Below are 41,765 nucleotides of genomic sequence, written 5' to 3'. Positions count from 1 at the left end.
CACCTCACGGAACGAACCCGCGTCCAGCAGCAGTTCGATGCGCTCCCGCGCGGTCAGCTTGCCCTTGGCATGCTGCGCCCGGGTCGCCTTCTCGCCCGGGCCGGCCAGTGCCTGGGCACGGATCCCGTGCAGTTCGGCCACGCGTCCGCGCGCGTCGGCCGGCCCCGCCTGGAGCCCGGAGGGTTCCATCACCGTCGCCATGACAGTCCTCTTCCTCTCGGTCGACGCGGACACGGCCCGTGGGGACGGCGCGCACCCGCAACACCAAACCGCTGGCGCGGTTCTCGTCCGGGAAGCAGGCGGCTGGGTCACGGCACCGCCCGGCGGGCACGTCATCTCCAGCTGTGCGGCGCCCGGTAGACCCCGGTCCGCCACGTCCGGTGCCAGTGCGCGACGGACCGGCCCCGATCAGCGCTCCTGGCTCCGTCCCCGCGTCTGGAGACCACCGAGAACAGCGTCACGGCGACCGCGGCGAGCTCTTCCTCGGTGGCCTGCCCGCGCTCGATCCTCAGCAGGGCCACCACCTTGTCCCCGGCACTGTCCACGGCCCCCCCTTCCCTGCGACCCACAGTGCATCGCAGGGCTCAAGACAGCCTCGGCTCTTCCTGGAGGCGACGTGTCAGACCGGCTCGGTCACGGGTGCCGACTCGCCGAGCAGGCGTGCCCCGCGATCCGGGGCCACGTCCAGCCGCATCAGCACTGCGGGGGAGGCGATGGAGGGCAGCAGGTGCTTCATCAGGATCGAGACCCGCTGTTCGACGTCGTTCAGGTCGGTCTCGAGCTGGGCGTAGAGCTGTACGCCGTTGAACGCGCTGACCAGCATCTCCGCGACCTCGCGCGGCACCACGTGGGACAGGGTCTCCCCGCGCCGGCGGGCCTCGGTCAGGATCTCCGTCAGCATGTCGACCCACATCGGCCAAGCGCTGCCGTAGTGCTTGCGGCCGTTGGGATCCGCCGAGAGCCGGGCGCCGGCCCGGAGGATCGAATCGTGCACCAGCCGGTGGGACACCGTCATGGCGAGGTCCACCATCTCCTGGAGCTTGATCCCGTTCTCGGGCAGGGGCTGGTCCGTCTGTATCTCCAGAACACCCTTGGCCAGCGCTTCCTTGGAGTCGAAGTGGAAGTAGAGGGCGCCCTTGGTCACTCCCGCGGTCTTGAGGATGTCCGCGACCGTGGCCGCGGCGTACCCGTGCTCCGCGAAGACAGTGGCGGCTGCCTCCAGCACTGCGCGGCGGGTCCTGACCGCTCGTTCCTGCTGGGCCATGGGACCTCACTTCGCGTTCGTCGCGCTCCGAAGCGGCGATACATTAAAACAAACCGTCCGGATCGTACCTTACCGGGCAGCCAAAGTTGAGCCAATATTTCGGTCACGGACATCCGGCCGCGGCCTCGGCGTCCACCGTGCGCAACAACGACTCGTCTATCGCGTCAAGCGAACCGACCAGGTGACGGACCCCGGCCTCGCGCATCAACCGCCGCTGGAAGCTGTGTTCGTAGGTGGTCGGATGCCCGATGAACGCCGCCCCCAGGGCCCGTGCGGCCTCGGCCACGCGCGCCACGTCGTCGATGAAGAGCGCCTGGTCGCACCGGAGCCCGAAGACGTCCTCGGCGATCTCCCGGACGCCGGGACGGAACCCGTCGGTGCACACGTACCGGGGGCCGTCGAAGTGCTCCGCGTACGAGCCCAGATGACGGTCGAAATGAGGGCGCCCGAGCCCGCCGTAGCACACCAGGGCCGCTCCCGTGGCGCGCAGCCGGCCGAGGAGGGCGCCGGCGCCGTCCAGCACCCGTACGGGGTGTTCGCGGAGGTACTCCTGCCGCCTGCGGAAGTAGGCCTCCACGACCTCCTCGGGCGTGACCCCCGGGATACCGAGAGCCGCGGCGGCCTCGAGTTGCGGCTGCGACAGCAGCGCGCGTTCCACCTCGGCGGTGTAGACACCGCCGAGGTCGGCCACGAACCGGTGGATGACAGGGCTGAACGTGTCGTTCAGCAGTACTCCGTCGATGTTCACCGCGATGAGACGCAAATGCCGCAGAACCATGAGGACCGCCTACGTCGAGCCGTGCGGACCGCCGCACGGCGCCTGTGGGTGCCGATGTCTCTGCCGCGTGTTCCACCGCGCGAGCAGGCGATGGGACACCATTACATCAAACCGGCTGGGCGGTTTGTTGCCATGCGTCACCCCGAGCGCCTACCCGGGGGCGCGGACGGCCGGCCGGTGTGCACAGCGCGTACGGGTCGGCGTCCAGCAGCGCCGCGTTGAGGACCATGCCGGGCGCCGTCCTGGCCTGTGCCGGCATCGCGTTGATGCCGCTGGTGCTCAACGCCCGCCGCCGGTGCTGCTGCAACGCGCTGGTGCTGTGCACACCGCACGGATCGGTGACCGCCAGGGACTGCGCCAGATCTCCGGCGGCCCACAGCACCGTGTCGTCCTCGTCGACCTGCCAGCGGGTGCCGGAAGCAGCCCGGCCGGCGTCACCTCTCCCCCGGCCGCGGCCGCCGCCTCGGCGTTCTTCCTGCGCTCACGGGCTTCCAGCGCGCTCCGGGCGAGGATCTGCCCGGCGACCGCCTGTGCGTCGAAGAGATCGTGCTGACCGCCGACCGTCATGCGGCGCCTCCTGGGAGGGGCAGACACCGCCACGCCCGCCCGCTGCCGGGGACGAAGGGCTGGACCGACCGGGGAGAGGTGGCCTGGCAGATGCCTGAATCTCGTGGGTCGCTGCGCCGAATTCGCAGCTCAGCAGCCATCCGCATCCCCCACAGCGACTCTAGCGACCGAACGATTGAAACAGATTAGCGAAACGAATGTGGCAGAAGGAGTCACGTGCGGTAACCAGAACAGAGCGTCGACACGGCTGTCAGGGGTCGGTTGGGACCGGACCGGCGACCGGAGTTGCCGGATCCGGCGAGGGGGGGGGACCGGCCGGTCGCAGTCGCCGTCCGGCGGCCCGGGCCCACCGCCGCTCGTCCGGCCGCGGGCACGGCTGCGACCTGGAGGCCCGATGGCCGTCGGGGCGGCTTCCGGCGCCTGAGGGACGCGTTCGTGCGGGCCGGCTTTCCGCGCCATGTCACAGACGGCCGGGCTGACTCGTCTCAGGTTCAGGAGACAGACGCCGGTGGCGGGAAGTTGGTGATCATGCGGGTGTTCTTGGCGGGCGGGACCGGCGCCATAGGGATGCGGCTGATACCGCGGCTCGTGGCTCGTGGCCACCAGGTGACGGCGACGACGACGAGTGCGGCCAAGCTGGGCCTGCTGACGCGGCTCGGCGCGGACGGGGTTGTGATGGACGGGCTGGACGCGGCGGCGGTCGGCGAGGCGGTGGCCATGGCCCAGCCGGACGTGATCGTGCACCAGATGGCCGTGGTCAGCGGCAAGAAGGCCGACATCAAGCATCCCGACCGGTGGTTCGACACCACCAACCACCTGCGCTCGGAGGGTACGGACCACCTGCTGGCCGCCGCCGAGGCGACCGGGGTCGCCCACTTCGTCGTACGCAGCACCGGCGTCGCGAACGGCATCCGAGAGGGCGGGTGGGTGAAGACGGAGGAGGACCCGCTCGCCCCGGAGGAGAACACCACGGCGCGCAGGACGGCGGAGGCCGTCCGGCGCCTCGAGGAGGTCATCGTCACGGCGGGCGGCGCGGCCCTGCGGTACGGCGGGCTCTACGGGCCGTGCGTCGTCGACGAGCGGGTCGAGCTGGTGCGCAGACGGCAGTTGCCGCTCGTCGGAGCCGGCACCGGCCACTTCTCCTGGGTGCATCTGGACGACGCGGCGAACGCGACCGTCCTGGCCGTGGAGCAGAAGGCGCACGGCGTGTTCAACATCGTCGACGACGAGCCCGCCCCGGTCAGCGAGTGGCTGCCCCATCTGGCGGAGTGCGCGGGGGCGAAGCGGCCCCTGCGAGTACCCGGGTGGCTGGGCCGGCTGCTGGCCGGGGAAGCCATGGTGACGATGATGACCGAAGGGCGCGGGTTCTCCAACGCCAAAGCCAAGCGGGAACTGGGCTGGGAGCTGCGCTACCCTTCATGGCGCCAAGGCTTCAGGGAAGGGCTGGCATGACGCGGACCGAAGAGTTCGAGGAGCTGCGGCCCCTGTTGTTCTCGATCGCCTACCGGCTGCTGGGCAGCGTGAGTGACGCCGAGGACGCCGTCCAGGAGACCTGGCTGCGTTACGCGACCTCCCCGACGCAGCCGAAGTCGACCAAGGCCTTCCTCTCCGCCACGGTCACCCGGATCTCCATCGACGTGCTGCGCTCGGCCCGCTTCCAGCGGGAGGAGTACGTCGGCCCGTGGTTTCCCGAGCCGCTGCTGACCGACCCCGCCCAGGATCCGGCCCGGTCGGCCGAACTGGCCGAATCGGTGTCGATGGCGGCCCTGCTGCTGCTCGAGCGGCTCAGCCCGCTCGAGCGTGCGGTCTTCGTCCTGCGGGAGGTGTTCGGGTTCGGCTTTCCCGAGGTCGCGACCGCCGTGGGCAGGTCCCAGGCGGCGTGCCGCCAGCTCGCGGTGCGGGCGCGGCGCCACATGGAAGCGGGGCGCCCCCGGTTCGAGGCGGACCGCCAGGAGCGGGACAGGCTGGCGGCGCGGTTCTTCGATGCCCTGCGGGAGGGCGACTTCGACGGGCTGCGGGAGCTGCTCGCCGCCGACGTGTCCCTGGTCGGGGACGGCGGCGGCAAGGCCCCGCAGCTCGCCAGGACCGTGGTCGGCGCCGACAACGTGACCCGGCTGCTCGCCTCGGTCTTCCCCATGCTGGCGCGGGTCGACGTGACGCTGGAGCGGCATGAGGTGAACGGCCAGCCCGGCGCGATCTTCCGCGCCCGGGACGACAAGGTGCTCAACACCTGGACGCTCGACGTGCTCGACGGGCAGATCCAGACGATCCGCGCGGTGATCAACCCCGACAAGCTCGGCCATCTGGGCCCGGTGGCGGACGCCTGGGCGATCAACCGCGCGGTGAGGCAGGCACGCCGGTCCGTGGGCTGACCGCCGGTTCGCCGGCGGGCGGCCCGGGAGAGTGCCCGGGCTCAGTGGGCGCCGACGCTCCCCGAGTGCCGGACGGCGCGGTGGATGTCGAGGGCGGCGGTGGCGCGGTTCAGGGTGATGTAGTGCAGCCCGGGGGCGCCTTCGGCGAGGAGGCGTTCCGCCAGGGCGGTGGCGTGGTCCACACCGATGTGGTGTCCCTCGGCCGGGCTGTCGCGGGCCGTCTCGAGGCGGTGGGCGAGGTCCTCCGGAAAGGTGGCTCCGGACAGCTCGGCGAAGCGGCGGATCTGGCGCACGTCGGTGGCGGGCATGATCTCCGGGATGATCGGGATGTCGCAGCCCGCGGCCACCACCCGGTCGCGCAGCCTCAGGTAGTCCTCGGCCCGGAAGAACATCTGCGTGATGGCGTAGTCGGCACCGGCCCGGCACTTCGCCACGAAGTGCCGGACGTCGCTCTCCCAGTCCGGTGAACGCGGGTGCCTCTCGGGGAAGGCGGCCACCCCGATCACGAAGTCACCCAGGGAACGGACGAGTTCGACGAGTTCGTACGCATACGTGAACCCCTGGGGGTGCGGCGTCCAGCGGCCTTGGGGGTCTCCTGGCGGGTCGCCGCGCAGCACGAGCACGTCCCGGATGCCGGCGTCCGCGTACATGCCGATGATGTGGCGCAGTTCGGCGACCGAGTGGCCGACGGCGGTCAGGTGGGCGACGGGGCGCAGGGTGGTCTCGGCCGCGATGCGCCTGGTGACGTCGATCGTCCGGTCGCGTGAGGAGCCCCCGGCCCCGTAGGTGACCGAGACGAAGTCGGGGCGCAGGGCCTCCACGCGGCGGACGGCGTCCCAGAGGGTGCGCTCGCCGGCCGCGGTACGGGGCGGGAAGAACTCGAAGGAGAAGGTCGTCATGGGAATCCGCCTGCGGTGAGGGCCCGCCGGCTGCGGAAGTCCTCCGGGGAGGCCTCGCACGGGGCGGGGGAACGGTTCTCGGTCGTCACGCGCCCACCGGTCGGGCCGCGGCCCCGACTGCCGCCTTCGGTCCGCCGTCGTCGCCGGCCCGCTTCGCGCAGCGCGGCACCGGCCCCTCGAGGGAACGCGCGGTTCTGCCGTGTGTGCGTGGGGGCGTTCTTTTCCCGGCGTCGCGCATCAGGCGTTGCGGTAGGCGACCCGCACGGCCATGTCCGTCAGTTCGCTGCGCCACACCGGGTCCACGGGCGCGTCGGCGATGGCCTTGCAGCCCCGTTCGACGAGGTCGGTGATGTGCTTCTCGACGTCGGAGGGGACACCGGTGTCCAGAAGGCGGCCGCGCACCTCGGCGGGTGAGTGTCCCGGTTCCGTGATCAGGCTGCGGATGTGCTCGTCCCGCTGCATCGCCCAGCCGAGGAGCAGGGTCATCTTGTGCTGGCTGAAGTCGAGTCCGGCGGGTTTTCCGGTGTCCGCGGAGCTCCCGAACGCGTCCAGCAGGTCGTCGCGGAGCTGGAACGCCTCGCCCACCGCCTCTCCGTACTCCCTGAAGGCGGGGGCGAGGTCGGGGCGTCCCGCCACGCTCGCCCCTACGGCCAGCGGCCGGTGGATGGTGTAATGGCCGGATTTGACCAGGGCGATCAGCCGGGAGAGTCGGGGGTCGACGGAGAACTCCGCGGCCGCGGCGAGATCCAGGTACTGACCGATCATCAGCTCCGAGCGCAGCATGCTCCACACCGGGACCACCGTCGACGGCGCCCGGGACATCAGCTGCTCCGAGTAGACCAGGGCCAGGTCGCCGACGAGTACGGCCACGCTCTCACCGAACCGGCGCGACTCGCCCTGCCACGCATGGCGGGTGTGCAGCGCGGAGTGCTTCGAGTGGACGGTCGGCTCACCGCGCCGCTGGACGGAGGCGTCGAAGATGTCGTCGTGGACGAGGGCGGAGACGTGCAGCATCTCGAGAGCCGCGGCGGCCGCCACGATCCCGGGGGCCTGCGGGTCACCGCCCGCGGCGAGATGACCGGTGACGCAGAAGGCCGGCCGGATACGCTTGCCGCCCGACGCGACCAGGTCGGACAGCGCGTCGATGGCGACGACGGCCCGCTCGTCCACCTCGGCCCAGACGTCGCGTTCGGCCGCGAGGAAGGAACGCAGCTCCCGCTCCACGCGCTGCAGCAGTTCCTCACTGGTGCGGCGCGCGGTGGCGGCCGGCTCCCGGTCCGCACCCGACCGGGGGGGCACTTGTGCAGTCACACGTTTCTCCTTGTGCGCAGGGGTGTGCACGGGGGCACGGAGCCGGGTCGACGGCTTGGCCGGCCTCCGCCGTGCGTGCCGTCCTCGTCGGCTGCGGGCAGGGCGGGCCGGTGTAGTCCCTTCACCACTCGATCAGTGCGAGCCCGGCTGCCATGCCGCCTCCGAAGGCGGCGAGGAGGACGAGGTCGCCGGGGTGGAAGGCGCCCTGACGGGCTGCGGCGTCGAGGGTGATGGGCAGGGAGGCGGCTCCGGTGTTGGCGTAGTGGGTGAGGGTCTGGTGCATGGTGGCGTTGGGCAGGGCCAGGTCGGTGAAGACGGTTTCCAGGAGGCGTCCGTTGGCCTGGTGGGGGACGAAGTGGCGGATGTCGTCGGGGGTGACGCCGGCCTCGTGGAGGAACTGCTTGGTGAGCGGGGGGAGGTGGTCGGTGACGAAGCGGGCGACGTCGCGTCCGGTCATGGCGAAGTACTGCCGGCCGGCGTCGAGTGCGGGGTGGTCCAGGGGGTGGCGGCTGCCGCCGGCGGGGACGTGGATCAGGTGGGAGAGCTCGCCGAAGGTGTGCTGGGTCATGTGGCGGATACGCGGGCCCTGGCCGGTGGCGCCCAGAACGAGTGCGCCGGCGCCGTCGCCGAAGAGGATGACGGTTTTGCGGTCGGTGGGGTTGAGGATGCGCGAGTAGATGTCGGCGCCGATGACGAGGGCGTGGCCGCCTTGGCGGGCGAGGATGCCCTCGGCGGCGGAGAGCGCGAAGACGGTTCCGGAGCAGACGGCGTTGACGTCGAAGGCGGCGGCGTTGGTGGCACCGAGGTGGTGCTGGACGTAGGCGGCGGTGGGGGGCTGGGGCCGGTCGGGTGTGGAGGTGGCGACGACGATGGCGGACAGGTGGTCGGCGGTGATGCCGGCCGAGGTGAGCGCGGCGCGGGCGGCTTCGGTGGCCAGGTCCGAGGTGGCCTGGCCGGGCGCGGCCCAGCGTCGCTGTTTCATCCCGGTTTTACGGGTGATCCAGGCGTCGTCGACGCCGGCTGCCGTGCCGACCTCGTCGTTGGTGACGATCCGTTCGGGCACGTAGGCACCCGTGCCGAGGACTCTGACGTCGCTCATGCGGCTGCCCCCCCTTCAAAAGTGTGGAAATCACTGCGTGCACTGCATGTGCGTGCCGGCGGCCGCGGGGGCCCCGGCCCGCAGGCGGGCGGCCCCGGCGGAACCGCCCGCCTGCCCGCGAGCCCGCGGGTGCCCTAGCGCTTCTCGTAGATGCGCTTGTGACCGCTGAGCCCGGCCAGCCGGAAGGGCCCGGTGGTCTGCGACGGGGTGGGGTGATCGCCTCCGTCGGTCGGGAAGGACCGCTCGTGCAGTTCGCGGTACTCGGCGTAGCCGAGTGGCCTGCGCCGGTCGACCGCCTCGTTGTGCGCCGCGGTCCGCAGGTGCTCCCGGTACCCCGGGACGACGGTGCCGGCGAAGAACTCGGCGACGCTGCCGGATCCGTAGCTGAGGAAGCCGACGGGCCGGCCGGTCAGGTCGTCCGCCTGGTCGAGCACCGAGGCGAGGCCGAGGTACACCGACGCGGTGTAGCTGTTGCCGATGACGGTGTTGTATGACGTGGTCCGTCCGATGGCGCGCTCGACCGCGTCCTTGTCGGGGTCGTACCCGCAGTAGTTCAGCAGGTGGCGGTGGGCCTTGTAGGCCATCTTGGTGAACGGCTGGTGGTAGCAGAGCGCGGCGAACTCCTCCAGCGGGCGGCCGCCCTGCTCACCGTAGTCCTTCCAGCTGCCTTCCACTGCCTGCAGGTATGCGGCGATGGACTCCTGCCCGTCGACCAGTGCGGCCTCACGGTAGTTCGGCCGCCAGAAGTCCATGACGTCGGCGGTGAACAGGCCCGACGGCTCCTCGATGCGCACCAGGGCCGGGTCCGCGCCGACCAGCATGGCCACCGCGGCCGCGCCCTGGGTGGCCTCGCCCGGGCTGTCCAGCTCGTACTTGGACACGTCGCTGGCGATCACGAGGACCCGCTGGGCGGGATCGCGCCGCACCAGGCCGATGGCGAACTGCAGGGCGGCCGTCGCCCCGTAGCAGGCCTGCTTCAGCTCGACGACCCTGGTGGCCGACGGCAGGCCGAGCAGGGAGTGCACGTACACGCCGGCGGCCTTGGCCTGGTCGATCGACGACTCCGTCGCGAGGACGACCGTGCGTATGAGGTCCGCGCCGTGCCGGGCGATGAGGGGGGCTGCTGCGGCGGCGGCCATGGTCACGATGTCCTCGTCGGCGGCGGGCACGCTCATCGACCGCTGGCCGATGCCCACGTGGTACTTGCCGATCTCGGTGCCGTTGTGCTCGGCGAGTTCCGTGTGGGGCAGGACGAACTCGGTAGTAGCGAAGGACAGATCGTGAATTCCGATCGCGGAATCGTTGGACATCTCCTAAACACCGACCTTTGCTGTCTTGTCGTCGCGTTCCAACTGGACGTGCGCGCGCATGAGTTCGCCGGGGTTCGTCTGTGCTGCCAGGAGCGAGAGCTCACCGCACAGCACGGTCGCCGCCCCGATGACGGCGAGCCGGCGCGCGTTCTCCCCGGGCTCGCGGTCGGCCTTGCAGCCGAGCCGGGTCAGGTTCGTCTCCACGAAGCTGAGGCCCTTGCCGTTGCCCACCGTGCCGACGATCAGGTTCGGCAGCGTGCAGGCGAAGTACAGGTCCCCGTCCCGGTCCTCGGCCATGACGACGCCCTGGGAGCCCTCGACGATGTTGGCCGCGTCCTGGCCCGTGGCCAGGTAGAAGCCGAGCAGCATGTTCGCGAAGTGGGCGTTCGCCGAGCGGATGCCGCCGGCGAGCAGGGTGCCGAGCATGTTCTTGCGGATGTTCAGCTCGACTATCTTGGCGGCCGTGGTGTGCAGGACCTTCTCGACCACGTCGCGCGGCACGAGCAGTTCCGTGACCACGTTCTTGCCGCGGCCGAGGATGCCGTTGACCGCGGTGGCCTTCTTGTCCGTGCAGTAGTTCCCGGAGATCGATCCGTAGGAGATGCCCGGGATCGTCTTCAGCAGGTGCTGCAGGAGCACGTCGGAGGCGAGGGTGGCCATGTTGTGGCCGGAGGCGTCCCCGGTGGAGAACTCGAACCGGACGAAGAGCAGGTTGGCGTTGATCTCGTGCCGGATGCCGATCAGCCGGGCGAACCGGCTGCAGCCGCGCACCACCTCGCGCAGCTCGTCGATGCGCGTCTCGATCGCCCGCGCGGCGGCGTACGCGGTCTGCGCGTCCGTCGCCTCGACGAGCACCGAACGTGTCATCCGCTCGTCCACGAGCGTGGCGACGATGCCCTTCTCGGCCAGCATGGAGACCTTCGCTCCCCGGCCCACCGACGGCCACAGCGGCGACTCGTAGGTGGCGAGCGGCACCTGGGTCTCGGTGGTGGTGACGTTCCCCGAGATGCGCACGGGTCCCACCCACCTCATCGGGACTCCGGCGATCGCGTGCGCGTCAGTCATCATGTGCTCCCGTCATTTCGTGGAAGGTGCCGGCGGAGCCGGACCGCTGGGCGAGCAGCCGGGTGTCGACGCCCCGGTCCGTGCAGAAGGATCGAAGGTCGCGGTGGACCAGCAGGTCGCAGCGCGCCAGGTCGGCGGGGGTGCGCGCGCCGAGCATGGTCATCAGCGCCGCGAGCTGGTCGAGCCACGTCGAGATCTGTGACACCAGCGCGGGCACGCCGCCGTCGAGGAGGGTGCGCAGGAAGCCCCCGGACGCGCCGACGCCGGAGGCGCCGAGCGCCAGCGCACGGGCCACGTCGAGGGGATGGCGCACGCCGCCGGAGGCGAGCACCGGAATGCCGACGTCCTGCGCGTCCAGGAGGCAGGCGGCGGTGGACTGTCCCCAGCCGTGCATGAAGGCGTAGTCGGCGGGGTCCCGCCGGCCGTTCTCGATGCGGGCGAAGTCCGTGCCGCCCCGGCCGCCGAGGTCCGCCACCCGCACGCCAAGGTCCCGCAGGAGCAGGACGGTCTGCCGGCTCAGCCCGTTGCCGACCTCCTTGACGATCACGGGAACGTCGACGTTCGCGGCGATCTTCTCGATCTGCGGGACCCAGGAGGAGAACGACCGGTCGCCCTCCGGCATCACCGTCTCCTGCGCCGTGTTGACGTGGATCTGCAGGGCATCGGCCTCCAGCAGGCCGACGGCCCGCCGCGCCTGGTCGACCGATGCCGTCGCGTTCACGTTCGCCATGACGAACCCGTCGGGGTTCTCCGTGCGCAGCACCTGGAACGTGTCGGCGCACGAGGGGTCCTTGAAGTACGCGCTCATGGACCCGGACGCGATGGGCACCCCGGTCTCGCGGGCGGCGATGGCCAGGTCCCGGTTGATGATGCCGGTCTTCACGCTGCCGCCCGTCATCGCGTTGATGTAGAGCGGCACCTGCCAGGAGATGCCGGCAAAGGCCGTGGCCAGGGACACGTCCGACCGGTCGATGCCGGCCAGGGCGTGGTGGACGAACGACACGTCGTCGAACTGGTTGCGTCCGCTGTGGTCCTGCTGCTGCTCGACGGCGAGCCGTACGTGGTCGTCCTTGCGCTGAGCGATCATTTCTCGTTCCCTTCCGGGGCGGGACGGACCGGCAGGGGTAGCACCCCGGCCGTTTCCCACCGCTTCCGTACGTGTGAAATGTCCGATGCCGCTTCGGCGTCCAGCAGGGCGATACCGCAGTCGCCGCCCCCCGCCCCCGAGGGCTTGGCCGCGCCTCCGACGGCTTCGGCGGCGGCGCAGAGCTCCGTCAGCCTGGTCGTGAAGATCCCGAGGCCGACCTCGTCGTCCAGGCGCGCCAGTTCCCGCCGGGCCCGGCGGATCTGCTCGAGCAGTCCCCGGCGGTCCCCGGCCTCGAGCGCGGCGACCGAAGCGTGCACACAGTCGGTGGTGGCCTCCACGAACCGCCGGTGGGAGGCGGTGCCCCGCCAGGTCCGGCGGTGCAGGTCGGACACGAGATCCGCGGTGGAGGCCGGTTCGCCGGTCCAGCCCACCTCCAGCGACAGTCCCCGGGGCGGCGGCAGCCTGCGCACCTCGAAACCCGGCCAGGGCGCGCGCAGTGTCCTGTCGGTCCCCAGGCGCCGCTCCAGGTCGAGTACGGCGGCGCGGTCGGGTGCCCGGTAGGCGATCCAGCCGCCCCAGGTACTGGCGGCGAGGTCACCGCCGGAGCCCTTGGCGTCGATCCGCGCCGTGGCGAGCATGGCCAGGCGGAACCGGTCCTCGAGCGACAGTTCCACGCCGCAGAAGGACGACACGGCCGCAACGGTCGCCACGGTCACCGCGCCGCTCGAACCCAAGCCGTACTTCCTGCCGTTGTCGTGCAGGTGGCTGCTCACCGAGACGTACAGCGCGGGCACCGGCAGGCCCCGTTCGGCCAGCAGCCGGCCCACGACCTCGATCGCCGCGATCACGTGGGCGAGGGCGCGCGCCCGTCGCGCACCGTCCTCGCCGCGCACGACGAGCCCGCCCTCGTGCCATCGTGCCCGCGCCGGCCGCGTACCGAGGTCGGAGGAAAGCACGGTGTCGGCGTCGGGGGAGCCGGACACGGTGACCGCCACGTGCCGGTCGACCGCCACCAGGATCGCCGGGTTCCCGGGATCCACCACCGCGTACTCGCCCGCGACGAACAGCTTGCCCGGCGCGCGCCGGACGACCGCGCCCTGCCGTGTCATCGTCCGGCCTCGTCCAGCAGGCGGGCGCCGGGCCCCGGTCCGGCGACGTACGCCGCGCCGTCCGGGACGGCGTGGCGCACGGCCTCGGCCACCTGGTCCGCGTCCGCGCGGTGGCAGAGCACCTTGACGTTCGGGCCGGCGTCCATGGTGGCGTAGGCCGGCACGCCGTCCCGCCGGAGCCGGAGCACCAGATCGAGCACGGTGAGCGTGGCGGGCGACAGGTAACGCACCGCCGGGCGCGCCGCCAGCATGGTCGCGTGCATGCCGAACGCGTTGCGCTCCGCGATTTCCCCGACCGCTTCGAGGTCACCCAGCCGCAGCGCCGTCCGCATCTCCGCCAGGTCGGCCCGGCTGGAGTCGGCCCACGATCCGTACAGCGGGGACGTGTCGACGGTCCGGCGCATGGCCTCCCGGCTGGAGACGGCCTTGGGTCCCGCGTTGACCACGGCGATGACCAGCGCCGGGTCGATGTCCGCCACGGACACCGGCTCGGCGTAGGAGCCGAGGTCCGCGTCGGTGCCGGTGCCGGCGTGCCAGACTGCGAAACCGCCGAAGACCGACCGCGACGCCGATCCGGAGCCGCGTCGGGCCAGGCGGGACAGTGCCGTGGCGTCGGGGTCGAGCCCGTACGCGCGGGCCGCGGCGACGGCCAGGGCGGCGAACCCGCTGGCGGAGGAGGCCAGGCCCGCTCCGGTGGGGACGGTGTTCTCGGTCTCCACCACCGCCCGGTGCGCGAGCCCGGCCCGCTCCCGCACCAGTTCCAGGAACGCGACGATGCGCCGGTGCGCCTCGCCCGTCGCGGGGACACCGTTGAACGTCACGTCGTCGTTCCCGGCTCCGGGAACGAGCCGGATGCGGGTGGTCGTCGGGAAGATGTCCAACGTCATCGACAGGCTGTCGGTGCGGGGAAGGACCAGTCGCTCGTCGCGCTTGCCCCAATACTTGATCAGGGCGATGTTCGGATGCGCGACGGCGGTGGCGCTTCCCGCGGTGCCCTGCTCCCGCGGCCGGACCGGGGTGGCGTGTTCACTGCGCATGGTTGTCGAGCCCCTTCAGCGGTACGACCCACGTCTGTACGGCGCCGGCCTCGTGCAGCCGCCGGGTGACGTCCCTGGCCTGCTCCGGCCGGGCCAGGGCGATCATGCAGCCGCCCAGACCACCGCCGGTGATCTTGGCTCCGAGGCCGCCCGCCTCGATCGCGGCCTCCACCAGCGCGTCGATCCGGTCGGTGCTGAGGCCTGCCGCGCGGAGCAGCCGGTGGTAGTCGGTGAGTTGCGGGCCGAGGTCCTGCGGTTTGCCCTCGGCGAGGGCCTGCTGGGCCGCGCGGGTCAGGTCCGACGCCCGGTCGACGAACCGCTCCTGTGCGCCGGCACGGTGCTGGAACCCTTCACGCAGCAGCTCGACCGCTTCATTGGTGCTGCCCGCGACGCCGCTGTCCGCGACGATGAACAGGCCGTCCCAGCCGATTTTCAGCTGCTGGACCTCACCCGCCCGGAACAACAACGGGGCCGCCGCGCCGACGGCTCGGGCATCGACTCCGCTGGCCCGGCCGTGGGTCATGTTCTCCGCCGTTTGCACCAGGTCGAACGCCGTGTCCTCGGTGAGCTCGAGGCCGAAGAGGTCGGCGAGGGCGAAAACGATCGCACGTGAGCTGGCCGCACTGGAGCCGAGCCCCCGGCCGAGCGGGATCGCACTGTCGAGGAGCACGTCGAGGTGCGGCCTGCCCGCCACGCCCATCCTGGCCTTGAACTCGGTGAACAGTCGGCGCAGGCCGTCGGAGCTCTGCGTCACCATCGCCCGCGACGGGGAACCGGTCATCGTGTAGGACAAGTCGCCCTGGCCCTCGAAGAGGTGGGAGGACCATCCGGCGTTGGCCGTGACCGTCAGCTGCGGAACCGGAAGGGCGAGCGCCGGAGCGCCGTAGACGACCGCGTGCTCTCCCAGCAGGATGACCTTGGCGTGAGCGCGGCCAACGCCCACCGAGCGGGCCCGGTGGCCTTCTGACACCTCCTCCACTGAGCTCGGTAGGGTCAACGCACTCAGCTCCCTCTGTCTTTTCTGCATGGAGACCGCATCGTCTGAGATGGGATGAAGCAGGACGTCGGACGGGGCCGTGTCCGCACAAGCACGCAGCTTTCACGGAACGGCTGCTCAGGGGTGGAGCAGCGAGCCGCCGGACGGCGCCGCTCCCCGGGGATGCCACGGCCGCCGGACCACCGCACGCGACGGGGAACTTCGTCCGCCGGCCGTCGACACCGTGTGACGCCGTCCCGGCGGAGGTGTTCACGCGTCCCGTCCCGCGTGCGACGGCGTGCACCGACCGGACGGGGTTGCGCGGACGTGGGGGGGAAAGGCCCGGCCCGTCCGCGCGTGGCGCGAGACCGTCGCGCGCCGCGGCAGCCGGCGCCGCACGCCCGGGCGGGCTTTTCATCGGGTACGGAAGAGGCCGGCGTCGTGCGGGCGGCGACCCGGTTCGGCGTGCGCGGACCGGCGGCCACGGCACGCGCCCCCTGCTTCACAACAGCTTTCGGGCAGGGGAGACGTGGGTGAATAGTGACACGGTGGTGCCGTGACGCCAACACCGGGCAGAAGTGACCTGGGTCACTTCGAACGAGATCCCGCCGAGCCTCATGCCGGAACGGCACGCCGGACGGACGCCGCAGCCGACGCAGGCGAACGCGCCCGTCCCGCCGGGGATTTCGGCGGTCTGCCGGCGCCGGCCGCCGCCCCCTCCGCCCGGCCGGGCGGAGGCCGTCTGCGGGCCGCCGGGGCCGCCGTCGCGACCGGCCGGACACGTCCGCGGTGCGACGACGGCCTTCGACGGGTCCGACGGCGGTGCCGGTGCCGGCGACCCCGCACAGGGGGCGCCGGCGGAACGAATACCCGGCGCGGACCGCCCGAGGCGGGGGACGCCACGGTGCGGCGGGCAGCTCCGCAAGCGGAACGCCGCCGCACCACCCGCACCGGAACCGGCTGCCCGGCATGTCCCGCCGCCGGATCAGGGCCGACGCTGCAGGGCGAGCTCCGTCAGTTCCTCGATGTCGAACTCCGAGCGACGGTGGGGCGCGCCGTAGCGGGTTATCTTCCCGCGGCTCACCCACTTGCGGATCGTCGCTTCGGACACGCCCACGGCGAGTGCGGCCACCTTTGTGGGAACGAGCCTGTGACTCGGAGGCTTGATCATGCGGTGACACCCTTTCGCTGCCGTTCCATAAGTTTCCTGAGATCGAGCCACTCGTGAACTTTCCATGAATGACCCGAAGAACAAGAGATGCTGCCGCTTCCCGTATTTCCGCCGCTTCGGGGAGAGGCGCTGATCGTCCCGGGGCAGCCGTCCATGACGCACTTCCTGGTGAGCGTCCGAACGTCGCTCGGGTCGGGATCGATGGTCCGGCGCAGTTCGGCGACGAGACCCTCGATTTCCTCCGCGAATTCGACCACCGAGGGCTGGGCGGTGATCCACTGCAGGTGCAGCGTGAGGAACCGCGCCAGGTGGGGGACGGTGCGGCGCGGCGCGGTGGTTCCGAGCCGCTCCACGACCGTTCTCGACCACGACTCGAGGAGGGCGAGGATGTTGTGACGGACGTCGAGCACCGAGATGTCCATGTAGTCGCGCCGTCGACTTCCTGACACCTTGGTCGGATTCGTCTGCCGAGCCGGCGGCGACACCTGGTGCAGGCATTCCTGATGGAGACCCGGGAGTGCGCGCAGATTGCGTTCCACCCGCTTGATGCAGGGAACGCACAGAACGGATCCGGCGGCGGCGCGGCTTTCCCGAGCATGGCCTCCGGGACATGAGAGTGGCCTCATCGGAACTCCGTCATGAGTCGGCTCGCCCCCATGACCTCTGTACGCCGCATGAACACCCCGTGTCCATTTCGGAGCCGACGCGGCATTCCCTGTCCCTGGTTGATCGCCTTCGTGAAGAAACTCCATGCTCCGCTCTCCGCCCGGTCCGGTGAAAATGTGTGAGCCCGAAGAGCATGAACGGGGCGGCTCTTCGGCGGGCAGTCCAATTACCCGACCGGAGACTCGAGTCCCGATACAGCCTCGTTCGGGCCCGCTCGCAAAAGCAGCCCGGCGGTCCGCGCCCGCGGTGATCGGCTTCCGGAGCCGGCCCTCCCCGCCCGAGCGCTCGTCCCCTCCAGCCGACTTCCACCCGGAAGCGAGTCCTGATTGAGCCCCTGCGCCGACGGTGGCCCAGGAAGGAGGCACTGTGGACGGTACGCACGGAGGAGGCCGCGCAGGAAGCGCCGGACTCCCCGCAGGGCCGCTCGTCACGGCGGCCGCTCAGTTTCCCCCGAACGACCCCTCTCCCCCCGGACCCGCGAGCACCCGCGCACCCGCCCTGTCTGCCGGAGGCGGCACCGATGCACCCCTCGAGGTGTGCATCGTCGGGGCCGGTCCCCGGGGCCTTTCCGTACTGGAGCGGCTCTGCGCACAGGAACGCAAGTCACCCCGCCGGCACACCGTCACCGTGCACGTCGTCGACCCGGACCCGCCGGGCTCGGGACGGGTGTGGCGCCCTGCGCAGTCCCGGCACCTGCTGATGAACACGGTCGCCTCCCAGGTGACGGTCTACACCGACGCCAGCGTCCGCATCGACGGCCCGCTGGAGGAGGGGCCGAGCCTGTACCTGTGGGCCAAGGCCGTGGAGGCGGGCACGCTCGGCGCCGCCCCGGAGGCCGCCGGTGACGAGGTCCTCGCCGAGGCGGGCGCTCTGGGCCCCGACTCCTATCCCACACGCGCCCTCTACGGCTGCTACCTGACATGGGCGTTCCGACGCGTCGTCGAGGACGCCGCCGCCCACGTGACGGTGCACACGCATCGCGTACGGGCCGTGGCCCTCGAGGACGCCGACCCGGCATCGGGCCACGCGGGACCCCAGACCGTCATCCTGGAGGACGGCACCCGGCTGACCGGTCTGTCCGCGGTCGTCCTCGCCCAGGGCCACGTACCGGTCCGGCCCACCGCCGGGGAGCGGGAGCTGGCCCGCTTCGCCGCCCGGCACGGGCTGACGTACGTGGCCCCCGCCAACCCGGCCGACGTAGACCTGTCGGGCGTCCGGCCCGGCCAGAGCGTGCTGCTGCGTGGACTCGGGCTCAACTTCTTCGACTACATGGCGCTGTTCACCCACGGCCGGGGAGGCGTCTTCACCCGTGTCGACGGTCGCCTGGTCTACCGGCCCTCGGGCCGCGAGCCACGCCTGTACGCGGGGTCCCGGCGCGGTGTGCCCTACCAGGCGCGCGGCGAGAACGAGAAGGGCCCCCACGGCCGATACTTCCCCCGGCTCCTCACCGCCGGGTACGTCGCGGCGCTGCGTGACCGGGAGCCGCGCGGCGCGGCCATCGACTTCGCCGCCGACCTGTGGCCGCTGATCTCCAAGGAGGTGCGCGGCGTCTACTACGCCACCCTGCTCACCGCACGCGGCGAACCCGCCTCGGTCGGCGAGGAGTTCACCGAGCGGTTCCTGCGCGCCGAGCCGGGCCGGGAGGAGGACCGGCTCCTCGGCGAGGCCGGGATCGGCCCGGCCGAGCACTGGGACTGGGAGCGCGTCGCCCGCCCCTACGGCGCCCGCGCCCTCGGCGACCCGGCCGCCTTCCGCAGCTGGCTGCGCGACCACCTCGACGAGGACGTCCGGCTGGCCCGCCAGGGCAACGTGAGCGGACCGGTCAAGGCCGCGCTCGACGTCCTGAGGGACCTGCGCAACGAGGTGCGGCTCGCCGTCGACCACGCCGGCCTGACCGCCGCCTCCCACCGGGACGACCTCGACCACTGGTACACACCGCTCAACGCCTACCTGTCCATAGGCCCGCCGGTGTCCCGCATCGAGGAGATGGCCGCGCTCATGGACGCGGGCGTCCTCGACGTGACCGGTCCGGGCCTGCGCGTCACCGCGGACGCGCACGATCCGCTCGGTCCCTGCTTCACCGGTACGTCGAGCAAGATACCCGGCGTGCGGGTGCGGGCCGCGGTCCTCATCGAGGCCCGCCTGCCCGAGATCGACCTGCGGCGCACCGCGGACCCGCTGATGAACCATCTGCTGCGGACCGGACAGTGCCGTCCTCACCGCATTCCCCGCGCGGCGGCGGGCACCGGCGGCGAGGACCACGAGACGGGGGGCCTCGCCGTGTCGGAACGGCCCTACCACCTGATCGACGCCCGGGACGTACCGCATCCCCGGCGCTTCGCCTACGGGGTGCCGACCGAGTCCGTGCACTGGGTGACCGCCGCAGGCATCAGGCCCGGCGTCGGTTCCGTCACTCTCGAGGACTCCGACGCCATCGCGGCGGCCGTCCTCGCCGTGCCCGCGGCGGCGGCCTTGCCACGGCGACCGCGCGCCCGTGCGACTGGCCTCGCCACCGCCCCGACGACCACACCCCCGAGCACGAAGGCGGACGCATGACCTCGCTGCAAGAGCCCCGGCGGAGCACACCCCTGCCCGACCACCTGGACACCGGGCTGCTCTCACCGGTCCGGGCGGGCACCCCCGTCGAGTCGGCCGTGGGCGACGGCGCCTGGCTGCAGGCGATGCTCGACGCGGAGGCGGCCTTGGCCCGCGCCCAGGCCCGCTGCGGCACGGTGCCCGCACACGCGGCCGAGGCCATCACGGCCGCCGCCCGCGCCGACCTGCTGGACATGCGCGAGCTGGCGCTCGCCGCGCGGGAGACCGCCAACCCTGTCGTGGGTCTGGTCAAGGCGCTGACCGCGGTGGTAGCGGAACGCTCCCCGGAGGCCGCCGAGTACGTGCACCGCGGTTCCACCAGCCAGGACGTCCTCGACACCGGCGCGATGCTGGTGGCCGCACGCGCGCTGCGCCTGATCCTTGCGGACCTGCGGGCCGTGGCCGACGCCCTGGCCGGTCTCGCGGCCGATCACCGGGACACCGTGATGGCGGGCCGCACCCTCGCGCTGCACGCCGTTCCTACGACCTTCGGGCTCAAGGCGGCCGGGTGGCGCAACCTGGTCCTGGATGCGGCCGACCGCCTCGAGAGAGTCGCCCACGGAGGGCTTCCGGTGGCGCTCGGCGGCGCGGCCGGAACCCTGGCCGGTTATCTGCAGTACGCGGGCGAGGACTCCGGCCCCACGGCCGTACTCGACGAACTTGGCGCCGCCTTCGCCGCCGAGACCGGGCTGACCACCCCGGTACTGCCCTGGCACGCCCTGCGCACGCCCGTCGCCGACCTGGGGGCTGCTCTCGCCCACACGGCCGGGGCCCTCGGCAAGATCGCCGCGGACGTGCTGGTCCTCACCCGTACCGAGGTCGGCGAAGTGGCCGAGCCCGCGGTCGCCGGGCGGGGTGCCTCGTCGGCGATGCCGCACAAACGCAACCCCGTGCTCGCCACCCTGATCCGCTCCGCCGCCCTCCAGGTGCCCGCCCTGGCCACCGTGCTGTTCCAGAGCCTGCCGGCCGAGGACGAGCGCTCGGCCGGAATGTGGCACGCCGAGTGGCAGCCGCTGCGCGAGTGCCTGCGGCTCACCGGCGGAGCCGCGCACACGGCCGTCGAACTCACGCAGGGACTCACCGTCCACCCGGAGCGGATGCGCGCCAACCTCGAGGCGACCGGTGGGCAACTCGTCTCCGAACGGGTCTCGGCCGTCCTGGCGCCGCGCCTGGGCAGGACGGCGGCCAGGGAACTGATGGCCCGGGCGTCGGCGCTCGCCGCCCGGACCGGTCGGCCGCTGGCGGACGTGCTGGCCGAACTGCCGCAGCTCGCCGGCGTGCTGAGCCGGGACGAGGCGGCCGCGCTGCTCGACCCGCTCGGCTACACCGGCCTCGCTGGTCCCCTGGTCGACCGGGCGCTCGCCGGGCCAGCGTACCCGCACAGCGCGGTGCCGTGACGGAGGCGGCCGACGGACGGCCGACGCGCGAGAGACACCGCCGTGGCGGGGGTCCGGCCCCGCCCGGTCGTCGTCCCGCCGTGCCCGGGTCCTTCCCGCCTAGGACGCACACGCGTGCGGGGCCGTCCGCCGCCGCGACGCCCCGGCGGCGGCCTCCGGCCCTCTCGGTCACCGTGGTCGCGTGCCGTTCCACGAGGCGGCGCCGGGCCCGCCCGGGCACCGGCCGCACCTCCCCGGCCAAGGGGACGCGTGACGTCGTGGCGCCCACCGGCCCGCCACCGGCCGGCGGGCCGGTTCCGCCGAGTCGCCGCCGTCCGGGGTTCCCGCCGCTCGAGCCTTCCTCGAGATCTCCTCGTGTTCCCCTCGACAACCGCTCGACCCCGTCACGCCCAACCGGTCGAATCCTGTCGCGCGGGCGGCCGCGCACCGCATGATGCAACCACAACCCACGCGGAGGGGAGGCGAGTTGATGCCCGAAGCAGGTGTCATCAACGAGTGTGACGGCCACGGGCACGCCGTGGTCATCGGCTCGGGCATCGCCGGGCTCACCGCGGCGCGGGCCCTGGCCAACTTCATGGACCGGGTCACCGTACTCGAGCGCGACTGGGTGCCCCGCGGACCGTCCCGGCGCCGGGGCGTGCCCCAGGCGCGGCACACCCACAGTCTCACGACGGCCGCCCAGCGGGACCTGGAGCGGTTGTTCCCCGGCATCGGCCGGGACCTGGCCGAAGCAGGAGCGGTGCGCGTCCGCATGCCCGAGGACATGCTGCTGCTCGGCCCGGGCGGCTGGCTGCCCCGGTTCGACTCCGGCCTGTCGATGCTGAGCGCGAGCCGTGACCTGATCGACGCGGTGGTGCGTGACCGGCTGCGGGCCGACCCCAAAGTGACCTTCCTGCAGGGACACGAGGCCGCCTCCCTGCTGCCCGGCCGCCACGACACCGTCACCGGCGTGTGGGTGCGCGGCCGGGACCGGAAGGCGCCCGGCGAGTGGGGCGCCCCGCGTCTGCTCTCCGCCGACTTCGTGGTGGACGCCACCGGACGCGGCTCGCGTGCGCCCCAATGGCTCGCCGAGCTCGGCTACGAGCCGCCCGCGGAAACGGTGACCGAGACCAGGACCACACACGCCACCTCCGTGTTCGCCCCGCCCGTCGGCCATGTCGCCGACTGGAAGAGCCTGTGGTTCATGGCCTCCGCCGACGATCCGTCCCAGGGCGTGCTCAACCCCGTCGAGGGCGGCCGCTGGTCGGTCACGCTGTCCGCGGGAGCCGGCGAACGCCCGCCCGCCGACCACGCCGGGCTGCTGCGCGCCGCGGGCGCCCTGCGCCACCCGTTACTGCGCGAGGTGCTCGAGACCGCCACGCCCCTCGGACCGGTCTACGGCTGCGACCGCACCGGGAACCGGTGGCGCCACTACGAGAGGATGCGCCGCTGGCCGGACCAGTTCCTCGTGGTCGGCGACGCTTTCGCCGCCCTCGACCCGGCTCACGGCCAGGGCATGACAACAGCGGTGCAGTCCGCCCTCCTCCTCGACCACATGCTCGCCGCCCACGGCACCACGGTCGGCCTCTCCTACCGGCTGCGCCGGGCCCTCGCCCACCAGTTGGCCCCCGCCTGGCGGACGAGCATCCGCGGTCTTCGCGCGGCCGACGGGTCGCCGGCCGGAGCACGCGCCCGGCTCGGCAGGCGGTACGCCGCCCGGGTCGCGGCGGCCTCGACCACCGATCCGCGGGCGGCGAGGCTGCTCCTGGAACTGCGGCAGGCGGCTGCCCCGCCCGCCGTCGCGGTGCGGCCGGGTGTGCTGCGGGCCGTGCTCCGGGGCCCGCGCGGCCCGGCCGCGGCGGCGCCGCCCAGCACCACCCACGGCCCGAACGCGCGTCCTCGCCGCTCCGCCGCCCAGGACGCCCCCGCCGCCGGCGCCCTCCCCGGCTCCGCTCCCCCGCCCATGACCACCGCGGACGCCGTGCCGCAGTGGCCGGCCTCGGCGCCCTCCCACGACCGGCGCAGACCGTGAGCACCGTGCCCGGGGACCGCACGGCACGCCGTACCCGGCTGCAAGCCTCCGCCGACACGGCCCTACGCTCTTCCGTATGAGGAGAATCAATCAACTAGCCTTCATACAGACGGAGTTAGACCGAAAACAGATGCTGTGCTCAAGTAACGGGCGTGTCTACCATGGTCCGTTGCTGACGACGGCAGCCGATATGCACCCCCGGAACTCGCAACTCACTAGAGAAACACTTGAGTTCCGACCGGGTTCCGACTCAAGGCCGGTTGTCCGGTCACAGCGCGCGTCGATAACGTTCCAGCTGCTCCAGGGCACGGGCCCGCTAGCGCCGCGGCAGGCCACCTGGACCCCCGGCCGCGTGCCGGCCGGGCCGGGTGTGCCTGTGACAGCCGAGCGGCGAGGGGAGGGCGCACGGGTATGAGCACGACCGAAACGGCGCCGCAGGGCACACGGGCCGAGACGCCGAAGGGTGAACGCGTCGCCGACTGGGTGGACGGGCGGCTCGGGATCTACCACTTCCGGTTCCTGGTCCGCAAGGTGTTTCCCGAGCACTGGTCCTTCATGTTCGGGGAGATCGCGCTCTACAGCTTCGTCATCCTGATCCTCACCGGGATCTGGCTCACCCTGTTCTTCGATCCGAGCATGGCCGAGGTCGTCTACGACGGCCCGTACGAGCCGATGCAGGGCATTATGATGTCGGAGGCCTTCGCCTCCACCATGGAGATCAGTTTCGAGGTGCGCGGCGGCCTGTTCATCCGCCAGCTGCACCACTGGTCAGCCCTGGTCATGATCGGCGCGCTCTGCCTGCACACGCTGCGGCACTTCCTCACCGGGTCGTTCCGTAAGCCGCGTGAGCTGAACTGGCTGATCGGCTTCGTGATGCTCGTCCTGGTCATCCTGGAGGGCTTCCTCGGGTACTCGCTCCCCGACGACCTGCTCTCCGGCACCGGCATGCGCATCGCCGCGGGCATCACGCTCGCCATCCCGGTGGTCGGCACGTACGCGCACATGCTGCTGTTCGGCGGCGAGTTCCCCGGAACCGAGATCGTGCCCCGGCTCTACCCCCTGCACATCCTGCTGATCCCGGGCCTCATCCTCGGCCTGCTCACGGTGCACCTGATCCTGGTCTTCTACCACAAGCACACCCAGTTCCGGGGCCCGGGCCGCACCGAGAAGAACGTCGTCGGCGAGCCCTTCCTGCCGAACTACGCGGCCAAGGCCGGCGGCTTCTTCTTCCTGGTCACCGGTGTGCTCGCGCTGATGGCGGGCATCGCCCAGATCAACCCCGTGTGGAAGTACGGCCCCTTCCGTTCCGACCAGATCTCCCAGGGATCACAGCCGGACTGGTACATGGGCTTCCTCGAGGGCGCCCTGCGGGCCATGCCCTCCTGGGAGGTCGTCCTGCCGGGCGGCTACACCCTCAGCCTCGGCATCCTGATCCCCGCCGTCATCCTGCCCACGCTGATGATGGCCGTGATCGCCCTGTGGCCGTTCCTGGAGGCGTGGGTCACCGGGGACAAGCGCGAGCACCACCTCCTCGACCGACCGCGCGACCATCCCACAAGGACCGCCTTCGGCTGCGCGTTCGTCGCCCTGTACCTGGTGCTGTTCTTCGGTGGTGCCAACGACATCCTGGCCGAGCGCTTCCACCTGTCCCTGAACGCCATCACCTGGACGGTGCGGATCGGAATCTTCCTGATCCCGGCACTGACGTACGTGATCACCAAGCGGATCTGCCTGGGTCTGCAGCGGCGGGAGCGGGACAAGCTGCTGCACGGCCGCGAGACCGGAAGGATCAAGAGGCTGCCGCACGGCGAGTTCGTCGAGGTGCACGAGCGCATCGACCGCGGCCACGAGTACAAGCTGCTGGCCAGGGAGGACTACAAGCCGCTGCCGGCACCCGCGAAGGAGCACGACGGCGTGCCCAACCCGCAGGGACGCAAGCAGGTGCTGCGCCACAAGCTCAGCCACTGGCTGTACGGCGAGCAGGTCACGAAGCCGACGCTGCAGGAACTGGAGCAGGCCTGGGAGCACGGCGGTCACACGCCCAACGGCCACCTGGAGCCGGCGGGACAGCGCCCTGTCCCGCAGCGAGAGCCGGACCAGGAACTGAACTGACCCGGCGGCCCACGACGAAGGGGCAGGACCGGTGACGGCGGCGCGGGTGATCAGGGACGGTCACCCGCGCCGTCGTCGTCCCACCGTCCGCGAGGACGGCCGACCGCACGACGACGACTCGGCCGAGCGCCCCGGTGCGCGCGGCCCGCAGAGCAGGAGAACACCCGCACCGCGCGGGATCCCCCTCGAGGCGCCGGGGTCCCGTTCCCCTTCCCGTCGTCCGGCGCACCCGCCGGTGTCCACGGAGGCCCGATGAGCAGAACCCCATGGCGGCACCGGGACGAACCCCGGGCCGAGTCCATCACCGGGGCACGCGCCGGCCTGACCCAGGACCTGCGCGGCCGCCAGCGCCGTTACCTCGCGGCCATGCTGGTGCGCACCGGCTGCGTGGTCCTGATGGCCCTCACCTGGAGCCGCTGGCCCGCCCTCGCGGTCTGCGCCCTGGTCGGCGCCGTCCTCATCCCGTACGTCGCCGTGGTGGTCGCCCAGGCCGGATGGCGCCAGCAGCGGGGGGTGCGGCACGCGCTCGCGAATGCGCCCGAGGAACCCGCTGCCCGCGTCGTCCTCGAACCCACCCTGATCCTGCCGCCGGAAGGCAACACGACGGGCTGACGGGGCAGTTCGCCACAAGGCGGCTCACCCGGCCGTGCACGCACACCGCCAACCCGCGTGACTTACCTCACTTCAAGCCGCCCTTGGCGCGGTGAACGACCCGTGTCACTATTTCAGCAAGCCTCCCCTGCCCAAAATCTGTGCCTCGGCGGCGGATCAAGTACCGCGCCCACCGGCGTGCGGGCGAGGCCGAGTTCACGCCGGGCATGTGACGCCCCGTCCGGACGGAACCGTCCGAATACTCGCAGGACTTCGAGCGGCGTTCTTCACCCCTCTCCGATCCAGGCCTTCTCTCCACGGGGTTCATCCGACCGCCCGTGACGGCGTGGGAACCGAACCCGTGACGGCACGGGAGTTGACACCGGGCCCCGCGCCCGGCGCCGCCGACGGCCGACGGGCGCGCCAACCGGCCGCAACGGCCGGTTCCGGGGCAGCCGGGCCCTCATGGCCGGACCGGCAAACGAACCGAACCGCGCACTCCGGTCCCCTGCGCCGTGACGCCCGCGGGTGTTCCCCGAAGGCCTTGGAAAACCGAGCGCGAAGCGCCGCGGCCGCGCGTGCGGCCGGCCCCGCTGTCGTCCGGCCGGGCAGCACCGGGAGTGCGCGAAAGGCCCTTCACGTATAGAAGGCAGACCTAGAGAAAGTAGACCCCAGACATGCCTAGGCTGTGCAAGCCCGCGGTGAGTGCTCCGGAATACGTCATCACGATGGAAGAGACTCTGGAATTCGCCGAAAGAGTCCACGGTGGAAAGCCTCAGCTTCCTCTGGCGCTGCGGCTGATCCGGAACACGGGGGTGAAGAAGCGGCACATCGTCCAGCCCATCGAGAAGACGTTGACGCACCCGGGCCTGACGGAACGTAACCGCATCTACGAGGTCGAGTCCAAGAAGCGCACCCCCGAGGTCGTCGAACAGGCCCTGAAGAACGCCGACGTGACGGCACGTGACATCGACGCGATCATCTATGTGTCGTGCACCGGCTTCCTGATGCCGTCGCTGACCGCATGGCTGATCAACACGCTCGGGTTCCCGTCCGGGACCCGTCAGATACCCATCGCACAGCTGGGGTGCGCGGCGGGCGGGGCGGCGATCAACCGGGCCCACGACTTCTGCATGGCCCACCCCGGCAGCAACGTCCTGATCGTGTCGTGCGAGCTGTGCTCGCTGTGCTACCAGCCCGACGCGGACGACATCGGCTCGCTGCTGTCCGACGGACTCTTCGGCGACGCGGTCGCGGCCGCCGTGGTGCGGGGTAACGGGGGCGTCGGCATAGAACTGGAGCGCAACGCCTCCTACCTCATCCCGAACACGGAGGACTGGATCTCCTACTCCGTGCGCGACACGGGCTTCCACTTCCAGTTGGACCGCCGGGTGCCCGGGACGATGGAACCGCTGGCCCCGGTGCTGCGGGAGTTCGCCAAGGACCACAGCTGGGACGTCGGCAACCTCGACTTCTACATCATCCACGCCGGCGGTCCGCGAATCCTGGACGACCTCGCCAAGTTCCTCGACGTCGACCGCCAGGTGTTCCGTCACAGCTGGGCGACCCTGACCGAGTACGGGAACATCGCCAGCGCCGTGGTGCTCGAGGCCGCGCGCAGGCTCTTCGAAGAGGACACCCCGAAGCCCGACGCCACCGGCCTGATCGCGGGGTTCGGCCCCGGAATCACCGCCGAGATGGCGCTGGGCCGTTGGAACGTCGAGACACCTGCAGAGATGGACAAGAGCGTATGACTGGCCTCATCGTGCCGCCCGGCCACGGACGGAAGCTGATCACGAAGGCGCAGGAGGTGACCTTCAAGGCCACCAAGGCGCAGGGCTCCTCGGTATCGATCTTCGAGGTGGTCGTGCCGCCCGGGTTCGACGTCGGGGCGCACACCCACAAGGACTCGCAGGAGTTCTTCTACGTCTTGGAGGGGGAGCTGCAGCTCCTGGCGTTCGAACCGACCAGGCGCACCGGGGACTCCTGGCACGACTGGGAGTCCCCGGACGGCGACAAGGCCGTCCGGGCGGCCGAGGGCGCCTGCATGTTCGTCCCCTCGGGAGTCCCGCACGCGTTCAGGAACGCCTCGGACGCGCCGGCGCGCATGCTGTTCCAGTGCTACCCGTCGCCCTACCACGAGTACTACTTCGAGGAGATCGCGGAGATCTGGGCGGCCGGCGGAGCGGTGGACCCCGAGGCGGTGGAGCAGATGCGTCAGCGCTACGACGTCAGCCAGATCACCCCGCTCCGCTACGAACCCCCCACTCTTCTTCCTTCCCAGTCGTCGACCTCGGAGTGCGGAGCGTGACGGAGATGAGCAGCACGAACACGGTCCCCCTGGTTCACGCGAGCCTGGGCGAGCAGGAACTGGCGGCAGTCGCAGAGGTGTTCGCCTCGGGCTGGCCGGCCGGTCAGGGTCCGAGGGGCAAGGCGCTGGAAGCCCAGCTGAAGCAGCGTTACGGCGCCGGTGACGCGGTCATGGTGAGCAACTGCGGTGCCGCGCTGCACCTGGCCATGCTCGCGCTCGGCGTCAAACCGGGCGACGAGGTGATCGTCGCCGACTACACCTTCCCGGCGCCCGCCCACGCGGTGCGCTACGTCGGTGCGACGCCGGTCTTCGCCGACGTGCGTGCCGACACCGGCACCGTGGACCCGCAGGCGGTGGCGGACCTGGTCGGCCCGCGGACCGTCGGCGTGATCGCGGTCGACACGCTCGGTATGCCTGCGGACTACGCGCCCCTGCAGGCGATCGCCGACCGTCACGGGCTGTTCGTCGTCGAGGACGCCGCCTGCGCGGTCGGCGCGACGTACCAGGGGCGTGAGGCGGGAGCGCTGGCCGAGGTGGCCTGTCTGTCCTTCCACGGGCGCAAGGGGGCCACGAGCGGTGAGGGCGGTGCGCTGATCGCCACCGACCCGGCGGTCGGGGCGGACGCGAGGCTGCGGTCGTCCTTCGGCATCGGAAGCATCTTCGACCAGGCGCAGGTCGTCGGCCTGCCGATCCCGGAGTTCACCGAGATCGGCTACAACTTCAAGCTGTCCGACATCGCCGCGGCGATCCTGCAGGTGCAGATCGGCCGGATCGGCGAGCTGCTGGAGCGCCGCCGGGCCGTCGCAGCGCGCTACGCCGAACTGCTGGCCGACGAGGAACTCCTCACGCTCCCACAGGTGCCCGAGGACCGCACGCACGCCTGGCAGTCCTACATGGTGACCCTGGATCACGCCGTGGACCGCGGCGCGGTCGCCACGGACCTGCGCGCCCAGGGCATCGGCTGCGGGCACGGCACCTGGGCGACGCACGTCCAGCCCGTGTTCGAGACGAAGCAGACGTGCCCGGTCTCGGCGGACCTCTTCCGCCGCAACCTCGCCATACCCATGCACGCCGAACTGAGCGCGAACCAGGTCGAACGAGTCGCCGAGACCCTCCGCGCCGTGCTGCGCACCCACACGTCCTCCGGCCGGCGCGTCGCACAGGGCGCGTGACCCGGTCCCGGGGGCTCCGGCCGTTCCGCGGAACGGCCGGAGCTCTTGGGACCGCCGCCCGGCTCGGCTCGGCCGGGAGTCGAGCGGTGCTTGAGATGGTGCCCATACGCTCTCGGCACTCCCGGGACGGTTTCCGCCGCCATCGCGCCGGCCGCCGGGGCGCCGTGAGCTCCGGACGGGCAGCATCGGCCCCGGGGCCCACCCGGCCCGATGGCACCGACCGGCCCCGCACGGCCCCCCGCACAGTGCGCCGTTGACCTCGCAGCGTGCCTGAAGGAGACAGTCCCATGAAGGGCTCCATAGCCTACAAATCGATACAGAAGCGCGGTCTGCACATCGGCCTGTTGCCAGAAATGGCCGCGGCCGTCAACGGGTCGACGCCGATCACCCTGGACCACGACCTGGACGTCCTGCCCGAGGCGGGACGGCGCCTGACGGTGTCCCGGTACGCCGGCCACGTGGACGACCTCGCGGGCCGCCTGTGGGCGGCCGGTGTCCGCCCCGACGAGCACGTGGTGATCCACAAGACGCACAACGCCGACATCTGGATGCTCGCCGCCGCGGCGTCCCGCATCGGGGCAGTCGTGGTGATGCTCTCGCCCGCCCTGGACGCCGGGACCGTCGGCGCCCTGATCCAGAGGGTGGGCCGGCCGAACCTACTCACCGATGTGCACAAGCTGGACAAGCTGGCCGAGGTCCCGCTCGCGGACCTCACCGCGCGGGTGATCACCGTGAACGGCGACCGGCCGGGAGCGGTCTCACTCGCCGGGCTCGCCGATGCGCCGCGGGTCAAGCCCGTGGTCCGGCCGATCGACGCAGCCGCCGTGATCACCCACACCTCCGGCACCACCGGCATCCCCAAACTCGTGGTGCACACGCCCCGCACCCAGGGCCTCCGGCTCCTGCCGCAGTGGCGGCTTCTCTCCCTGATGCGGAAGAAGGAGACCGTCGCGATCCACGTCCCCTTCGTGCACTCGCGGATGGTCGCGGCGATGTCGCTGGCGCTCCTCAAGGAGTTCCCGGTCCTGCTTCTGAAGGAGTCTGACCCCGCCGGCGTCGCCGAGCAGTTCATCGAGCACCGGCCCGTGCTCGTCGAGGCGCTTCCCAACTTGCTGATGGACTTGGAGCACCTCGCCGAGGACCCGCGCATGCCTTTTGGGTCGGTGAAGGTCTTCAGCAGCACGTTCGACGCGATCCACCCCAAGACGATGAGCCGGCTGCTCGACGCCTCCAACCGGCGGGGGGCCCTGTTCTTCCAGATCTACGGGCAGAGCGAGGTCGGCCCGGCCGTCGGCCGCGCCTACTTCCGCGGTTCCGCCCACAAGGCGAACGGACGCTGCGTCGGCTGGGCCATGCCGAAGGGTGCCGCGAGGGTCCGCGTGGTGAGCCGGGACGGCAACCCCCCGTCCGAGCAGAACCCGGGTTTCATCGAGGTCGCCTGGGACGGGCTGGCGAAGACCTACTTCGCCGAGCAGGAACGGTACGACTCCAACCGCAAGGGCGACTGGTGGCGCACCGGCGACGTCGGCTACCGCACCAGGTTCGGCTGCCTGCACATGCTCGACCGGGAGGTCGACATGATCTCCGGGGTGCGCAGCTCCCTGGAGGTCGAGGACGTGGTGCTGGGCAAGCTGAGCGAACTGAGCGAGCTGGTCGTGGTGCAGGGTCCGAACTCCGAGCCGGTCCCGGTGATCTGCACCGTCGACGACGAGCCGCTGGACCGGGACCGCTGGCGCGCGGCGGTCGCCGACTTCCCTCAGCTGGCCGATCCGGTCCAGATACCGCAGGCCGAACTGCCCAGGACCGCCACGCTGAAGGTGCAGCGGCTCGCGCTGGCCCGCCGGTTCCAGGAGCAGCTCGAGGAACGGGCGTGACCCGTGACCAGCCCACCGCCCCGGCGGTGGAACCAACCGATTCGAAAGGGACCATTACCTTGACACCGGAAGCCACGCTTGCCCGATTCCGCGAGTACATGGTGGGACCCTCGCGGTTCATGAGCCTGCTGTCCTGCTTCGAGCTCGGCATCGTCGACCGGCTCCGCGAGACCCCGGGCCTGACCGCGGTGGAACTGGGTGAGGCCACCGGGGCCAAGCCGGATGCCGTGGAGCAGCTCCTCTTCCTGATGGTCAAGGAGGGCTTCGTCGCCCATGACGAGGAGTCCGGCGGCTACCGTCTCGACGCGCTGGCAGGTGTCGCCGAGAACGACCTGAAGCGGGCGCTCGCGTACATGAACCTGATCAAGGTCACGGCGCTGCGGCAGCTCTTCTACCTCACCGAGAGCGCGCGCACCGGCACGATCGTCGGCCTGAAGGAGCTGTACGGCGCCGAGGGCACCCTGTACGACGCCGTGGCCGACCACCAGGACCTGAACGACGCCTGGCTCAAGTTGATGAACACCGTCACCGCCAACATCGACCCCTGGTTCTTCGGCAACATCGACATTCCCTCCGGCGCCCGGGTGCTCGACCTCGCCGGCAACACCGGCCTCGGAGCAATCCACACCTACCGGCACAAGCCGTCCCCCGGCCTCCGGGTGACCACCTTCGACCTGCCGGAGAAGGAAGCGGAGTGCCTGGCGAACTTCAGGGCCGAGGGCCTGGAGGAGCACCTCTCCTTCGTCGGCGGCAACGTTTTCGACGAGATCCCCAAGGGGTTCGACGTTGTGCTGATCAAGCACTTCCTGGACATGTTCGACAAGGACGACGTGCTCAGAATCCTGAAGGGCGTCAACAAGTCGCTCGAGGTCGGCGGGCAGGTGAACATCCTGGTGCCGGTGTACCCGGAGAACATCAAGGAGACCGACAACTACAACGTCGACTTCTTCCCGGCCTTCTTCATCGGATGCACCATGGGACAGGGCGGCCCGCAGAAGCTGTCGGTCTATCAGGGCTGGCTGGAGGAGTGCGGGTTCAAGGTGACGAAGGCGATCACCAAGAACGCCGCCGAGGTCCCGCCGGACGTCATCCCCGTCCAAGCCATCCTGAGCGCGACGAAGGTCGCGTGACCGACCGGGTCCGGACCGTTGCGAGAACCCTTGGTGACCGCCGCCGCGTGAGGCGGTGCCGACGCGGCCGGCAGGGCACCGCCGGGGGCGCAGAACTCCTGCCTGCACGGCCCGCCCGCCGGGCCCCGGGAGAGCTGCGCCCTCTCTTTCCATGCGCGCCGGCGCCCGCTCGGACAGCTCCGAACGACAGATCACGTAACCAGAGGAGATCACGGTGACCAACTTGATGCTGCTGCCGGACGGAATGCGCCGCTGGTCCCAGAAACAGGGCATCTCCCTCGACGACAGTTACGCGGCAATGACGGACAAGCTCGTCGAGTTCACGGGCTGGGCCAGGGAGGAGGGTTTCACGACCTTCTACGTCACGGTCTCCTCCGTCGCGAACTACAGCCGCTCCGAGGAGCAGGTGACCACGGCCATGAACGCGTTCACCGAGGTGGTGCGACGCTGTCACGACACCCTCAACTTCAACTACTCCGGAACGCTCGAGGTCGTGCCCGAGCGCTGGCTGACGGAGCTGGAGGCGCTGCGGGCCAAGTCCGACAGTCAGTCGGACTTCACCCTGCACTTCATCATGGGCATGTCCCTCGCTCACGAGGTGATCGGCATCTTCAACAAGTTCAACGGGAAGATCCCGGCCCTGACCGAGGAGCTCCTGGCCGCCAACGCCTACGTCCCCGAACCGGTCGACTTCCTCATCCGTCCCGGTGGGCACGTGCGCATGTCGTCCTTCTACCCGCTGATGTCGCCGTTCGCCGAGATGTACTTCTGCCCCACCCTGCTGAACGACATGACGCGGGCCGACTTCGACGTCGCCCTCGAGGATCTGCGGGAACGGGACCGGCGCTACGGCCTCTACCCGGTGTGAGCCGCCACCGGTCCGCGGTCCTCGGGTCCTGCCGGCCTGCCGGCAGGACCCGAGCGCGTCCGGATGTCCGGGTGTCCGGAGGGCGGAGCGCCGGGAGCGCCGGGAGCGCCCAGCGCCCGTCCCCGGTGATCCCCCTCTTTTCCCCGCTCTTCAGAGCACCGTCCAGTACGAATCTCATCTCACTTGAAGGCCACTGGAGCAGGGCACCGACGGCACCGATCGGCCTTGCGCTCGCCAGCTATTGCGGGCAAGAATACGGGCCAATCGGTTTGGTATTGCAGGGCCGGTCGCACTGTTTTCCACGAAACGGGGACCTGCTCGCAAAGGCGCCATCGAGGCCGGTGGGCCCGGACATGCCCCACTCGGGGAACACGGCGAATATCCGCTGGTTCGCCGGGACCGCTCGTCATCGAGAGCGGGCGGCGGCATTTTCAGTGGAAGCCATTCCTGACGTTTACTGCTTGGAGGACAGGTGTCCGGGGAAACCGACGCGGAAGAACTCTGCTCGGCCATCGAGGAAACGGCCCGACTGGTGGGCGCGCCCTGTTCGCGTGAGAAGATCTGGCCCATCCTGACCGAGTACCGGAGCGGTTTCGCCGAGGGCGGGGTCGTCTTCAGCGCCCAGGCCGGCGAGAACCACGCGGGTGAGCTCGATTACGGCCTCGCGGTCCCTCCGAGGATCGACGACCCGTACGCCCACGCGCTGGCGCACGGCTTCGTCACCGAGACCGACCACCCCGTCGCCGCCCTGCTCTCGGACATCCGGGAGCGCTGCGCCGTCACCGAGCACTTCGCCGACTGCGGAGTCGTCGGCGGCTTCCGGAAGCTGTACGCACACTTCCCCCGCGACCTGCAGAAGGTGTCGGAGATCGCCGACATCCCGTCCATGCCGCGCGCGGTGGCCGAGAACGTCGGCCTCTTCACCCGCTACGGCCTGGAGAACGTGGTGATGGTCGGGGTCAACTACAAGAACAAGACGGTGAGCCTGTACTTCCAGTTCACCGCGGAGGGCCGTCCCCGGCCGAGTGCCATCCGGTCGATGCTCGGCGACATCGGGATGACGGAGCCGAACGAGCGAATGCTGGATTTTGCCTCCAATTCATTCAGGGCCAACATCACTCTCAGCTGGGACTCTCCAAAGATCCTGCGGGTCGCCTTTGCCCCTCCTCCAGGCGCCGGCCTGAACCTGTCGACGGTTCCGATTCCCACGGGACCGCACCTCGAAGACTTCGTGACACGCGCTCCGCGAGCCTACGACGGCGAGCGAATGAACCTTTTCGCCGTCAAGTGGACGCAGGACAAGGAATTCCTCGAGGTCTGTTCTTACTACCAGCTTCCGGCCGGGTACGAACCCATTCGACAGATGGAGATTCACAAAGAACAGGGATAACAGGCGCTGCACTTTCCCGGCGGCGCCGAAGAACCTGGACGAAAACGTACGGAACGCTCGACGCCGCAGCACCCGCACCACCGTCAACGCCTTCGGGCGCGGTCTGCCACCGGATCTCGTTCCGGGCCGCAGATCTCTTCTTGAAGAAGGGACACCATCCATGACGACGTCCGAGCGCTCCTCTGTCTCAGACTTCTCACCGCGGCGCAGGTCGCTGCTGATCGGCAGTGCCTCGGCCGCGGCCCTGGCCACGCTGGGGAGCACCGGAACGGCCGCCGCCGCCGGCGCCGCGGATGAGCCGCCGACTGTCGACTTCGACTTCGACAACGGCAACTTCATCCGGGACCTGATCATCACCAGAGCCGGTGGCGTCTTCCCCGAGGAAGGCGTGATCGGCCCCATGGACGCGTCCGTCTACATCTGGATCACCAGCCTGTTCCAGCTGTCGTGGTTCGACGCGCTGGCGCCCTACCACCCGACCGCGGTCGGCATCCACTCCCGGATCGCCCGTCGCCCCGCCGGCGAGGCCGCCACCAACCGGAACAAGAACATCGCCGGTCTGTACGCCGCGCTGCGGGTGCTGGAGGGCGTGTTCGAGGAGCGGGTGCCGGTCATGCGGGCCGGGTTCACCGCGGCCGGCCTGGACCCCGACGACCGGTCGGAGGACCCGACCACTCCGATCGGCATCGGCAACATAGCCGGCAAGGCCGTCGTCCGTGCCCGCGCGAACGACGGCATGAACCACCTGGGCAACGTGGGCCGCAAGTACCACGGCAAGCCCTACGAGGACTACACCGGCTACCAGCCCGTGAACTCCCCCTACAAGCTGGTCAACCCCTCGAAGTGGCAGCCGGCGCTCCATCCCCACCAGCGCCGCGTCGGCGGGGGCCCGGGCGACAAGGGCATCTGGGTCATCCAGGCGTTCGTCACCCCGCAGTTGGCCCTGGTCAAGCCCTACACCTACCGGAACCCGGGGCAGTTCACGGTTCCCGTGCCCGACCACTCCACCCACACCAACGTCCGCAAGTACAAGCAGTCGGTGGACCAGATCCTCGAGGCGTCGGCCACGCTCACCGACGAGAAGAAGCTGATGGCCGAGTGGTTCGACAACAAGCTGGCGGGCATCGCCCTGGCGCCGAGCGCCGCGGCCCTCAGCCACGACCTGGACCTGGACGGCTGGTGCCACCTGTACGCGGTCACCGCCCTGGCCCGGCTCGACGACCTGATCGCCGCCTGGCACTGGAAGACCAAGTTCAACTCCGTGCGGCCCTTCACCGCGGTCCACCACGTGTACGGCCGCAAGAAGATCAGCGCCTGGGGCGGCGTCGGCAAGGGCACAGTCCATGACATGCCCGCCAACGAGTGGTCGTCCTACCTGCCCGTCGGTGACCACCCGGAGTACATCTCCGGTTCCACCACGCTCTGCTCCGCGGAGGCGCAGGCGGCGCGGCGCTTCCTCGGCGACGACGTCCTGGACTGGACGTACTCCTTCCCCGCCGGCTCCGGACTGACGGAGCCGGGGCTCGTGCCGGCGAAGGACACCGAGCTGCACTGGGACACCTGGACCAGGTTCACCCGGGACTGCGCGGACAGCCGGGTGTGGGGCGGCGTGCACTTCCAGACGACGGTCGACAGGTCCATCGAGTGGGGCGCGCAGTTCGGCGACCGGGCCCACCAGTTCCTGCAGCGGCACATCAAGGGCGAGGTCAGCTGATCTGGCTGCGGCGGCGGGCACCGGCACACGCCCGCCGCCGCACGGCGCCGGCGGGCCGAGACCATGTCACAGACCGGCCCGCACAACCGTCTTAGGAGATGAGGCCTCAGCCCACTCGACACAACGTGAACCAGGAGATGATCATGGCAACAAGCGCAGCCCCTGCTGCCGGGCCCAGCTCGGGGGCGGCCGCGGACCCGAAGCGGTGGCTGATCCTCGCCGTCGTCTGCACCGCCTACCTCATGGTCGGCCTCGACTTGACGGTGATGAACCTCGCCCTGCCGTCGGCGCAGGAGGCGCTGGAGTTCACGGACGCGGACCGGCAGTGGATCGTGACCGCCTACGCGCTGCCGTTCGGAGGCCTGCTGCTGTTCTTCGGACGGCTGTCCGACCTGTTCGGCCGCAAGGAGACCTTCCTCATCGGGCTGACCGGCTTCGCGATCGCCTCCGCCGTCGGCGGTGCCGCGAACAGCTTCGGGATGCTGGTGACGGCCCGCGCCTGCCAGGGCGTCTTCGCCGCGATGCTGGCACCGGCCTGCCTGGCCCTGCTGACCACCACCTTCACCGACCCGAAGGAGAAGGCCAAGGCCTTCGGCGCCTACAGTGCGGTCGCGGCCAGCGGTACGGGTCTGGGCCTGATCATCGGCGGTGTGCTGACCGACGGCCTGAGCTGGCGCTGGTGCATGTACGTCAACCTGCTCTTCGCCGGGGTGGCGTTCGTCGGCGGCATCGCGCTGCTGCACAAGCAGCCCAGGACCGGCGCGCGGATGGACCTCCCCGGTGTGCTGCTGGGAACAGGCGGCATGTTCTCCCTGGTCTACGGCTTCTCCAACGCCGCGGACGACAGCTGGAGCACCCCCGGGACGTGGGGCTTCCTCGCCCTCGGCGGTGTGCTGCTGGCCGTGTTCGCGTTCTGGCAGACGCGCGCCGCGCAGCCGCTGCTGCCGCCCCGGATCGTCCTGGACCGCAACCGCGGCGGCGCCTACCTCGCCGTGCTGTTCGTGGGAACCGGCGTGTTCGGCGTCATGCTGTTCCTCATCTACTACATGCAGACCGACCTGGATTACTCGGCCATCGTCTCGGGTGTCTCGCTGCTGCCGCTGATCGTGCTCACCGGTGTGGGCGCCAACGTGGGCGGCGTGAAGCTGATGCCGAAGACCGGCCCCAGGCCGCTGGTCACCGCCGGCCTGCTGCTCACCGCGGCCGCCATGGCCTGGCTGACCCGGATCGGTCCGGACTCCGGCTACGCGACGCACCTGCTCGGTCCGACCATGGTGGCCGGTCTCGGCATGGGTCTCATCTTCGCCGCGGTGCTGCGCACCGGTACCTCCGGCGTGGCCCCCGAGGACGCGGGCATCGCCTCGGCGTGCGTCAACACCGGCCAGCAGATCGGCGGTGCGATCGGCGTCGCCCTGCTCAACACGATCGCCGCCACCGCCACCACCGACTGGCTGAAGAGCAATGTGCAGGGGCAGCCGACACCGGAGCAGCTCTCCTCGGCGTCGATCGAGGGATACACCACGGTGTTCTGGTGGTGCACCGCCATCTTCGCCGCCGGCGCCGTCGTCAGCGCCCTGCTGCTGCGCGGCGGTCCCCTGCCGGAGTCCGAGGACACGCTCGCCGGCAGCCCCGCCGAGCAGCCGGAGACAACACACTCCTGACCCCGGGTCACCCCCGTACCCATCGGTCAGGTCCGTGCGGCCGGTGACGCCCGGGCTCGTCCCGGACGTCACCGGCCGTACCAAAGGCCCGCCGTCGTCGCCCTTCGACCGCGCCGTGCGAAGGCACCGCACCGGACCGGACGTCACAGCATGCGCACGGCGCTCTCGGCGTGCTGCTTGGCCAGGGCGAGCAGGGACAGGCACTCCGAGCCGAGTGCCGCCCGCACGTACTGGCGGGCCTGTGCGAGGCCGGCGCTCTCGCCGAGCACCGCGGCGATGTCCTCCTCGCGCAGCACGACGCTCTGCCTCCCCGTGACGGTCACCCCCGTCTCGTCCGGGACGACGGACCACTCGCCGGTGTGCGCCGACAGCAGGTCGGGGACCACGGTCCGCTTGTAGACGATGCGGCCCGCGTGCGGGAAGCAGATCCGCACCGACTCGGTGGTCTGCGAGCGGCGCCCGGTCAGCGTCTCCAACGTCACGCGCTGCACCCCGGGTGCGTCCTCGGTGAGACCGGCCCGCACGATGTGCGGCACCGTCCCGGCCCAGTCCCCCGCCCGGTACAAGAAATCGTAGGCCAGCTCGGCCGGGCCGTGGATGCGCACCGAGTCCTCGAAGGAAAGCGCCAGTTCGTCCAGGCGCGTCCACTGTTCGGCGAACCGCTTCAGGTCGGTGAGCTGCGTGCGAAGGTTCAGATCGGCGCACCACGCCGCCCACGCCACCTCGTCGGGAAGATCGCCGGAGGTGCTGAAGCCGTACTGCAGCTCGAGCTCGGCCTCGCGCGGCCCGTGGTCGCGTACGCTCAACGCGCCGGTGATGGATTGCAGCAGAGACGTGGAGCGCTCCTGCCAGAACTCGATGCGGCGCTCCACCGGGTCCAGGCGCCGCGACGCGGTCCACGACCTCAGCCGTCCGTCCAGGAGGGACCACACCCGCAGGCGCTCCCGCTCGCTGTCGAGCTCCAGGCGCTCCACGTGGACGCTCGCGGAGAAACAGAGCGGCAGCCTGACCGCATCGGCGAGCACCGCGTAGACCACGCCGGCGGGCGCCTCCACGTGCATGCGGTGCCTCGCTCTGCCCACATGCTCACCAGACATCTGAACACCTCTCTTCACAGCGCGCCGTCCGGGACGCGGACCGGGTCCGGACGGCAGAACGGGGACCCGGATCCGATGGCCGACGACGGATCAGCCGACGGGCGCCGGCCCCCGGACCAGCCTGCGGGCGATGCGGCAGGCCTGGCCCAGGAGCCGGGGCAGTTCGCGACCACCCCGTACGAAGAAGTGACGCCCTGGGCCGGTGCGCGACCGCACCGGCCCCGTGGTCCAGTGGCGCCGGCCGGCGGTTGTCGCGGGCCGAGCCGGGGGATTCTCCCGCGAGGCGGCGACCAGCACCTGAACGGTCAGCGGGCCGACCGGGGAGGGCCTGCGGACCGATTCCTGCAGGCGCGGGCCAGTTGCACGTCGGCGGCGGGACACCGGGAGGGCGGCACGGCCCCGGTCCCTTCCGTCCCCAGCGGGCGGCGTCGCCGGGTCCGGCGGACGACGGGCCCCGGGCGGTCCGAGGGGCGGGCGCGGCGAGGGACAGGCGCCGACGGCGAGCAGCGCCGGACCGGGCAGGCGGGCCTCATGCAGGGCACGGGCCGCGGCGAGCGTCACCATCGCACCGGGTCCGTGCCCGTGCAGCGCGTACGGGCCGGGGTGCGGGGCGGTGAGCTGCGGCAGGACGTCGGCGAGCAGGACCCGGTACGCGGTTGTCGGGGTTTCGGTCCGCCGCCTTGTGCGGCCCGGCGGGGGGACCGGGGGCGGCCGCACACCGGGGCCGGCGATCGCCGCCCAGTCGTCGAGGACGGAGAGGTCCTCACCGGAGTGTGCGAAGCAGTGCAGTCGCACCGGCTCTTGGTCCGCCATGCCGTCCTCCCTCACGCACACGCCCGATGTCACGGGGCAGACCTCAAGATTCACAGACAGCCGTGAACCGCGCCGCAGACGGAGGGCCGCGGCCGGGATTCCGGGCCGCCGCAGGACTCCGGTACGGCAACGGATGCCTGGGCAGGATCCGCCGGACGGGCCTAGGCCGCGTACCGGTCGAAGGTGGAGCCGCGGCGCGGACCGGCCACCACGTCGAGTTCGGGATCGACGGCGAGCATGGCCTGGTGCAGGCGCTGCAACTGCGGCGAGGGTTCCACTCCGATCTCCTCGATCAGTCCCGTCCGCAGCTTCCGGTACACGTCCAGGGCGGACGCCTGCCGTCCGGACCGGTACAGGGCCACCATCGCCTGGGCGTGCAGGCCCTCGTGCTGGGGGTGACGGGCGATCAGGTCGGTGAGTTCGGCGATCAGTTCCGCGTGCCGGCCGAGCCGCAGATCCGCGTCGATCCGCCGCTCGATGGTCATCAGCCGGGACTCCTCCAGCCGCGTGACCTCGATACTCAGGACCGAACCGAGTCGCACGTCCACCAGCGCGGGCCCCTGCCACAGGGCGAGAGCCTGCCGGAAGCAGCGGGCGGCCCTCTCGTCCTCGCCCTTCTCGAAGGCCTCCTTACCCTCGGCGACCAGGCGCTCATAGGTGTACACGTCCGCGGACTCCGGCGGGATCTGCAACACGTAGCCGCCGTGCCGGGTGGCCAGAACGTCCTTCGCCGCGCCCGGCGCGCCGGGTCCCATCGCCGTACCGAGGTAGCGGCGCAGCTGCATGATGTACGTCTGCAGCGTGGTCATCGCGCTCTGCGGCAGTGCCGTTCCCCAGATCTCCTCCATCAGCGTCGAGACGGACACGACACGGCTTGGATATAACGCGAGCAGAGCAAGGATCTGTCTGGGTTTCCCCGCGGTCGGGACGATCGAGTCTCCGTTCACGACTGCGGACAACGGACCCAAGACCTGGATCTCCATGGTTCCCTCCGTTCGTCGTCGGGCACCGCCGATGGCGGAAAGTCGTCGGCGATGCTGCACGCTAGCCGTACCCCGGTCGGAGGCACCGGTTTCTTCAGTGGCATTCGAGCAATCCTCGAAGGACGGGGAACGGGGAGGGCGGGTCCGGGAGAAACGCGGGGGCGAGCGCCCCGGGTCCCGGCCGGGAGAAGCGGGCCGTGCAGGGAGCGTTCCCCGGTCCGGGCGTCTCGCCCCGGGGCACTTCCGGCTTCTGCCGGAGCCTTCTGCCGAGAGCGGGGCCGCACGGGGTCGGTCCCGGTGAGCATCGGGCTCCGGCCCTGTCCGTGAGGACCCGGGCCCCTACGGATCGGGGTGCGTGGGCCGTGCGCGCGCCGGTGCGGGGACGGCCGTTCGCGGCTGTGTGCCGGAGCACACCAGTGTCCTCAGGTGCCGCCGGTCGGCGAACCGTGGCAGCAGCAGCTCCCAGAACCGGGTCATGTTCTGGTGGGACAGCCAGGAGGCGTCCTTGGCGCCGAGCACTTCCAGGCCCACGGTCGCGGCCACGACGACACGGGCGGCGTCGGCCCAGGAGACCCCCTCGGCGAGCACTCCGCCGCGCTCGGCCCGGCGGAGGCCGTCCTCGACCCAGCGCTGCCACTCCTCCCGCAGCGGGGACCTCACACGGCGCGCGATGTCACCGGCGAGTTCGAAGCCGCCGCGGACCATGACGTCCTGGGCGAGGGCACTCATCAGCTCGTGCGAGGCGTCCACGACCGCCTGGAGCGGGTCCCCCTGACGGGCCTGTGCCGCCTCGGTGATCCGGCGGATGCTCTCGGCGGCCTCCGCCTCGACCGCCTCGGCGAGCATGCTCTTGTTGGCGAAGTGGAAGTGCAGTGCCCCATTGCTGACACCGGCCCGTTCGCTGATGGTGCCCAGGGACGCGGGCACGAAGCCCACCTCGGCGAACACCTCGGCCGCTGCCCGTATCAGCGAACGCCGCGTGCGCGCGGCCCGCGCCTGTTTGACCATGTGCCGCCTCCCGGACAACGCGACGCCGAATGCCGACGCTGAAGCCTCCCCAGAATAACAAACCGCGTAGACGGTTTATACATAGCCGGGGAAAACTTTGCCGGATCATGCCGGAGGGGCCGTCCGGTCGGACGGCCCCTCCGGCGGTGTCCCGTGTTACTTGACCGGTTCCGGTTCGGGCGTGCTGTGCGCGTCCGTCGTGCCCGCGGGAGGTTCGTCGTCCGCGGCGGAGGTCTTGACGGACTCCAGCAGCAGCTGGGCGACGTCGACGACCTGGATGGACTCCTTGGCCTTGCCGCCCGCGGCGGAGCCGTTTTCGGCCGCGGC

The 41,765-nt window shown here is 71.1% G+C and carries 35 protein-coding genes and 1 pseudogene; 16 read left to right on the top strand and 20 right to left on the bottom strand.

Annotated elements, in window-relative coordinates; genetic code table 11:
* The 5 genes and pseudogenes from B100_RS34655 to B100_RS36825 all read right to left on the bottom strand — a co-directional run.
* Window positions 1-201, bottom strand: a 201-nt coding sequence (locus B100_RS34655) for a carboxyl transferase domain-containing protein (protein WP_037723966.1), incomplete at its 3' end; no start/stop codon positions are given.
* A 131-nt stretch (window positions 202-332) separates the two neighbouring features.
* Window positions 333-545: an acyl-CoA carboxylase subunit epsilon gene (locus tag B100_RS0132675; protein ID WP_024888551.1), complete on the bottom strand. Its 213-nt coding sequence runs from the start codon at window positions 543-545 to the stop codon at window positions 333-335.
* Between the two features lie 74 nt (window positions 546-619).
* Window positions 620-1,264, bottom strand: a complete 645-nt coding sequence (locus B100_RS0132670) for a ScbR family autoregulator-binding transcription factor (RefSeq protein ID WP_024888550.1) — start codon at window positions 1,262-1,264, stop codon at window positions 620-622.
* A gap of 103 nt (window positions 1,265-1,367) precedes the next feature.
* A complete protein-coding gene (locus B100_RS0132665) occupies window positions 1,368-2,042 on the bottom strand; it encodes a hypothetical protein (protein WP_024888549.1) in 675 nt (224 codons plus the stop codon).
* Window positions 2,043-2,190: 148 nt separating this feature from the next.
* Window positions 2,191-2,457: pseudogene (locus B100_RS36825) on the bottom strand (DNA primase); the annotation flags it as partial.
* A 680-nt stretch (window positions 2,458-3,137) separates the two neighbouring features.
* Between B100_RS36825 and B100_RS0132655 the strand changes: the two are divergent.
* Window positions 3,138-4,061 (top strand): NAD-dependent epimerase/dehydratase family protein, encoded by a 924-nt coding sequence (locus tag B100_RS0132655; RefSeq protein WP_024888547.1) that lies wholly within the window; start codon window positions 3,138-3,140, stop codon window positions 4,059-4,061.
* Window positions 4,058-4,981 carry an RNA polymerase sigma-70 factor gene (locus tag B100_RS0132650; RefSeq protein WP_024888546.1) on the top strand — a complete coding sequence of 308 codons (924 nt, stop codon included), beginning with the start codon at window positions 4,058-4,060 and terminating at the stop codon, window positions 4,979-4,981. Before B100_RS0132655 ends, B100_RS0132650 begins: the two co-directional genes overlap by 4 nt.
* 41 nt (window positions 4,982-5,022) lie before the next feature.
* Here the strand turns inward: B100_RS0132650 and metF are convergent, their stop codons facing one another.
* The 11 genes from metF to B100_RS0132595 form a co-directional block, all read right to left on the bottom strand.
* Window positions 5,023-5,880, bottom strand: a complete 858-nt coding sequence (metF, locus tag B100_RS0132645) for a methylenetetrahydrofolate reductase [NAD(P)H] (protein ID WP_024888545.1) — start codon at window positions 5,878-5,880, stop codon at window positions 5,023-5,025.
* 237 nt (window positions 5,881-6,117) lie between these two features.
* Complete coding sequence (locus B100_RS0132640) at window positions 6,118-7,191, bottom strand: polyprenyl synthetase family protein (protein ID WP_486585759.1); 1,074 nt, start codon at window positions 7,189-7,191, stop codon at window positions 6,118-6,120.
* A gap of 121 nt (window positions 7,192-7,312) precedes the next feature.
* On the bottom strand, window positions 7,313-8,290 hold the full coding sequence (locus tag B100_RS0132635) for a ketoacyl-ACP synthase III (RefSeq protein WP_024888543.1): 978 nt from the start codon (window positions 8,288-8,290) through the stop codon (window positions 7,313-7,315).
* A 134-nt stretch (window positions 8,291-8,424) separates the two neighbouring features.
* The gene (locus B100_RS0132630; RefSeq protein WP_024888542.1) at window positions 8,425-9,600 is read right to left on the bottom strand and encodes a hydroxymethylglutaryl-CoA synthase; all 1,176 of its coding nucleotides are present in this window, start codon (window positions 9,598-9,600) and stop codon (window positions 8,425-8,427) included.
* A 3-nt stretch (window positions 9,601-9,603) separates the two neighbouring features.
* Complete coding sequence (locus B100_RS0132625; protein WP_024888541.1) at window positions 9,604-10,632, bottom strand: hydroxymethylglutaryl-CoA reductase; 1,029 nt, start codon at window positions 10,630-10,632, stop codon at window positions 9,604-9,606.
* A gap of 25 nt (window positions 10,633-10,657) precedes the next feature.
* Complete coding sequence (gene fni, locus B100_RS0132620) at window positions 10,658-11,752, bottom strand: type 2 isopentenyl-diphosphate Delta-isomerase (protein ID WP_024888540.1); 1,095 nt, start codon at window positions 11,750-11,752, stop codon at window positions 10,658-10,660.
* On the bottom strand, window positions 11,749-12,861 hold the full coding sequence (locus B100_RS0132615; RefSeq protein WP_024888539.1) for a phosphomevalonate kinase: 1,113 nt from the start codon (window positions 12,859-12,861) through the stop codon (window positions 11,749-11,751). Before B100_RS0132615 ends, fni begins: the two co-directional genes overlap by 4 nt.
* Window positions 12,858-13,898: a diphosphomevalonate decarboxylase gene (gene mvaD / locus B100_RS34650; protein ID WP_078541328.1), complete on the bottom strand. Its 1,041-nt coding sequence runs from the start codon at window positions 13,896-13,898 to the stop codon at window positions 12,858-12,860. Before mvaD ends, B100_RS0132615 begins: the two co-directional genes overlap by 4 nt.
* Window positions 13,888-14,868 (bottom strand): mevalonate kinase, encoded by a 981-nt coding sequence (mvk, locus tag B100_RS0132605; RefSeq protein WP_486585758.1) that lies wholly within the window; start codon window positions 14,866-14,868, stop codon window positions 13,888-13,890. Before mvk ends, mvaD begins: the two co-directional genes overlap by 11 nt.
* 991 nt (window positions 14,869-15,859) lie before the next feature.
* Window positions 15,860-15,991 (bottom strand): MerR family transcriptional regulator, encoded by a 132-nt coding sequence (locus B100_RS0132600; RefSeq protein WP_486585757.1) that lies wholly within the window; start codon window positions 15,989-15,991, stop codon window positions 15,860-15,862.
* A gap of 50 nt (window positions 15,992-16,041) precedes the next feature.
* Entirely contained in the window at window positions 16,042-16,584 is a 543-nt protein-coding gene (locus B100_RS0132595; protein WP_486585756.1) for a hypothetical protein, read from the bottom strand.
* 625 nt (window positions 16,585-17,209) lie between these two features.
* Here B100_RS0132595 and B100_RS0132590 point away from each other — a divergent pair.
* From B100_RS0132590 to B100_RS0132525, 14 genes are all read left to right on the top strand, one after another.
* Window positions 17,210-19,267, top strand: a complete 2,058-nt coding sequence (locus B100_RS0132590; RefSeq protein ID WP_486585760.1) for an FAD/NAD(P)-binding protein — start codon at window positions 17,210-17,212, stop codon at window positions 19,265-19,267.
* Complete coding sequence (locus tag B100_RS0132585) at window positions 19,264-20,703, top strand: nitrosuccinate lyase (RefSeq protein WP_024888534.1); 1,440 nt, start codon at window positions 19,264-19,266, stop codon at window positions 20,701-20,703. Before B100_RS0132590 ends, B100_RS0132585 begins: the two co-directional genes overlap by 4 nt.
* 469 nt (window positions 20,704-21,172) lie before the next feature.
* Window positions 21,173-22,714 (top strand): FAD-dependent oxidoreductase, encoded by a 1,542-nt coding sequence (locus tag B100_RS34645; RefSeq protein ID WP_024888533.1) that lies wholly within the window; start codon window positions 21,173-21,175, stop codon window positions 22,712-22,714.
* Between the two features lie 411 nt (window positions 22,715-23,125).
* A complete protein-coding gene (gene qcrB / locus B100_RS0132575; RefSeq protein WP_024888532.1) occupies window positions 23,126-24,826 on the top strand; it encodes a cytochrome bc1 complex cytochrome b subunit in 1,701 nt (566 codons plus the stop codon).
* Window positions 24,827-25,078: 252 nt separating this feature from the next.
* Complete coding sequence (locus B100_RS34995) at window positions 25,079-25,438, top strand: DUF3099 domain-containing protein (RefSeq protein WP_024888531.1); 360 nt, start codon at window positions 25,079-25,081, stop codon at window positions 25,436-25,438.
* A gap of 707 nt (window positions 25,439-26,145) precedes the next feature.
* The gene (locus B100_RS0132565; protein WP_024888530.1) at window positions 26,146-27,171 is read left to right on the top strand and encodes a type III polyketide synthase; all 1,026 of its coding nucleotides are present in this window, start codon (window positions 26,146-26,148) and stop codon (window positions 27,169-27,171) included.
* Complete coding sequence (locus tag B100_RS0132560) at window positions 27,168-27,728, top strand: cupin domain-containing protein (protein WP_024888529.1); 561 nt, start codon at window positions 27,168-27,170, stop codon at window positions 27,726-27,728. The genes B100_RS0132565 and B100_RS0132560 overlap by 4 nt, the downstream gene beginning before the upstream one ends.
* 5 nt (window positions 27,729-27,733) lie before the next feature.
* Complete coding sequence (locus tag B100_RS0132555) at window positions 27,734-28,900, top strand: DegT/DnrJ/EryC1/StrS family aminotransferase (protein ID WP_024888528.1); 1,167 nt, start codon at window positions 27,734-27,736, stop codon at window positions 28,898-28,900.
* A gap of 287 nt (window positions 28,901-29,187) precedes the next feature.
* The gene (locus B100_RS0132550; protein ID WP_024888527.1) at window positions 29,188-30,774 is read left to right on the top strand and encodes a class I adenylate-forming enzyme family protein; all 1,587 of its coding nucleotides are present in this window, start codon (window positions 29,188-29,190) and stop codon (window positions 30,772-30,774) included.
* 98 nt (window positions 30,775-30,872) lie between these two features.
* A complete protein-coding gene (locus B100_RS0132545) occupies window positions 30,873-31,904 on the top strand; it encodes a methyltransferase (RefSeq protein WP_024888526.1) in 1,032 nt (343 codons plus the stop codon).
* A gap of 214 nt (window positions 31,905-32,118) precedes the next feature.
* Window positions 32,119-32,772 (top strand): undecaprenyl diphosphate synthase family protein, encoded by a 654-nt coding sequence (locus B100_RS0132540; protein WP_024888525.1) that lies wholly within the window; start codon window positions 32,119-32,121, stop codon window positions 32,770-32,772.
* 472 nt (window positions 32,773-33,244) lie between these two features.
* Window positions 33,245-34,162 carry an aromatic prenyltransferase gene (locus B100_RS0132535; RefSeq protein ID WP_024888524.1) on the top strand — a complete coding sequence of 306 codons (918 nt, stop codon included), beginning with the start codon at window positions 33,245-33,247 and terminating at the stop codon, window positions 34,160-34,162.
* 160 nt (window positions 34,163-34,322) lie between these two features.
* Window positions 34,323-35,876, top strand: a complete 1,554-nt coding sequence (locus tag B100_RS0132530) for a DUF6851 domain-containing protein (protein WP_051490119.1) — start codon at window positions 34,323-34,325, stop codon at window positions 35,874-35,876.
* A 143-nt stretch (window positions 35,877-36,019) separates the two neighbouring features.
* A complete protein-coding gene (locus B100_RS0132525; RefSeq protein ID WP_037723968.1) occupies window positions 36,020-37,537 on the top strand; it encodes an MFS transporter in 1,518 nt (505 codons plus the stop codon).
* 143 nt (window positions 37,538-37,680) lie between these two features.
* Here the strand turns inward: B100_RS0132525 and B100_RS0132520 are convergent, their stop codons facing one another.
* From B100_RS0132520 to B100_RS0132505, 4 genes are all read right to left on the bottom strand, one after another.
* Entirely contained in the window at window positions 37,681-38,634 is a 954-nt protein-coding gene (locus tag B100_RS0132520; RefSeq protein ID WP_024888521.1) for an aromatase/cyclase, read from the bottom strand.
* Window positions 38,635-38,724: 90 nt separating this feature from the next.
* Window positions 38,725-39,447 (bottom strand): hypothetical protein, encoded by a 723-nt coding sequence (locus tag B100_RS0132515; RefSeq protein ID WP_024888520.1) that lies wholly within the window; start codon window positions 39,445-39,447, stop codon window positions 38,725-38,727.
* Between the two features lie 161 nt (window positions 39,448-39,608).
* Complete coding sequence (locus B100_RS0132510) at window positions 39,609-40,430, bottom strand: AfsR/SARP family transcriptional regulator (RefSeq protein ID WP_024888519.1); 822 nt, start codon at window positions 40,428-40,430, stop codon at window positions 39,609-39,611.
* 339 nt (window positions 40,431-40,769) lie between these two features.
* Complete coding sequence (locus tag B100_RS0132505) at window positions 40,770-41,438, bottom strand: ScbR family autoregulator-binding transcription factor (RefSeq protein WP_024888518.1); 669 nt, start codon at window positions 41,436-41,438, stop codon at window positions 40,770-40,772.
* Window positions 41,439-41,765: the final 327 nt, after the last annotated feature.

Source organism: Streptomyces sp. CNH189 (assembly GCF_000527195.1).
Note: the sequence above shows the minus strand (reverse complement) of the source record. Positions and strands in the feature narration are given on the sequence as shown.

Bases quoted from the DNA above. Each gene is read 5' to 3' on its own strand.
- B100_RS34645 (WP_024888533.1), top strand. From the start codon at position 21,173: ATGCCCGAAGCAGGTGTCATCAACGAGTGTGACGGCCACGGGCACGCC.
- B100_RS0132525 (WP_037723968.1), top strand. From the start codon at position 36,020: ATGGCAACAAGCGCAGCCCCTGCTGCCGGGCCCAGCTCGGGGGCGGCC.
- fni (WP_024888540.1), bottom strand. From the start codon at position 11,752: ATGATCGCTCAGCGCAAGGACGACCACGTACGGCTCGCCGTCGAGCAG.
- B100_RS0132520 (WP_024888521.1), bottom strand. From the start codon at position 38,634: ATGTCTGGTGAGCATGTGGGCAGAGCGAGGCACCGCATGCACGTGGAG.
- B100_RS0132530 (WP_051490119.1), top strand. From the start codon at position 34,323: ATGACGACGTCCGAGCGCTCCTCTGTCTCAGACTTCTCACCGCGGCGC.
- B100_RS0132565 (WP_024888530.1), top strand. From the start codon at position 26,146: ATGGAAGAGACTCTGGAATTCGCCGAAAGAGTCCACGGTGGAAAGCCT.
- B100_RS0132670 (WP_024888550.1), bottom strand. From the start codon at position 1,264: ATGGCCCAGCAGGAACGAGCGGTCAGGACCCGCCGCGCAGTGCTGGAG.
- B100_RS0132560 (WP_024888529.1), top strand. From the start codon at position 27,168: ATGACTGGCCTCATCGTGCCGCCCGGCCACGGACGGAAGCTGATCACG.
- B100_RS0132585 (WP_024888534.1), top strand. From the start codon at position 19,264: ATGACCTCGCTGCAAGAGCCCCGGCGGAGCACACCCCTGCCCGACCAC.
- mvaD (WP_078541328.1), bottom strand. From the start codon at position 13,898: ATGCGCAGTGAACACGCCACCCCGGTCCGGCCGCGGGAGCAGGGCACC.
- B100_RS0132505 (WP_024888518.1), bottom strand. From the start codon at position 41,438: ATGGTCAAACAGGCGCGGGCCGCGCGCACGCGGCGTTCGCTGATACGG.
- B100_RS0132625 (WP_024888541.1), bottom strand. From the start codon at position 10,632: ATGAGGTGGGTGGGACCCGTGCGCATCTCGGGGAACGTCACCACCACC.
- B100_RS0132550 (WP_024888527.1), top strand. From the start codon at position 29,188: ATGAAGGGCTCCATAGCCTACAAATCGATACAGAAGCGCGGTCTGCAC.
- B100_RS0132635 (WP_024888543.1), bottom strand. From the start codon at position 8,290: ATGAGCGACGTCAGAGTCCTCGGCACGGGTGCCTACGTGCCCGAACGG.
- B100_RS0132615 (WP_024888539.1), bottom strand. From the start codon at position 12,861: ATGACACGGCAGGGCGCGGTCGTCCGGCGCGCGCCGGGCAAGCTGTTC.
- B100_RS0132630 (WP_024888542.1), bottom strand. From the start codon at position 9,600: ATGTCCAACGATTCCGCGATCGGAATTCACGATCTGTCCTTCGCTACT.
- B100_RS0132515 (WP_024888520.1), bottom strand. From the start codon at position 39,447: ATGGCGGACCAAGAGCCGGTGCGACTGCACTGCTTCGCACACTCCGGT.
- B100_RS0132650 (WP_024888546.1), top strand. From the start codon at position 4,058: ATGACGCGGACCGAAGAGTTCGAGGAGCTGCGGCCCCTGTTGTTCTCG.
- B100_RS0132510 (WP_024888519.1), bottom strand. From the start codon at position 40,430: ATGGAGATCCAGGTCTTGGGTCCGTTGTCCGCAGTCGTGAACGGAGAC.
- B100_RS34995 (WP_024888531.1), top strand. From the start codon at position 25,079: ATGAGCAGAACCCCATGGCGGCACCGGGACGAACCCCGGGCCGAGTCC.
- B100_RS0132545 (WP_024888526.1), top strand. From the start codon at position 30,873: ATGGTGGGACCCTCGCGGTTCATGAGCCTGCTGTCCTGCTTCGAGCTC.
- B100_RS0132655 (WP_024888547.1), top strand. From the start codon at position 3,138: ATGCGGGTGTTCTTGGCGGGCGGGACCGGCGCCATAGGGATGCGGCTG.
- B100_RS0132555 (WP_024888528.1), top strand. From the start codon at position 27,734: ATGAGCAGCACGAACACGGTCCCCCTGGTTCACGCGAGCCTGGGCGAG.
- B100_RS0132665 (WP_024888549.1), bottom strand. From the start codon at position 2,042: ATGGTTCTGCGGCATTTGCGTCTCATCGCGGTGAACATCGACGGAGTA.
- metF (WP_024888545.1), bottom strand. From the start codon at position 5,880: ATGACGACCTTCTCCTTCGAGTTCTTCCCGCCCCGTACCGCGGCCGGC.
- qcrB (WP_024888532.1), top strand. From the start codon at position 23,126: ATGAGCACGACCGAAACGGCGCCGCAGGGCACACGGGCCGAGACGCCG.